Here is a 55,796-nt window from a genome sequence, read left to right as displayed (position 1 = left end):
GTTGGGCATGGCCAGTGCCGGCGTCGCCCCGCGCGTGATGGGGATCGGCCCGGTGCCGGCGGTGCGCAAGCTGGTGGAGCGCCTCGGTCTGGCGGTCACCGATTTTGACGTGATCGAACTCAACGAAGCCTTCGCCAGCCAAGGCTTGGCCGTGCTGCGCGAGTTGGGGATCGCCGACGACGCGCCGCAGGTCAACCCCAACGGCGGCGCCATCGCCCTGGGGCACCCCCTGGGCATGAGCGGTGCGCGGCTGGTACTGACAGCCCTGCACCAGCTGGAAAAAACCGGCGGGCGCAAAGGCCTGGCGACCATGTGCGTGGGCGTGGGCCAAGGCCTGGCCCTGGCGATTGAACGCGTCTGATAAGAGAGGATTGCTGCATGAATGACAAGCCCGGTTACCGGCGCCCGCACGCGGGCACCCAACCTGATTACCTGCACCCGGCCTACCAGTCGACGAACTTGCGTTCGCCCTCGCAGCCGTTGGTGTTCCTGCCCCATTCGTTGTCGGAAATCACCGGCCCGACCATCGGCGCCGAGCGCGTCAGCGAGACAGACAACGACCTGACCGCCCAGCATGAGGGCGAGCCTCAGGGCGAACGCATCATCATTCACGGGCGGGTGCTGGACGAGAACGGCCTGCCGGTGCCGGGCATCCTCGTGGAGATCTGGCAGGCCAACGCCGCCGGTCGCTACAACCACGAGCGCGACCTGCACGATGCGCCGCTGGACCCGAACTTCACCGGCACCGGGCGCACCGTCACCGACGCCGAGGGCTGGTACCAATTCCAGACCATCAAGCCCGGCGCCTACCCGTGGGGCAATCACCACAACGCCTGGCGCCCGGCGCATATCCACTTTTCGCTGTTCGGCCCCAGCGTGCTGACGCGGCTGGTCACGCAAATGTATTTCCCCGGCGACCCGCTGCTCGAATACGACCCGATCTACAACTGCGTGCCGGACACCAGTGCCAAGCAACGCCTGATCGCAAGCTTCGATCTGGAAAAAACCATTCCTTCCTATGCCCTCGGCTACCGCTGGGACATCGTCCTGCGCGGCCGCGACGCCACGCCGATGGAGAAATGAGATGAGCCTTTACGCAACCACGTCCCACACCGTCGGGCCGTATTACCACATCGGCCTGACCTGGCTGAACCGCGAAGACCTGACGGTCGCCGCCACCCTGGGCGAACGCGTGGCGATCAGCGGGCAGGTGGTGGACGGCAACGGCGATGTGGTCAACGACGCCATGCTTGAGGTCTGGCAGGCCAACGCCGCCGGCAAGTACGACCACCCCGAAGACGAGCAGGACAAAGCGCTGGATCCCAACTTCGAAGGCTTTGGCCGCGTGCCGGTGGATGCCGAGGGGCGCTTCCGCTTTACTACGATCAAGCCGGGCAGTGTGCCGGGGCTTCAAGGCACGACCCAGGCGCCGCATCTGGTGGTGCTGGTGTTTGCGCGGGGGTTGGTGAAGCACTTGCTGACGCGGATTTATTTTGACGGTGAGGCGTTGAATGGGGATGACCCGTTGCTGGCGTGTGTGCCGGCGCAGCGTCGCGGTACGTTGATTGCCAGGCAGGATGCGGCGGGGGTTTATCAGTGGGATGTGGTTTTGCAGGGGACAGACAGGGAAACGGTGTTTTTCGATTATTGAGTTGGCTGTAGGGCCCTATCGGGGGCAAGCCCCCTCCCACATTTGAATGTATTCACAAGTCCAAGTGTGGGAGGGGGCTTGCCCCCGATGGGGCCCTTACAAGCACTCCGTAGCCAAAAGTCTGCTTGCATGACACGGTTGTTGCAAAGTATGTCTAGGCTATAACCGTTCCCACTGAGTAAAAACCATGACAACAAAAACCAGTCACTACACCGGAGAAGAACGCAGCAAAAGGATTTTTGCGATTGTCGGTGCTTCCTCCGGCAATCTGGTCGAATGGTTCGACTTCTACGTCTATGCCTTCTGCGCCATTTACTTTGCGCCGGCCTTTTTCCCCTCGGACGACCCCACCGTCCAACTGCTCAACACCGCCGGCGTATTTGCCGCCGGGTTCCTGATGCGGCCAATCGGCGGTTGGCTGTTTGGCCGGGTGGCCGACAAACATGGCCGCAAGAATTCCATGATGATCTCGGTGCTGATGATGTGCGCCGGTTCCCTGGTCATCGCTTTCCTGCCGACCTACAAGGATATCGGCGCCTGGGCCCCGGCGTTGCTGCTGGTGGCGCGGCTGTTCCAGGGGTTGTCGGTGGGGGGCGAATACGGCACCACCGCGACCTACATGAGCGAAGTAGCGCTCAAGGGCCAGCGCGGTTTCTTCGCCTCGTTCCAGTACGTGACCCTGATCGGCGGGCAACTGCTGGCGGTGCTGGTGGTGGTGATCCTGCAACAGATCCTCACCGAAGAAGAATTGCGTGCCTGGGGCTGGCGTATTCCGTTCGTGATCGGCGCCATCGCGGCGGTGATCTCCCTGTTGCTGCGCCGCACCCTCAAGGAAACCACCAGCAAGGAAATGCGCGAGGACAAGGACGCCGGCAGTATCGTCGCGCTGTTCCGTGACCACGGCAAAGCCTTCATCACCGTGCTGGGCTACACCGCCGGCGGCTCGCTGATTTTCTATACGTTCACCACCTACATGCAGAAGTACCTGGTGAACACCGTCGGCATGCATGCCAAGACCGCCAGCTACATCATGACCGGCGCGCTGTTTCTGTACATGTGCATGCAGCCGCTGTTCGGCATGCTCGCCGACAAGATCGGCCGACGCAATTCCATGCTCTGGTTCGCCGGCCTGGGCACGCTGTTCACGGTGCCGATCCTGCTTACCCTGAAAACCGTCACCAGTCCGTTCCTGGCTTTTGTGCTGATCACGCTGGCACTGGCGATCGTCAGCTTCTATACCTCCATCAGTGGCCTGGTCAAAGCCGAGATGTTCCCACCCCAGGTGCGTGCATTGGGCGTGGGCCTGGCGTATGCCGTGGCCAACGCGGTGTTCGGCGGTTCGGCGGAAGTGGTTGCGTTGAGCCTGAAGTCCATCGGTATGGAAAACACCTTCTACTGGTACGTCACCGCGATGATGGCCGTGGCGTTCCTGTTCAGCTTGCGCCTGCCGAAACAGGCGGCGTACCTGCATCACGATTTGTAAGGGATGAGTTATGACACTGCGCACGAGCAACCAACTGTTCGACGCCTACTTCACCGCTGACAGCATGGCCGAGGTGTTCTGTGACCAGGGCCGCTTGCAGGGCATGCTGGATTTCGAGGCCGCGCTGGCCCGGGCCGAGGCTCAGGTCGGGTTGATCCCGCAGGCCGCCGTGGCGCCGATTGCCCAGGCCTGCCTGGCATCGCTGTATGACGTGGATGCGCTCAGTGTGGCGATTGCCACGGCGGGCAACTCGGCGATTCCAGTGGTCAAGGCGCTGGGCAAGTTGATTGCCGCTGAAGACGCCGGGGCCGAGCGCTATGTGCACCTGGGGGCAACCAGTCAGGATGTGATGGACACCGGCCTGGTGGTGCAATTGCGCCGCGCGCTGGAGCTGATCGAAGCGGACCTGGCGCGCCTGGGCGATGTATTGGCGGCCCAGGCGCAGCGGCATGCATCGACCCCCCTGGTCGGGCGCACCTGGCTGCAACACGCTACGCCCGTCACCCTGGGCATGAAGATCGCCGGCTGGCTGGGCGCGGTGACGCGCAGTCGCCAGCGCCTGGTGGAATTGAAACCGCGTTTGCTGGTGCTGCAGTTTGGCGGTGCGTCGGGCACCCTGGCGGCGCTGGGCGAGCAGGCCATGCCGGTGGCGCAGGCCTTGGCCGCCGAGCTGCAACTGAGCCTGCCCGAGCAGCCGTGGCACACCCAACGTGATCGTCTGGTGGAGTTTGCCAGCGTGCTTGGCCTGATCGCCGGCAGCCTTGGCAAGCTCGGCCGCGACATCAGCCTGTTGATGCAAACCGAAGCGGCGGAAGTGTTCGAGCCCTCGGCGCCGGGCAAGGGCGGCTCTTCGACCATGCCGCACAAGCGCAACCCGGTCGGCGCCGCCGTGCTGATCAGCGCCGCGACCCGAGTGCCCGGCCTGGTGGCGACGATGTTCAGTGCCATGCCCCAGGAGCACGAGCGTAGCCTGGGACTGTGGCACGCCGAATGGGAAACCTTGCCGCAGATCTGTCGATTGGTCTCGGGGGCACTGGAACAGGCGCTGCTGGTCAGCGAAGGGTTGGAGGTGGATGCCGAGCGCATGGCCCGCAATCTCGAGCTGACCCGGGGCCTGGTGCTGGCCGAAGCCGTCAGCAGCGTGCTGGCCCAGCGCCTGGGCCGTGAAACCGCGCATCACTTGCTGGAGCAGTGCTGCAAACGCGCGGTCGCCGAGCAGCGGCATTTGCGTGCCGTGCTGGCGGACCAGCCGCAGGTCACCGCCCAGTTGTCGTCGGCCGAACTGGACCGTCTGCTCGACCCGGCCAACTACCTCGGCCAGGCCTCTACCTGGGTCAGCCGCGCCGTGACCGAACACTTTGCATTGACTGCGTAAGGAGAACGCTGTGGCTTTCGTACAACTCGCCGAGGGCGACCTGCATTACCAACTCGATGGGCCCGCCGATGCACCGGTCCTGGTGCTGTCCAACTCCCTGGGTACTGACCTGCATATGTGGGACATCCAGGTGCCGGCGTTCACCCGGCATTTTCGCCTGCTGCGTTTCGATACCCGCGGCCATGGCAAATCCCTGGTCACCGAGGGTCCCTACAGCATCGAACAGTTGGGCCAGGATGTGCTGGCGCTGTTGGATACGCTGGGCATCCAGCGTGCCCATTTCTGTGGGTTGTCCATGGGCGGGTTGATCGGCCAATGGTTGGGCATCAATGCCGGCACGCGGCTCGATCGCCTGGTGGTCTGCAACACCGCTGCCAGGATCGGCACGCCTGAGGTGTGGAACCCGCGTATCGAAACGGTGTTGCGCGATGGCGCGGCGGCGATGGTTGCACTGCGTGATGCCTCGATTGCACGCTGGTTCACCGCCGATTTTGCCGCCGCCAACCCCCACCAGGCCGAGCAGATCACCGACATGCTCGCGGCCACCTCGCCCCAAGGCTATGCCGCCAACTGCGCGGCGGTGCGCGATGCGGATTTCCGTCATCAGTTGGCGTCGATCAAAGTGCCCACCCTGGTGATTGCCGGCACGGAAGACGCGGTGACACCCCCGGCCGGCGGTCACTTTATCCAGAACCATGTGAAGGGCGCCGAATACGCCGAGTTCTATGCGGCGCATCTGTCCAATGTACAAGCCGGCGCTGCGTTCAGCGACCGCGTGATTGAATTTCTGCTGGGTCGCTGAGGAGCTTTTCGTGGACGAGAAACAACGTTATGCCGAGGGGCTGCAAGTGCGCCGCGAAGTGCTGGGCGACGCCCATGTGGAGCGCAGCCTCAATGCCCTGACCGAGTTCAACAGCGAGTTTCAGGAGATGATCACTCGCCATGCCTGGGGTGATATCTGGACCCGCCCGGGTTTGCCACGGCACACCCGCAGCCTGATCACCATCGCGATGCTGATCGGCATGAACCGCACCGAAGAGTTGAAGCTGCATTTACGTGCCGCCGCCAGCAACGGCGTGACCCGCGCCGAGATCAAGGAAGTGCTGATGCAAAGCGCGATTTATTGCGGGATACCGGCGGCGAATGCGACGTTTCATCTGGCCGAGTCGGTGTGGGATGAGTTGGGTGTGGAGTCGCGCCAACCCTGAGTTGAAATACGCTCAAATGTGGGAGGGGGCTTGCCCTGATGCCGTCTGTAGGAGCGAGCTTGCTCGCGAAAAACTCACAGGCACCGCGTTCATTCAGAAAGTACGCGTTATCGTTGACGTTTTTCGCGAGCAAGCTCGCTCCTACAGGGGGTCTTCATTGACTGTAGAAGTCAGTTGGTATCTGCATCCCACAGCCAATTCCACACCCCCGGCAGATGCACCGGCTCGTTCACCTCCTTGACCGTGCGGGCCAGCGCCGCGCGTTGCAGGGTGGCAGTGTCGGTGTAGAAGGGCTCGGCGGCGGTCTTCAGGCCGTTGATGCGGGCGCTGTCCATCAGGATCTGCAGGTACTCCTGCAGATGCCGTGCGGTGTAGCGGTTGATGTCATGGAAGGTCACCACCACCGGTATCACGCCGTCCACCGTCGGCAACTCACCCAATGCGATGCGCTCACGCACCACTGACAGCTGCCGGTACAGGTTGGCGCGACGGCGTGGGCTGCCGTTGAAGCCCCAGATCTTGCCGTCGTTGGCACTCAGGTCGGTCAACAGCACCTGCATGCCGTGGCGTCGGTAGGCGGCGAACGTGCGGTGGTCGTAGTTCCAGAACGGTGGCCGCACCAGCAGGGGCGGCGTGCCGGTAATGGCGGCGATGTCCGCCGCGCCCTGGGTCAGGGTGCGTTCCAGCTCGGCGTCACTGAGCCAGCGATGATTGGTATGAAACGCCGTCGCCGTGTGGAAGGCCAGCACATGGCCCGCGGCGGACTCACGCACCATGGTCTTGCGGCCCCGCGCGCTGCCGCCTGAACGGGCGGCTTGGGTCTGTAGAAAGAACACCGCCTTGATCCCTGGCGATACCGGGTTATCGGCCAGATCGGCCACCACCGAACGGCTCGGGTTGTTGTAGCCCGAGGCGCTGGGGCCGTCATCGAAGGTCAGCAGGAAACGGATTGGCGCCCGGGCCTGCAGGCGTTGCTCGGTCTGCGGCGTCAGGGCGATGGGCGAGCCGATACAGCCGCCCAGGCTCAGGGCCAGGGCGAACAGTGCGATAGCGGAGGCGAAGGTTTTCATGCTGTGCGCGGGCTCGAATGAGAGGCCGCTGCTGGGGCGATCAGCAGCGGCAGGCGCGCACCATACAGTAACTGCGGCGCCGGTTTACAGCAGACTTATCGGGTAGCTGACGATCAACCGGTTTTCATCGAACTCATTGTTGCTGTAGTCACGCCGCATGCTGGAGTTGCGCCAGCGCAGGGTCAGGTTTTTCAGGCTGCCGCTTTGTACGGTGTAGCCCAATTCGCTTTCGCGCCCCCATTCCTTGCCGTCGGTCACCGTGCCGGTGTGCACGTTGCTGCCGCTGATATAGCGGTTCATCAGGGTAAGGCCCGGTACGCCAAGGGCGGCAAAGTTGTAGTCGTGGCGAACCTGCCAGGATTTTTCCTCGGCGTTGTCGTAGCTCGAGTTATAGCTGTCGTTGGCCAGGGTGCCGCCGCTGGTGCCGTTGACACGCATCCAGGCACTGTTGCCGGTGAGTTTTTGCAGGCCGACATAGAAGGTGTTGCCGCCGTAACGGGCGGAGAACAGGCCTGACCAGGTCTTGTTGTCCAGCTCACCTGCCCGGGCGCTGCCGTCGTCCTTGCCGTAGAAGAACCCGAGGTTGGCGCCCAGGGTCCAGTCGCCCACGGGCTGGCTGTGGATCAGATTGACGAACTGCTGGCGGTAGATGTCCTTGAGCTGGGCATTCCACACTCCGACTTGCGTGCGTTTGTCGTTGAAGGCGTATTCGGCGCCCTGGAAGTTGAAGCGATCGGACGTGAACGCGGTTTTGCCGGTCATCGACATGTCGCGCATGCTGCTGTCGTCCCGCGGGCTGTTGGCACGGAACTGGCCCCCGTAGAGGGTCAGTCCGTCGATTTCCCTGGAAGTGATCTGCCCGCCACGCAGGGTTTGCGGCAGGGAGCGGCCGTCGTCCGAGCGCAAAATCGGCAGCACCGGCATCCATTCGCCGACCTTGACTTCGGTCTTGGAGATCCGCGCCTTGAACGCGACCCCAAGCCGCCCGAAGTTGTCCGCCGGGCGACCGTCGCGGTCCAGCGGCAGCAGCTGGGTGCCACCGGTGCCGCGCCCGCCATCAAGCTTGAGCGAGTACAAACCCAGCACGTCGACACCAAAACCGACCGTGCCTTGAGTGAACCCGGACTTGGCGTCGAGAATGAAACTTTGCGTCCACTCCTGCGCGCCGCCCTGGGTTTTAGTCGGGTTGGTGTAATTGCGGTTGAAGAAGAAATTGCGCAGGTTGAGGTTGGCGCTGGCGTCTTCGAGAAAACCGTGTTCTTCGGCGACGACGGGCAGGGCAAGGCTGGCGACAGCGGTTGCCAGCAATAGCTGGCGCGGGTGGAACGTGCTCATGGTGTTGGACCTGTTGTTATTGGGGTTATGCAGGTGCGGGCCATGGTGCGGGGCGGTACGGGGGCGATGAAAGTGGGGGAGAGCGGGTTGTGTGCGATGATCGAACGCAAGTTGCGGGCCTGCGCAATACGCTCAGGCCCGAGCGTCTCGTTACCGTTTGGGCAGGTCGATATGGGACCATGGCACCGCTGGCAGGTAATGCTGCGCGGCGATGATCACCGCCACCATCACCACCAGGAATACCACTTGCAGCGGGCTCCAGAAGACCCAATGCAGGCCATTGAGCCACGGAAATTTCTGGCTTTTCTCACCCATGTGGCCGATGCGTTTGCTGTGCAGCAGGTTGATCAGCAGCATCCCGGCATACGTAATCGCTCCCAGAATGCCCAGTGCCAGCCCGCACACCGCGAGCATGGCCAATTGCGGGATGCCGTGGCGTAACACCAGCCAATACTGGTTGGGGTTGACGCGTTTAGGGATCAAATACTGGCTCAGCCACACGTCCGCAACTACAAAGGACGCACTCATCCCGGCCCACATCTGCGTGATCCGAAAGAAGACCGCAGCCGGCAAGATCGCCAATACCACTAAGATGAGTACGACCCCGAAGTCCAGCTTTTCGGTTTCAACGTGAACGAGGTTCAGGACAGCGGCCAAGGCAAAGATCGCCCAGAGCCGGATAAGCACATGGACGTAAATCGGTCGTGGGACGAATTTGCGCCAGAAGAACAGGTCGCTTTGGGGCAGGCGTTCGATCAACTGCGGATAACGCCAGGTCAGGGTTTCGCCCAGATGTTGGCAAGCGTTCCATTCGTTTTGGCCAAACCTGCCGATGATGCGCATCTGTTGGGTTGCGGTCATGGGCGTGAGCAACAAGCGCGCGGCCAGGGCGTCGGCGGAGGTGCGCCGGGTGTCCTGCGCTTTGTCTTGGAGGCTGATATAAAAGCTTTCCTGCTCGCAACGCGACACCAGGCTGCGCCACATCCACGCGGGTTCCGCAAACACGCCTTTCTGGTCGTCCCAGCCAAAGGCCTGGCATACGCGTTCAAACAGCGGCACGCTCCATTGGGTGTCGTGCAGCAGTTGCAGAATAATGTGTTGCCACTGTTGCTGCTGATCGAACACCCGCAGCCAGGCTTGCTCGTTGTAGTGCGTCAGTTGGGTGATGAACTCGCGCTCGGCCTTTTGCTCCAGCAGTTCCTGCAAGTTGAGGCGATAGTCCTGCAACAGCTCACTGGTCAGTGCATCGTGCTGCCATGGCGTCATGGCCACCCGTTGCCAGGGTGTCAGCCATTCCAGATGTTGCATCGCCCAACGGGTAATTGCACTGCGCTCGCCGGGGGCTTCAAAGCAGTGGCGCAGCAGGCCCGCCTGGAAGGCGTCGCTGCAGTCCTGTTGCCGGGCCTGGGCCCAGCGTTCATCGAGGTTGTTGGCGTTGAGGCCGGTGAGCAACCCGTGGACCGGGTCAGGTTTTGGCGCTTCAAAGGGCGCGGGGCTCAAGGGACGGACATCCATCAGCTCGGCCAAATCCTTGAGGTGGCTGTCGGTCTGTTCGACAACGGCAGTTGCGCGCTCTTGCTCTTCGTTGTCTGCACGCCAGCGTGCGTACCCCAATGCAGCCTCATAGGCTTCGCGCAGACGCTGGAACCCTTCGGGATCATCGTCCGGGCGGCAGCTTTTCAGCAGTCGCGCGTAGGTTCGCTTGATGGTCCGTTCGTCGGCATCGTCCGCCAATTGCAACACTGTCCAACAGTCCATGTGGATTTCCTTCAGCGCCAGAACCCGTTATCGAGTTGCTCAAGTTGTCGGGTCAGTTCGCTGCGGGCCTCACGTATGCGGCGCTCGTCCTGGGTGTCGAGCACTTGCTGAAACTGCGCGGCCCAGTGTCCGAGTTGCTCGCGCAGCTCGCCCAGGCTTTCCTGGTAGAGCCGTTCGAGGCGGGCGGTCAGCACGGTGTTGACCTGCTGGTCGCGCGGGTGAATTTTCAACAATGCCAACGCTTGCAGGCGTTGCTGGATTTCTTGCGGGCTGAGCACGCCAGGATTGTTTTCGATCACCAGCGAGTGCTGCTCGCCGGTCAGCGGAATGTTCACCTGGGCTTCGAGCAAACCGTTGTTGTCGTAGGTGAAGCGCACGTCCAGTGAAACTTCGCCAGCCTTGCGCTTGGGCACGGGGATTTCCAACTGGCCCAGTTCGATGTTGTCTTTCACCAGACGGCTTTCGCCTTGGTAGATTTTCAGCAGCACCCGGGGCTGGTCGTCGTAGAGCGTGACCACGCTTTTGACCCGGCTCACCGGCACGCTGCTGTTGCGTTCGATCAGCGGCAGGTAATGCCCGCTTTCGATATGGCCGCCGTACTGGTTCGAGGTTTCGATACCCAGGGTGTAGGGGCAGACGTCGGTCAGCACGATTTCTTCCAGTGCCGCCGAGCGGGCCTTGAGTGCGGCCTGGATCGCCGCGCCGTGGGCGACCACCTGGTCCGGGTCGAGGCTGATGGACGGGAAACGCCCGAACAAACCAGCGGCCAGTTTGCGCACCAGCGGCATGCGCGTGGTGCCGCCGACCAGCAGGATTTCATCCAGGTCACCGACCCGAATGCGTGCGTCCCGCAGGGCGCGTTCAATCGGTGCGCGCAGGCGTTCCAACAAGGGCGTGTAGAGCTTGGCGAGTTCGGCCTGGGTGATGGTTGTGACCCACTGTTGGCCATCGATACGCAGGGCGAACTCGGCGCTGTCGTCCTGGCCCAAGGCTTTGCGCACGCGCTCGGCTTCGCGACGCAGGGCTTGCAACACACTGCGGGTGGGCGGGAAACCCTGGGCATTGCGCTGGCTGTCGACGAAGTGTTCCAGCAACAACGTGTCGAAGTCTTCGCCGCCCAGGAAGTTGTCGCCGGCGCTGGCGCGTACTTCCATTACACCGTCGAACAGCTCGATGATCGACACGTCAAAGGTGCCGCCGCCGAGATCGAAAACCAGGAACGAGGTTTCCTTGTCACGCTGGTGCAAGCCATAAGCCAAGGCGGCGGCGGTGGGTTCGTTGATCAGTTTTTCAACATTGAGCCCCGCCAGTTCACCGGCAATGCGCGTGGCTTTGCGCTGGCCGTCGCTAAAGTAGGCGGGCACGCTGATCACCGCTTCGGTGACGGTTTGGCCATAGGTGCGCTCGATGTCTTCCTTGAGGCTTTTGAGGACCAGCGCCGACAGCTCTTCGGGGCGGAACGAGCGGTCGCCCAGGCGCACTTCGGTGGCACTGCCCATGTAGCGCTTGAACAGCGACGTGGTCAGGTGCGGGTGAGTATGCAGGCGTTCCTTGGCGGCTTGGCCCACCAGGATACGGCCTTGATCATCCAGGCCTACCACGCTTGGGGTCAGCAACCGGCCAAGGGCATTGGGCACCATTTCGGCGGCATCGCCGCGCCACACGGCGGCCAGGCTATTGGTCGTGCCCAGGTCAATGCCTACGATCATTACGACAAGCTCCCTCTGTGGTCTGTAAGAATCTGTTACCAATCTTACCCTGAAAGGTTGAAGGGAAGGCAAGCCAGCGCCCACCTTTGATTCGCAGGGGTTAGTGACATGGCAAAAAAAAACCGCTTCCGGTCAGGGAAGCGGTTTCATCTGCATCAGCGCGATCAGAACAACTTCAGCGCCGGTGCTTCTTCTTTCACCGGCTCGTTCCTGGCCGTCTGCTCGTTCCAGCCACCGCCGAGGGCCTTGTACAGGTTGACCTCGCTGGTCAGCTGCGCCAGGCGGTCGGTGATCAGCAATTGCTGGGCACTGAACAGTTGGCGCTGGGCGTCGAGGAAGGTCAGGTTGCTGTCGACACCAATGCGGTAGCGACGCTCGGCCAGGCGGTAGTAATCCTGGTTGGCGGCGACGAAGCCACGTTGGGCGTCCAGTTGCTGCTTGTAGGTCTCACGCGCGGCGAGGCCGTTGGAGACTTCCTGGAAGCCGGTCTGGATCGCCTTCTCGTAGTTGGCCACGTTGATCTCTTTCTGGATCTTCGAGTAGTCCAGGCTTGCGCGCAGGCTACCGGCATTGAAGATCGGGATGTTGATCTGCGGTGCGAACGACCAGGTGCCCGAGCCGCCCTTGAACAGGCCGCCCAGGTTCGGGCTGGCGGTACCGGCGCTGGCGGTCAGGCTGATGCTCGGGAAGAACGCCGCGCGGGCCGCACCGATATTGGCGTTGGCGGCCTTGAGGTTGTACTCGGCCTGAACGATGTCGGGACGCCGTTGCAGCAGGTCCGACGGCAGGCCGGCGGGGACTTCGCTGAGCAGGTCATCGGACAGTGGCTTGCTGGCGATATTCGCCGGCAGGCCGGTGCCCAGCAGCAGGGTCAGGCTGTTTTCATCCTGGGCCACCTGGCGCGTATAGCGGGCAAGCTGCACCCGGGCGTTCTCCACCGAAGTGCGCGCCTGGCTGAGGTCGAGGGCCGAAGCCACGCCGACTTCGTTGCTGCGCGAGGTCAGCTTGAAGCTCTGCTCGAACGCGCCGAGAGTGTCCTGGGTCAGCTTGAGCAGTTCCTTGTCGGCCTGCCAGGTCAGGTAGGCATTGGCCACACTGGCCACCAGGCTGATCTGGGTGCTGCGCCGCGCTTCTTCGGTGGCGAAGTACTTCTGCAATGCTTCTTCGCTCAGGCTGCGCACGCGACCAAACAGGTCCAGCTCATAAGCGCTGATCCCCAGGCCCGCCGAATACTGGCTGGAGATGCTCGATTCGCCGGTCTGCGACAGCCGCGCCGGAGTACGCGAGCGGGTGCCGCTGCCGGTGGCCGAGACGGCCGGGAACAGGTCGGCACGCTGGATCTGGTACTGCGCCGCATAAGCGTCGATGTTCAGGGCCGCGACGCGCAGGTCACGGTTGTTCACCAGCGCGGTCTGGATCAGTTGCTGCAGGGCAGGGTCATGGAAAAACTGCTTCCAGCCCTGCTCGGCGGCAGCCTGGCCCGGCGCCTGGGCCGACGAGTACGCCGGCCCCTGCGGGAACTGTGCCGCTACCGGCGCTTCGGGGCGCTGGTAGTCAGGGATAAGCGAGCAGCCACTGAGCACGAAGGCGGTGACGGCTAGGGAAAGTAGCGACTTGCTCATTGGCCAGCCTCTTTAGGAGTTTCAGTGGTGTGTTTCTTTTTGCGTTCGCCGGCCGAAGACACGGTTGCGTAGAACAGCGGCACCCAGAAGATCGCCAGAACCGTTGCGGTGATCATACCGCCGATCACACCGGTACCGATTGCATGCTGGCTGCCCGAGCCTGCACCGCTGGAAATCGCCAGCGGCAGTACGCCGAGCACGAACGCCATGGACGTCATGATGATCGGGCGCAGACGCATGCGGGACGCCTCGATGGCCGCCTCGACAATGCCCTTGCCTTGCTCGTGCAACTCCTTGGCGAACTCCACGATCAGGATCGCGTTTTTCGCCGCCAGGCCCACCGTGACCAGCAAGCCCACCTGGAAGAACACGTCGTTGGACAAGCCGCGCATGCTGGTGGCGATCAGTGCACCGATCACACCCAGCGGTACCACCAGGATCACCGCAATCGGGATCGACCAGCTTTCATACAGTGCCGCGAGACACAGGAACACCACCAGCAGCGACAAGGCATACAACGCAGGCGCCTGGGAGCCGGACAGACGTTCTTCGTACGACAGGCCCGTCCAGGCATAGCCGACGCCGGCCGGCAGTTCCTTGGCAATGCGCTCAACTTCCGCCATCGCGTCACCGGTACTGTAGCCAGGCGCCGGGGTGCCGAGGATTTCCATGGCCGCTACACCGTTATAACGCGAGAGCTTGGGCGAGCCGTAGATCCACTTGCCCGACGAGATGGCCGACAGCGGCACCATCTTCCCGGAGTCGGCGCGCACGAACCATTTGTCCAGGTCTTCCGGCGACATACGGCTGGCCGCATCACCCTGCACATACACCTTCTTCACCCGACCACGGTCGATGAAGTCGTTGATGTAGCTGCCGCCCAGCGCGATGGCCAGGGTCTGCTGGATGTCCGACAGGCTGATGCCCTGGGCGCTGGCTTTCTCGTCATCGACGGTCAGTTCATACTGCGGCTCATCGTTCACGCCGTTGGGGCGCACGCCTGCCAGTATCTTGCTTTGGGCCGCCGCACCGAGGAACTGGTTACGCGCTGCCATCAGCTTGTCGTGGCCGACGCCACCCTGGTCTTGCAGGAACACGTCGAAGCCGGTGGCGTTACCCAGTTCCAGAACCGAAGGCGGCACGATGGCAAATACCATGGCGTCCTTGAAGGCCCCGAAGAAGTAACCCTGGGCCCGCTTGGCCACTTCGAATACCGACTGCGACGAATCACGCTCGTCCCACGGCTTGAGCATCACGAATGCAAGGCCCGAGCTCTGGCCGCGACCGGCGAAGTTGAAACCGTTCACGGTAAATACCGACTTCACGGCCTTGCCTTCGCCTGGCTCGCCTTCCTTGTCATGCAGCAGGAAGGCGCGCATGTCGTCGATGACTTTTTGCGTACGCTCGGCCGAGGCGCCCACGGGGGTCTGTACCTGGGCAAAGATCACGCCCTGGTCTTCTTCAGGCAGGAACGCGCTCGGAATACGGGTGAACATCCAGATCATGCCGGCCAGGATCAGCGCATACACGATGAAAGCCGGGATCTTGTGCTTGATCATCCCGCCCACGCCGCGCTCGTACTTGAGTACGCCGCTGTCGAAGGTGCGGTTGAACCAGCCGAAGAAGCCGCGCTTGGGTTGGCCGTGCTTTTCCGGATCGATCGCCTTGAGCATGGTGGCGCACAGGGCCGGGGTGAAGATCAGGGCAACCAGTACCGACAACGCCATCGCCGACACAATGGTGATGGAGAACTGACGGTAGATCACGCCGGTGGAGCCGCCGAAGAAGGCCATCGGCAGCAATACCGCCGAGAGTACCAGGGCAATACCCACCAGGGCGCCCTGGATCTGGCCCATGGACTTGATGGTCGCTTCCTTGGGCGACAGGTGCTCCTCGGCCATGACCCGTTCGACGTTTTCCACCACGACGATGGCATCGTCCACCAGCAGGCCGATGGCCAGGATCATGCCGAACATGGTCAGGGTGTTGATGGTGAAACCGAACGCCGCCAGGATTCCGAACGTACCCAGCAATACCACCGGTACGGTCATGGTGGTGATGATGGTGGCGCGGAAGTTCTGCAGGAACAGGAACATCACCAGGAACACCAGCACGATCGCTTCGACCAGGGTGTGAACCACACCGGAGATCGACTCGGTCACTACCGGGGTCGTGTCGTACGGCACCACGGCTTTCATGCCGGGCGGGAAGAACGGTTCCAGGGACGCCACGGTGGCGCGGATCGCTTTACCGGTGTCCAGGGCGTTCGCCCCGGCGGCCAGCTTGATCGCCATACCGGACGCCGGCTTGCCGTTGAATTGCGCGCTGATGCTGTAGTTCTGGCCGCCCAGTTCAATACGCGAAACGTCGCCCAGGCGCACCTGCGAGCCGTCGGGATTCACTTTCATCAGGATCTTGGCGAATTCTTCGGCGCTTTGCAGACGCGTCTTGCCGATGATGGTGGCGTTCAATTGAGTGCCGGGCAGGGCAGGCAGACCGCCCAGTTGGCCGGTGGCCACCTGCACGTTCTGGGCCTTGATGGCGTTGCTGACATCCACCGGGGTGAGCTGGAAGTTGTTCAGCTTGGCCGGGTCGAGCCAGATACGCATGGCGTACTGCGAACCGAAGACCTGGAAGTCACCCACACCCGAGGTACGGGAAATCGGGTCCTGGATGTTGGACACGATGTAGTTGGAGAGGTCGTCCTTGGTCATGCTGCCGTCTTCCGACACCAGACCGATCACCATCAGGAAGTTCTTCACCGACTTGGTCACGCGGATACCCTGCTGCTGCACTTCCTGCGGCAGCAGTGGGGTCGCCAGGTTCAGCTTGTTCTGCACTTGAACCTGGGCGATGTCCGGGTTGGTACCCTGGTTGAACGTCGCGGTGATGGTCATGCTGCCGTCGGAGTTACTGTCCGAGGCCACATAGCGCAGGTTGTCGATACCATTGAGTTGTTGCTCGATCACCTGCACCACGGTGTCCTGCACGGTTTGTGCGGACGCGCCTGGGTAGGTCACCTGGATATCAATGGCGGTTGGCGCAATGGCCGGGTATTGGTTGATGGGCAGCTTCAGGATCGACAGTGCCCCGACCAGCATGATCACCAGGGCAATTACCCAGGCGAAAATGGGACGGTCGATAAAAAATTTCGACATGGATTACTCCCCTTTGCCGGCAGCGGCAGCAGGAGCGGCAGAACCGGCGGGCTTGGCGTTGCCGGCTTCGGTGACTTTCACCTCGGCGCCCGGCTTGACGTACTGCAAGCCTTCGGTGATGACGCGATCGCCCGCGTTGAGGCCTTTCTCCACCAGCCAATAGGCGCCGGCGGTGCGGTTGGCCACCAGTTCACGCTGCTCGACCTTGTTGTCGGCATTGACGATCAGGGCCGTCGGAGTGCCCTTGAGGTCACGGGTCACGCCCTGTTGCGGCGCGAGAATGGCCTTGCTGTTCACACCAGCTTGCAGTTGGGCGTGCACGAACATACCCGGCAGCAGCACATGGTTGGGGTTGGGGAACACGGCGCGCAGGGTCACGGAACCGGTGGTCTGGTCGACCGACACTTCAGAGAACTCCAGTTTGCCTTGCTGGCCGTAGTCGCTGCCGTCTTCCAGGGTCAGCTTGACCATGGCGGCGTTGTCGCCGGATTTTTGCAGTTGGCCGCTTTCCAGGTCACGACGCAGTTTCAGCATTTCGGCCGAGGACTGGGTGACGTCAACGTAGATCGGGTCCAACTGCTGGATCACCGCCATGGCATCGGCCTGGCCGTTGCTGACCAATGCGCCTTCGGTCACTGCAGAACGGCCGATACGCCCGGAAATCGGCGCGAACACTTTGGTGTAGCGCACATTGATCTGCGCACTCTGCAGGTCGGCCTCGGCGGTCATGCGGTCGGCGACGGCGGTGTCGTACTCCTGACGGCTGACGGCTTGCTCATCGACCAGTTGCTTGTAGCGATCGGTGATCGATTTGGTCTGCGTCAGCTTGGCCTGGGCGCTCTTGAGCGTGGCTTCATACACCGATGGATCGATCTGGTAGAGCTGCTGCCCTTCCTTCACGTCGGCGCCTTCCTTGAACAGGCGCTTGAGAATGATGCCGTTCACCTGCGGGCGCACTTCGGCAATGCGGAAGGCCGTGGTGCGGCCCGGCAGCTCGGTGGTCAGGGTAAAGGCTTGCGGTTGAATGGTGACCACGCCGACCTGAGGGGTTTGAGCGGGCGGAGCCGCTTCTTCCTTTTTACATCCGCTGAGCAGCGATGCCAGGGCGACGGCAGTGACCAGAGCGGTAACAGCTGGCTTAAGTTGCATGAAGATCCTCGGGTCAGGCGCGCAGAGTGCGCACAAGAAGTGTGGAAGGGTAAAAAACAAGCCGTGAGTAGATAAGTAGCTTGCTACGCAATATACTTACGTTCATGGTTGTTTGTAAACTCTTGACAGGCAGGGCGGAATGTTGACAAAGCAGCGCCCAAAGCCTCGATTTTAGTACGTTCGGCGCCCATGACGGTGTCGTCCCACAATTATTCAGATGATCGTTCACGTCTATTAACGTTGCGTTAACGATAGTCCCCAGTGTTCTGATTGAGGTTTTACTGCCATGGTTCGTCGCACCAAAGAGGAAGCTCAGGAAACGCGCAGCCAGATCCTCCAAGCCGCCGAGCAAGCCTTCTATGAACGTGGCGTTGCACGGACCACGCTGGCGGACATCGCCGCCCTGGCCGGCGTGACGCGCGGTGCCATCTACTGGCATTTCAGTAACAAGTCCGATTTGCTGCAGGCCCTGCTCGACACGCTGCACGAACCCCTGGACGAATTGGCCCGGGCGAGTGAAAGCGAGGATGAAGTCGATCCATTGGGGTGCATGCGCAAACTGCTGATTCATCTCTATCATCAAGTGGCCCTGGACCCGAAAACCCGGCGCATCAACGAGATCCTGTTTCATAAGTGCGAGTTCACCGATGAAATGTGTGACATGCGCCGCCAGCGCCAGGCCCATAGCCTGGAGTGCAACCTGCGTATCGGCCTGACGTTGCGTAACGCGGTGCATCGCGGGCAATTACCGGAAAGTCTCGATACCAACCGTGCTGCGGTGTGCATTCATGCCTACATCCACGGCCTTATCGGCCAGTGGCTGCTGGTGCCTGAAAGCTTTCAACTGCATCAGGACGCCGAGCGCTGGGTGGACGCGGGGCTGGACATGCTGCGCCTGAGTCCGAGCCTGCGCAATTGAGACAAAATGCGTAATTGCGACCAGTTGTGTCAACAGTAAAGCCCAAGGACGGTCAATCGTCCTTTTGCCTGAATTGTGGGGTGACTTTATATACGGGCTGGCGGGCGGTTGATAGGTAGCCGCCTAAGTATTTTGTAGCGATATTGTTGCGGTTCTGTGAAGTGATGTTTCCAAGACGAAACATGCGGTTAAAAATGTGGGAGGGGGCTTGCTCCCGATGGCGGTGTGTCAGTCACTGATGGGTTGACTGAACCACTGCTATCGGGGGCAAGCCCCCTCCCACATTGGTTTGTGTTTCAGTTAATTAGATCGGCAGGGTTGGGTAGTCGATATAGCCGACCGGGCCTTTGCCGTAGAAGGTTTCCGGGTGCGGCTCGTTCAGCGGCGCATCGGCCTTCAGGCGTGCCGGCAGGTCCGGGTTGGCAATGAACGGTATGCCGAAGGCCACCGCATCGGCCTTGCCGGCGGCCAGCCAGGCGTTGGCACTGTCTTTGGTGAAGCGTTCGTTGGCGATGTACATGCCGCCGAAGGCTTTTTTCAGTTGCGGGCCGAGGCTGTCGGCGCCTTCTTTTTCACGGGAACAGATGAAGGCGATGCCACGTTTGCCCAGTTCGCTGGCGACATAGGTGAAGGTTTCCGCCAGGTTGTCATCGCCCATGTCGTGGGCGTCGGCACGCGGTGCCAGGTGCACGCCCACGCGGCCGGCGCCCCAGACTTCGATGGCAGCGTCGGTCACTTCCAGCAACAGGCGCGCACGGTTTTCCAGAGAGCCGCCGTACTGGTCGGTGCGCTGGTTGGTGCTGCTTTGCAGGAACTGGTCGAGCAGGTAGCCATTGGCACCGTGGATTTCCACGCCGTCAAAGCCTGCGGCCTTGGCGTTTTCGGCGCCGGTGCGGTAAGCGTCGACGATGTCGGCGATTTCAGCGGTTTCCAGGGCGCGCGGGGTGGGGTAGTCGGCCAGCGGGCGCACCAGGCTGACGTGGCCTTTGGCCTGGACCGCACTCGGTGCCACCGGGGCCTCGCCATTGAGGTACGACTCATGGGAAATGCGGCCGACGTGCCACAGTTGCAGGAAGATCTTGCCGCCAGCGCCGTGCACGGCCTTGGTGATGTTGGCCCAGCCACGCACCTGGTCGTTGGACCAGATGCCCGGCGTGTCCGGGTAACCCACGCCCATTGGCGTCACGGAGGTGGCTTCGCTGAGAATCAGCCCGGCGGATGCGCGTTGCACGTAATACTCGGCCATCAGCGCATTGGGCACGCGGCCGGCGTCGGCACGGCAGCGGGTCAGCGGCGCCATGATGATGCGGTTCGACAGTTCCAGGTCGCCCAGTTTTATCGGATCAAAAATAGTCGTCATGGGAAAGTACCTTCTCTTCAAGTTGATCAGTTGGTCGCGGGGGCCAGGTCGGCATTGCCGGTCTGGCGGAAAGTAGTCAGGGTCACCAGCAGCGCGAGAATCATCAGCAATGAGAGCGGCATTTTCGGCTCCTTATTGCGGCGCAGGGGCGCTGAGTTCGCTGATGAGCGCTGCGAGGAAGGCTTGGATCGTTTCTTCGTTGCGTCTGAAAAAGTGCCACTGTCCGGCTTTCTGGCTGGTGATCAGGCCCGCCCGTTGCAAGGTCGCCAGGTGGGCCGACACGGTCGACTGGGACAAGCCGCAGCGCTGGTCGATCTGCCCGGCGCAGATGCCGTATTCGTGGTTGTGCAGTTGTTCGGGAAACTGCACTTTCGGGTCTTTCAGCCAGGTAAGGATGTCTCGTCGTACTGGGTGGGCCAGGGCTTTTATTATTTCGTCGAGGTCGATGGACATGGCAGGGGCTCGGTGTCGTAAAACGTTATATCGCGATGAGGCGAACTTTAAATCGTCATATCCCGATATACAAATATGATTTTGGTCTGATATCTGCACGAATCGGTATATCGGGTTATAACGATATGTCGGTCGCAGTGGTAGACTGCGCGCCATGAATTATCTCGCACATCTGCACCTGGGCGGCCAACTGCCTGCGCAATTGCTGGGCAGCCTGTATGGCGATTTCGTCAAGGGCCGCCTGCAGGGCCAGTTCAACCCGCAAATCGAAGCGGCGATCCAGTTGCATCGCTCCATTGACCGTTTCACCGACAGCCACCCGTTGGTAGGGGCGGCGTTGTCGCGCTTCAGCCTGACCCGCAGGCGCTATGCCGGGATCGTGCTCGACGTGTTTTTCGACCATTGCCTGGCGCGGGATTGGGCGCTGTATGCCGACCAGCCCCTGGAGCGCTTCACTGCGCAGGTGTACCGCGTGCTCGCCGCAGAACCTGCGTTGCCGGGGCGGCTGGCGCAGATTGCGCCGTATATGGCGGCGGATGACTGGTTGGGGTCTTATCGTGAGTTTGCGGTGATGGAGCCGGTGTTGCGCGGGATTTCGCGGCGGCTGACGGATCCAGAGGCGCTGGGATTTGCGATGCAGGAGTTGCGCGAACTCTATGAGCCTTTGAGTGAAGATTTCCGGGTTTTCTACCCCGAATTACAGAGCTTTGCACGTATCCAGCTGACCACTGAGGTCTAAATGTGGGAGGGGGCTTGCCCCCGATGGCGGTGTGCCAGTCACTGTATGTAGTGACTGAATCACTGCTATCGGGGGCAAGCCCCCTGCCACATTTGGAGTGTGTTCACAGCATTCAGGCAGCGAACGCTGGTCGCACATGCGCCTGCTCACTCTCCGGCAATGGCCCGAACAACGCCTTCTGCACCGCCTGCTGCGCCTGATACGCCAGTGCCGCGCGCTCCTGCCCGGCGCAGGCAATCGGCTTGAGCAGATGAATCTCCACATCGCCCTGGTCATTGGCGAACAGCCGCATCAGGTGCGACAGCAAGTCATCATCGCCGATGAACGGCGCCAGTGAGTCCACCTGACCGTCGCGCAGATACCGTATCGCCACCGGTTGCAGTGACACATCCGCATCGATCGCACTGGCCAGCAAGCGCCCGTGAAACGTGCGCAGGCTGCGTCCGTCGGTGGTGGTGCCTTCCGGAAACATCAGCAGCGGGTGACGTTGTTCCAGATGACGGGTCATCTGCTTGCGGATCAACTGGCTGTCACCTGAACCGCGACGAATGAACAGGCTGCCGGCCTTGGCCGCTAACCAGCCGGCCACCGGCCAGGTGCGCACTTCGGCTTTGGACAGAAACGACAGTGGGGTGACCATGCCCAGCAGCGGAATATCCGTCCAGGACACATGATTACTCACCCACAGCATCGGCGTTTGCGGCAGCTCGCCGTGCACCGTCACGCGAAAGGGCAGGGCATTGGTCAGCCGGGCCATGAAGAACCGCGACCACCGCTGGCGCCGCACCATTGAGTTGGCCACCCCCAGGCGCTCGAACAGGCCAAACACACTGGCCATGCTCAGGCCCAGCGCCACCACCAGCAGGACGCGGGCGATGCGCCCGTACACGCGCAGGCGATCCATCACATCGCCGCCTTGAAGTGGCGCGCGTAGCGCGGGCACAACTGATCGCGCTTGAGCAGGATGAACACATCGGCCACCTGGAAATCTTCGTCCCAGCACGGTTCGCCGCAGATCTTCGCGCCCAGTCGCATATAGGCCTTGAGCAGCGGCGGCATTTCGGCGATGACGTTGGAGGGCAGGTCCAGGGCCGGCAGGGGTTTCTTCGGTTCGGCGCGCAGGTGCTCGTTGCACAGGTAGCGCTCGCGCAGACGCTGCATGATTGCGTGGGCCTGGATGCCGCCATCGTGCATGGGGATACTCGCGCAGCCCATCAGGTAGCTGTAGCCACCCTGGTTGAGCACCTCGGCCAACTCCCCCCACAACACCGCGATGGTGCCGCCGTTGCGGTAGGCCGGGTCGACGCAGGTGCGGCCGATTTCCAGGATCGGGCCCTGCAAGTGCAGCAAGCCATGCAGGCTGAACTCTTCCTCGCTGTAGAACCGGCCCAGGGTGCTGGCGGCCTGGTGGTCGAGCAAACGCGTGGTAGCGACGAGTCGACCGCTGTTCAAATCCCGCACGCCGATGTGGCTGCAGTGAACATCATAGTCATCCATGTCCAGACCCAGTTCCGCGCCTTTCAGCTTGGCGTTGAACTCGCCGCTGAACACGTTGAACCGCAGGGCCTGGGCTTCCTGCAAGGCCTGTGCGCCTACCAGGCGTTCGGCTTGCAGGCGGCGTTCATTGCCTTTGTCGCTGATGCGGGCGATCTGAGTCATAGCGAGTCTCCGAGTGCCGGCCAGGTTGCGGCCAGTCGACTTTGTTGTCCAAAGTCAGGCTATGTAGCCTCGGTGTCATCTCCATGAAGTTACGGTGACGGTTGGGTGACAAGCCTCATGTCGCAAATCTGTCATGGGCCTGCGCTAGGCTCGCGGGCTTGAATGCCCCCCTTGAGTTTGTGCCCATGGTCCGAGGCCTGTTGTGCGTTGTTGTGCTGTTCGTCACCGTTACTGCCCGCGCCGAAGTCTGGCCCGAAAAGGAGTGGGCCCTGGGCACACCCCTGGCAGGTCCCGCCTTCGATGCGCTGAACGCCTACGCTTTCCCGCCCCGTGACGACACCACCCGCCAAGGCATTCGCACCGACGCGCTGCTGGTTATTCGTGATGGCGTGATCATCTATGAACGCTACGCCGCACCCACCACCGTCAGCACCCCGCACCTGACCTGGTCGGTGAGCAAAAGCCTGATGGCCACGGTGCTCGGTGTGGCCTACGGTGAAGGGCGCTTCAAGCTCACCGACCCCGTTGCGCGCTTCTATTCGCCGATGAAACAGCACCCCAAGGTCAGCATGGCCGACTTGCTGCATTGGGCTTCGGGGTTGGATTGGCAGGAGGACTATGAATACGCCCCGTTGAAGTCTTCTGTGGTGGCGATGCTTTACACCCGCGGGCATGGCGATATGGCGCAATTTGCCGCCGATACCGAGGCCGCCGCCGAACCCGGCCAGGCGTTTCACTATTCCAGCGGCGACAGCAACATTCTATCCGCTGCGCTTAAAGGGATGCTCGGCCACAAGGCGTACATGAGCTATCCGTGGGATGCGCTGTTCAAGCCATTGGGCATTCGCAACGCGACGTGGGAAACCGATGCCGACGAAACCTTCGTCGCCTCGTCCTACGCCTACCTCACCGCTCGCGACCTGGCGCGGGTCGGCTTGCTGATGGCCCGGGACGGACGCTGGGGCGAGCAACAGTTGCTGCCCAAAGCGTGGGTGGCCTTCAATCGGCAGCCATTCGACAAATACAAAGCGGGCCAGGATGACGCTGTGCCCGGCGGCCAATGGTGGCTCAACAAGGGCGCGCCCCAGCCCTGGCCCGACGCGCCGGCCGACACCTTCGCTGCACTGGGGCATTGGGGCCAGGCACTGTTTGTACTGCCCGACGAACACCTGGTGATCGTGCGCTACGGCGATGACCGCGACGGCAGCTACCGGCATAACGAACTGCTCAAGCGCGTGCTGGCGGCGGTGCGGTCATGATTGGCCGTCGCCCGTTTACCAGCCTGTTTGTGCTGCTGTTGCTCGCCCTGCTGGGCTGGATCTGGCACGAGCGCGTCAACCTGCAAGCCTTCCCCGACATCATCGCGGCGTACACGGCCAAGGAGTATTGCTCGTGCCGGTATGTGCAGAACAACCCGGCGCAGTATTGCCTGGGGTATGTGAAGCAGTACGTGCCGACCAGTGCGTTTGTCGACACGCCGGAGCGTAGTGAAGTGACGGCGAGTGGGTTGGGGCGTACGCATACGGCGCGGTGGTTAGGTGATCGCCAAGGCTGCCGCCTCAACCCCTGACACACCAAAAATTCTCTGTGGGAGGGGGGCTTGCCCCCGATGGCAGAGTGTCAGTCACTGGATGTGTTGCTGATCCACCGTCATCGGGGGCAAGCCCCCTCCCACATTGGATTTGCGCCGCTTGGGAGATTGCGCTTAAGGTTCGCTCAGGTTTTTCCCCGCGAGTCTTCAATGTCAATCAAACCCTTGGCCTTCGCCCTCTTGGCCGCCGTAGCCGTGCCTGCCCACGCCGACTGGTACCTGGATAACGAATCCTCACGCCTGTCCTTTGTCACCACCAAAAATACCGAGATTGCCGAAGTGCACCGCTTCCTGGTGCTGCACGGCAAGGTCGACGGCCAGGGCGCGGCCCAGGTGCAGGTGGAGCTGGAGTCGATCAACAGTGGTATCCCGCTGCGTGACGAGCGCATGCGTAAGGAGCTGTTTCAGATCAAGCAGTTTCCCGAAGCGTTGATCAGCACGCAGATCAACCTGCAACCGATCAATGACTTGGCGTCCGGCGCGCAATTGGAATTGCGCCTGCCGCTGAGCATTACCTTGCATGGCAAGACCCATACCTACAACGCCGAGCTGTTGGCCACGCGTCTGGATGACCGGCGCTTTCAGGTCGTGACCCTGGAGCCGGTGGTGGTGCGCGCCGAAGATTTCGAGCTGCAACCCGGTGTGGCCGCGTTGCGCAAGGCGGCGGGGTTGAAGTCGATCAGTTTGTCGGTGCCGGTGGGTGCGGTACTGATCTTCACGGCGCGCTGACATGGGCGGCGCGGTGTTCCCGTGGCGCAGCGCCAACCGTTTCGAGCTGTTGATCGACGGACCGAATTTTTTCCCGCAGATGCTGGTGGGCATCGCCCGCGCCGAGCGGCAGGTGGATCTGGAACTGTACCTTGTAGAAGCCGGGGCCTGTGCCGAAGCGATGGTGCAGGCCCTGGTGCTCGCGGCCGAGCGCGGGGTGCAGGTGCGCTGCCTGTTCGATGATTACGGCAGCCTGGCGTTTACCCTCGGGCTGCGCAAGCGCTTGACCGACGCGGGGGTGCAGCTGCGTTTCTACAATCGCCTGAGCTGGCGACGCTGGATGCGCAACCTGTACCGCGACCACCGCAAGCTGTTGCTGATCGACCAGGACGTCGCGGTGATCGGCGGGACCGGCGTTACCGATGAGTTCTGGACGCCGGGGCAAGATACGGCCGACTGGCATGAAGTGATGGTGCAGATCAGTGGCCCGCTGGTGCTGGACTGGCAGGCCCTGTTCGACCGCCAATGGCACGCCAACGCGGCACGTCGGGAATGGAAACCGGCGACCCATTTCGGTTTGCCGCGCTTGCCCAAGGTGCCTGCCACCGGGCCGGGGCTTGGCCGCGTGGCGTATGCCGACGCCCGTCAGCACCGCGATATCCTGCAATCGCTGATCCGCGCCCTGAACAGCAGCAAGACCCGTATCTGGCTGGCCACGCCGTATTTCCTGCCCACCTGGAGCGTGCGCCGCGCCTTGCGCCGGGCGGCCGGGCGCGGTGTGGATGTGCGTTTGCTGCTCACCGGCCCGCGCACCGATCACCCGTCGGTGCGCTACGCCGGCCATCGTTATTACCCGCGTCTGCTGCGTTCAGGCGTGCAGATATTTGAATACCAGCCGTGCTTTTTGCACCTGAAGATGGTGCTGGTGGATGACTGGGTCAGTATTGGCTCGTGCAATTTCGACCACTGGAATCTGCGCTTCAATCTGGAAGCCAACCTGGAAGCGCTGGACCCTGAATTGACGCAGGCGGTGGCGGGCAGTTTCGAGCGTGATTTTGCGCAAAGCCAGGCGGTGAGCCTGGAGGCGTGGAAGGCGCGGCCATTGTGGCGGCGGGTGAAGCAGCGGGTGTGGGGCTGGATTGATCGGTTGGTGGTGAACCTTCTCGACCGGCGCGGCTAGTCGAATCACCTCAAATCAAATGTAGGAGCGAGCTTGCTCGCGAAAAACGTCAACGATAACGCGGGCTTTCTGAATGAACGCGGCGTTTGTGAGTTTTTCGCGAGCAAGCTCGCTCCTACATACAGCTTTAGATCAAAGTAGCTCGAAGCTCTGCTGCTGCACATCCTGGGAATCCAGCCCGATCTGTACATTGAACTCTCCCGGCTCTGCGGCGAATTTGAGCTGGGCGTTGTAGAACTTCAAGTCTTCCTCGGTAATGGTGAAGTGCAAGGTACGTTCTTCACCGGCCTTGAGCATGACCTTCTGGAAATTCTTCAGCTCTTTCACCGGGCGGATCATCGAGCCGGCCACGTCCTGGATATACAGCTGCACCACGGTTTCGCCATCGACCTTGCCGGTATTCTTCACCGTGACGCTGGCGTCGAGCTTGCCGGTCTTGTTCAGGGTAGTGGACGACAGCGCCATGTCCGACAGGCCGAATGTGCTGTAGCTCAGGCCATAGCCAAACGGAAACAGGGGACCTGTGGTGTCATCGAAGTACTGCGAGGTGTAGTTGCCCGGCTTGCCCGGCGTGAACGGCCGGCCGATGCTCAGGTGGTTGTAGTAGGTGGGAATCTGCCCCACGGAGCGTGGGAAGGTGATCGGCAGCTTGCCCGACGGGTTGTAGTCACCGAACAGCACGTCGGCGATGGCGTTGCCGCCTTCGGTCCCGGAGAACCAGGTTTCCAGGATCGCATCAGCCTGTTGGTTCTCTTCGAGAATCGACAGCGGCCGGCCGTTCATCAGCACCAGCACCAACGGCTTGCCGGTGGCCTTGAGGGCCTTGATCAGGTCGCGCTGGCTTTGCGGGATGTTCAGGTCGGTGCGGCTCGACGACTCGTGGGACATGCCACGGGACTCGCCCACGGCCGCGACGATCACGTCAGCATTCTGCGCAGCCTTCACCGCCTCATCGATCAGCACCTGGGCCGGGCGCGGGTCATCCACCACTTCCGGGGCATCGAAGTTGAGGAAGTTGAGGTAGTCGAGCACCGCCTTGTCGCCGGTGATGTTGGCGCCGCGGGCATAGATGACCTTGCCCTTTTCGCCGATCACGGCGTTCATGCCGTCAAGCAGGGTCACCGACTGTTCCGGCTTGCCGGCTGCCGCCCAGCTGCCCATCATGTCGATCGGGGCCTTGGCCAGCGGGCCCACCAGGGCGATGGTCGCGGATTTTTTCAGGGGCAGGGTCTGGTTGTGGTTCTTCAGCAACACCAGGCTGCGGCGCGCGATGTCGCGGGCATCGGCACGGTGCAGGCGGCTGTCGGCATAGGTGTCGGCCGGGTCGTCCTCAGCCTTGCCGATGCGCAGGTACGGGTCCTTGAACAGGCCCATGTCGTACTTGGCGCCGAGCACTTCGCGTACGGCGTTGTCGATGTCGCTCTGTTCGATCTCGCCGGACTTGAGCAGCCCCGGCAGTTCCTTGCCGTACAACGTGTCGTTCATGCTCATGTCGATGCCGGCCTTGATCGCCAGCCTGGCGGCTTCACGCCCGTCCCTGGCCACGCCGTGCTTGATCAGTTCGAAGATCGCGCCGTGGTCGCTCACGGCCAGGCCCTTGAAGCCCCAGTCCTTGCGCAACAGGTCGTTCATCAGCCAAGTGTTGGCGGTGGCGGGTACGCCGTTGATCGAGTTGAGCGCCACCATCACGCCGCCTGAGCCGGCCTTGATCGCCGCGTGGTAGGGCGGCAGGTAGTCCTGGTACATCTTGACCGGGCTCATGTCGACCACATTGTAGTCGCGGCCGCCTTCCACCGCGCCGTACAGGGCGAAGTGCTTGACGCTGGCCATGATGCTGTCGGCATTCGCGGCGCTGGCGCCCTGGAACGCCTTGACCATCACTTCGGCAATGCGCGACACCAGGTAGGTGTCTTCGCCGAAGCCTTCGGAGGTGCGGCCCCAGCGCGGGTCACGGGAGATGTCGACCATCGGCGCAAAGGTGATGTCGAGGCTGTCGGCGGCGGCTTCCTGGGCGGCGATGCGCCCGGAGCGGCCGATGGCGTCCATGTCCCAGCTGGAGGCCAGGGCCAGGCTGATCGGGAAAATCGTGCGATGGCCGTGGATCACGTCGTAGGCGAAGAACATCGGGATCTTCAAGCGGCTGCGCATGGCCGCGTCCTGCATCGGACGGTTTTCCGGGCGGGTGATGGAGTTGAAGGTGCCGCCGATGCGGCCGGCGGCGATTTCCTTGCGGATCAGCTCGCGGGGCATTTCCGGGCCGATGCTGATCAGGCGCAGCTGGCCGATCTTTTCATCGAGGGTCATCTGCCTGAGCAGGTCGCTGACGAAGGCGTCCTTGTCTTTAAGCGCAGCAGGCTTTGTTTCTGCCCATACGGGGTGGCTGGCCAGAGTGGCGACAAGGCCGAGCAAACACAGCTTCTTCATGAATATCCTTTTTCGGCTCACTGCACAGCGGTCAGGCTGATCGGCCAAAATGACGGGAGCGTCTATTGTTGTTCGGGTGTTGTTCAGATAAATGCAGCACACTCTGAACTCTTTTTCGCGCTGGGCATCTTTGTAGCTGATTGGCTCGAAGCATTCCAGTGGTGGCGGATTATGCCCCAAGCGTGTGGTTTATAGGGTTAGTCATCACATTCCATCCAGATTGGGCAGGAGAAACACCATGCAAGCAGCACAAGGTTACCGCTGGGGCTTGAAAGCCGCGGCGCTGTTATTGATCAGCAGCGTGCTGAGCGGTTGCGGCATCAACAACATCCCGACCCTGGACGAACAGGCCAAGGCTGCCTGGGGCCAGGTGCAGAACCAGTACCAACGCCGTGCCGACCTGATTCCCAACCTGGTGGAAGTGGTCAAGGGCTACGCCGCCCACGAGCAGGACACCCTCACCGCCGTGATTGAAGCGCGGGCCAAGGCCACCTCGATCCAGGTGGATGCGAGCACACTCGACAACCCGGAAAAACTCAAGCAGTTCCAGCAAGCCCAGGACGGCCTGAGCGGCGCACTCAGCCGTTTGATGGTGGTGTCCGAGCGCTATCCGGACCTGAAGGCCAACCAGAACTTCCTGGCCCTGCAATCGCAACTCGAGGGCACGGAAAACCGTATCGCCGTGGCCCGTCGCGACTTTATCCAGGCCGTGCAGACCTACAACACCGAGATCCGCACGTTCCCGGGTCGCCTGTGGCACAGCGTGATGTACAGCGACTTGCCGATCCGCGCCACGTTTGAAGCCACCAGTGCCGATGCCGATAAGGCGCCGCAGGTGAAGTTCAAATAACGCTGCCTTGAGGTGTCGATGCGTTTATTACGGATAGGCCTGGCGCTGTGGCTGCTGGGCTGCGTGGGCCTGGCCCAGGCGGCCCTGACCTTCCCGGCATTGACCGGGCGGGTGGTGGACAACGCCCAGATGATCGACCCGGCGGTGCGCGAGCAACTGACCCAGCAATTGCAGGCGCTGGAGCAGACCTCCGGTGACCAGATCGTGGTGGTCACCGTGCCCGACCTGCAGGGCGTGCCGATTGAAGACTACGGTTATCAATTGGGCCGCGCGTGGGGCATCGGCCAGAAGGGCAAGGACAACGGCGCGCTGTTGCTCGTGGCCCGCGACGAGCGAAAGTTGCGCATCGAAGTCGGCTACGGCCTGGAAGGTGTGCTGACGGATGCGCAGTCCTGGGTGATCATCAATCAGGTGATCGCGCCCAAGTTCAAGGCCGGCAATTTCAGCCAGGGCATCAGCGACGGTGTCGCGGCGATGATCCAGGTGGTGGGCGGTGAACCGCTGGCTGTGCCGGCCCACGTGGCGGATACGAATTTCGCCAAGGACAATCCCGGCTTTTCCATCGGTTTGTTCGTCCTGCTGATCGGCGTGTTGTGGCTGTGCAATCGCATGGGCCTGCCGGTGGGCGCGATCCTGCTGGCGATCCTCAGCAGCAGCGGACGCGGCGGCGGTGGGGGCAGCGGCGGTGGCGGTGGTTTTCGCGGCGGCGGTGGTGGTTTCGGCGGTGGCGGGGCGTCGGGCGGCTGGTAATGACAATAACGAAAATAGAGCATCTACAACCATGGCATTACTGACTGAACACGAGCAGCGCCAAGTGGCCGAGGCGATCGCCCGGGTCGAGCAACAGACCGACGCCGAACTGGTCACGGTGCTGGCGGCGCGTGCCGATGACTACGCCTACATCCCGTTGCTGTGGGCCAGCCTGATCGCGCTGGTGGTGCCCGGTGTGGTGCATTACTTGTCGGGCTACCTGACCATGTACACCTTGTTGCTGGCGCAGTGGGCGACCTTCATTGCGCTGTGCCTGGTGTTTCGCTTGCCCAAGGTCACCACCCGTTTGATCCCCCGCTCGGTACGCCATTGGCGCGCCTCGAACCTGGCGCGCCGTCAGTTCCTTGAGCAGAACCTGCATCACACGCTGGGCAGCACCGGGGTGCTGATTTTTGTCAGTGAGGCGGAGCGCTATGTGGAAATCCTGGTGGATGACGGCATCTCCAAGCGGTTGGACGACAGCAACTGGGATGGCATCGTCAAGGCGTTTACCCAGCAGGTGAAGCAGGGGCAAACGCTGGCCGGGTTCATTGCGTGCATCGAGGCGTGTGGTGAATTGCTCAAGGTGCATGTGCCGGTGACGCACACGCGCAATGAGCTGCCCAATCGCCTGGTCGTACTCGAATAACCAGGGCAACGCCGTTCTAAATGTGGGAGGGGGCTTGCCCCCGATTGCAGTCTGTCAGTTACAAATATACTGACTGATCCACTGCTATCGGGGGCAAGCCCCCTCCCACATTTGGATCTACCTAGGCTGCTGGAACTGACCATTGGTCAAATAACTCCGTGCCCTGGCCGGGTATCCCCCCTAAAATGCCCGGCATTCTTTGCCCGAGGCGTTTTTGTTCATGTCCGTCACCGCTCAACCCGCCAGCCCTGCGCCGGATCATCATGCCCAGTTCATCGACCTGTTGAACGCAAGCCTGGCGCATAACGCCTTTATCAAGCTGGTGCTGGCCAAGTACGTCGGTGATGAAGGCGAACTGCAGCGGCTGATCATCAAGCCTGTGACGGTCAAGGAGCAGCCCTGCCTGTCCTTCGTCTACCGCTACAAGACCCGCGACATCACCAAGAACCTGGCGCTGGCCGACGGTGTGGCGGCGATTGCCGAGCTGCTGCCGACCTCGTTCAAGAACGCGCACCTGCTGTCGCTGACTGACGAAGCCCAGCTGGAATACAGCAAGAAGAACAAAAGCTCGCTGTTCAAAAGCAAGCCGCAGCAATTGCGTGAGGCGCCATCGGCGGAGCATAACCGCGAGAAAAATCGCTTCCTCGACCTGAGCCGGCCGTTCCTCGCCGACCTGGGCGTGACCGACGCCAGGCAGGCGCTGATCCCGTCGATGTCGCGCAAGTGGAAGCAGATCAACAAGTTCATCGAAGTGTTCAGTCATGCGCTGACGTCGTCGCCGTTGCAGCTCGACCAACCCGTACGCGTTGCCGATTTTGGCTCGGGCAAGGGCTACCTCACGTTTGCGATCCACGACTACCTGCGCAACACGCTCAAGGCCGAAGGCGAAGTGACCGGTGTCGAGTTGCGCCAGGACATGGTCACCCTGTGCAACGAAGCGGCCGCGCGCCTGGAGCACCCGGGGCTGGTGTTCAAGTGCGGCGATGTGCGCAGCGTCGCGCCGAGCCGGCTGGACGTGATGATCGCCCTGCATGCCTGCGATATCGCCACCGATTATGCGATTCACACCGGCATCCGTTCTGGCGCGTCGATCATCATGTGTTCGCCGTGCTGCCACAAACAGATTCGCCTGCAGATCCAGAGCCCGGCGCTGCTCAAGCCGATGCTGCAATACGGCCTGCACCTGGGCCAGCAGGCGGAAATGGTCACCGACAGCCTGCGTGCGTTGTTTCTCGAAGCCTGCGGGTATGAGACCAAAGTGTTCGAGTTCATCTCGTTGGAGCACACCAACAAGAACAAGATGATCCTGGCGATCAAGCGTGCCGAGCCTTTGGACAACGCGCATCTGTTGGTGAAAATCCAGGAACTCAAGGCGTTCTACCACATCACCGAACACTGCCTGGAAACCCTGCTGCGCGCCGATGGTCTCTTGGCCTGAACACAGGCCCCATGTGGGAGGGGGCTTGCCCTAATGCCGGTCTGTAGGAGCGAGCTTGCTCGCGAAAAACGTCAACGATAACGCGTGCTTCCTGAATGAGCGCGGCGCCTGTGAGTTTTTCGCGAGCAAGCTCGCTCCTACCGGTGTAGCAATCAGAAGAACCGCGTCACGCTGATCTTCGCGTCGCGCCCTTTGGAATAGGCGCGGTCGCCGCTCAACGCCGGGCGGAAGTTTTCATTGAACAGGTTGTCCACGGTGAAGTTCACCTCGGTGCCTTTCAGATACGCCTGCTGCGGTGCCCATTTGGCGAACAGGCCCTGAGTGTTGTAGCGCTTGTTGCCATACTGGTCGTAGAACAGATCGCCGACCGCGGAGCCCGGGCCGCCGGAATAGTTGTCGCTGGGCAGGCGGTCAGTGGCACCGATGAACTGGCCCATCCAGCCTACCTGGGCATCCCAGGCCGGAATGTGGGTACCCAGCACCAGCACCCATTTGGTCGGTGGGATATCCCGCGCTGCCACGTCCGGGCCCCAGGGGTTGGTATAGGCGCCTTCGTGCTGGCCTTTGGCATAGGCGAATGACACCGAGCCGAACACGTAGGTGGAGTTATAGATCGACTCCACTTCAATGCCCTTGATCGTCAGGCCGCCGATATTGCGGTAGTTGGACATCGCCCCCGCTGGGCAGGCGGAGCCAATCGTGCCGCCGTTGATGGCCTGGTTCCGGCACCCCACGCCAGTGGCCTTGAAGATTTCGTCTTCAACCTTGTTGTGGAACAAGGTGGTGCGCAATTGCAGGTTGTCATCCTGGGCGACGAGATTGTCGAAGTGGGTGATGTTGCCCAGGGTAATCGAGGTGATGCGCTCCGGGTCCAGGTCCACGCTGGTGGCGGTGCGGCTGCCCAGGCCCTGCACTTCGTATTGTTCGTCGATCACCGGCGCACGCCAGGTCTGGCTCCAGTTGGCAAACAGGCCGACGTTGGGCGTGACGGTCCAGAACAGCGCCAGGCGCGGCGACCAGCCGGTGTAGGTGCGGTCGCTGTAGTCGTGGCCGATCGCAGGGTCAGGGTTGTTGTAGTACGGCGCATCATTGCCTTCGCCCCGGTTGCGCACATGGTCGTAGCGCAGCGACGGGGTGATGGTCAGGTCGCCCAGGGTCACTGCGTCCTGGATGAAGAAGCTGTTGGTGTCGACCTTGCCGTGGGGCATGAAGCCCGGCTGGAAATGGCCGTAGTTATAGCGCGGCGTATTGTAGGTGCTGCCGGGCATCCACATTTCGGTGTCGCGCACGTGCTTGCGCACCTGCCCGCCGACTGTCAGCGCATGCTGCAGGGGGCCGGTGTCGAACAGGCTGACGTTGCGGATATCCAGATGCTTGTCGGTGTAGGCGGTGTCCATCTTGCGCCCGCCGGTGGCCAACTGAAAAAACGCGGTGGCGTCACGCTCGTCGCTCTGTTCGGTGTTGGACTGGGAGTACTTGACGGTCATGTCCACCAGCGGGTTGTCCAGCGGCTGGTAGTGGTACTTGCCCGACCAGGTGGTGTCGACGGTATCGCGGTGCGCCAGAAAGCGCTTGAGTGCACCTTCGTAACCGTAGCGGTCGATGTTGAGCTGGGTCGGCGGTGTCGGGTAGCTGGCGGCGGAGAAGGGCGTCCAGCGGTTGCTGTGGGAGCGCGAGTAGGACAGGCCGACACTGTGCTCCTCGGTGAAGTACGCGTTGACCTTGAACAGCTTGCCGTCCACATCCTGGGCGCTGTTGGGCAAGCGCTGAGGATTGATCGGGTACTGGTTGTTCTCGTTGGGCAACTTGGCGGCAACCTTCATGTCGCCGCCGTCGCGTTGGGTCAGATAGGCCAGCGCATCGAAACGGCCGTCGTCGGTGCGGCCGTACACGGCACTGCTGTAGACCTGTTCATGGTCGTTGCTCGAGTAGCCGTATTTGAGCATTGCGCCGCTGTTGCGACCGTCCTTGAGCAGGTCCGGGGCATCCTTGGTGGTCATGTTGACCGTGCCGCCAAAGCCGCCGTTGCCGGTGAACGGTGAGTTCGGGCCTTTCTCTACCTCAATGCTCTTGATCAGCTCGGGCTCGATAAAGACAGTGCCCTGCTGGTAGCGCTCGAAACCACTCTTGGTCGCGCCATCCACGGTCATCGGCACGTCTTCGGCATCGCCGAAGCCCCGGATGTTGATGGTTTGGCCGCCGGGCTTGAGCGAGCCGCCCTGGCTCACGCCGGGCAGGGTCTGCAACAGGCTGGGGATGTTATTGGACTGGTAGCGGTCGATGTCTGCCTGGGTCAGGGTGGAGCGGTTGACGGTACTGGAGTCCACTTCGTTGCCGGTGCCGATCACGCTCGAGGTATCGAGCTGGATTGCGCGGCCTTGCGTGGTCCTGGCCGCATCGGCGCGCACCACATAGGTCGTGCCAACCTTGATCAGGGTGAAGTCGGCGCCTTTGAGCAGGATACGAATCGCCTCTTCTGCGCTGTACTCTCCCTTGAGGGCTGGCGCCTGCATGTGCTTGAGCAACGCCTCGTCGAACAGCAGCTGGATCTTCGCCTGCCGGGCCACTTGGCTCAGGGAGGTCGCCAACGGCTGGGCCGGCAGTTGCAGCGTGAATGACTCGGCCTGGGCGCTGACGCTGAACGCCAGGCAGGTGGCAAGCAGGGTCGGCCGTAGAAACAGGTGCGAAGCAGGGCAAGGCGCGCGAAACATGAGATCCCCCGGTGCGGCTAAATAGCCAAAAAGGTGTGCGTATCAAACGCAGACGGGAGGAAGACGGGGCATGCAAAAAAATCCACACATGCGAATGCAAAATATTCTCATGTGTGGCTTATTTGCTTGATTCGATTCGCACAATGCCGTCGGCGGACGTCACGGTTTTCACCGGTAACAGGGCGGGCAGGGCGTTGAGCAGTGCGTCCGGGTCATTCACATCCAGGTTGCCCGACACCTTGAGTTGCGCCACGGCCTTGCTGATCTGTAGAGGCGCCTGGGGACGGTACAGGCTCAATTCGTCGATCAGGCTGGCCAGCTCGCGATTACGAAACGCCAAGTGCCCGCTGCGCCAATCGGCGACGTCTTCGGCGTTGAGGGTTTGCTGCAGCAGCGTGCCATTGGCGTACTGGTAACTGGCGCGTTGCCTGGCCTGGAGCAACGCGGCGGGGTGTTTTCGATCCGGCTCGAAGGCCACTTGGCCATGGGCCACGCTGACCACCAGTTGCTGTTCGCTGCGGCGCACATCGAAACCGGTGCCCACCACCCGCACATTCGCCTCGCCGGCTTGTACGTACAGCGGGCGTTCCTGATCGGCGGCCACTTCGAGGTACAACTGGCCTTTGTCCAGGTGAAGGATGCGCTGGTGTGCGGTGAAATCCATGCGAATGCGGGTGTTGGCGTTCACATACAAGGTGCTGCCATCGGGCAGGTGCAGGGTGCGCATGCCCTTGGCATGACCGGCAACCTGGGCGTGATACAGCTCGCGTGGCGCACCGAGATGAGGGGCAAGAACGGCGCAGAGCAAGGCGGCCGCGATTGCCAGCGCGGGGCGCCATACCGGTTTGCGCCGGCGCAGCGCCAAGGGTTTGTTCAATGGCTGCAACTGGGCGAGGTCGGTCCACAATTGCTCGAATTCGGCATAGGCGCGCGCATGGGCCGGGTTGGCCCGCCAGGCGGCGAAGGCCTTGCGGTCGACACGGTCCGCGTGGTTGCGGTTGCGTGCAAACCAGCTGGCGGCTTGGGCATCAATGGCATCGCTCGCGTCGATGTCCAGTGCGTCGAGGTCGCTCAGGCGGCTCATTGGGGCTGCTCCGTGCCGGGGTCAGGTTGAAGACGTCGCTTGCAATGCAGCAGGGCAAAAGCAATGTGCTTTTCCACCATGCTCGTCGAAATGCCCATGCGCGCGGCGATCTGTGCCTGGCTCAAGCCTTCGAAGCGATGCAGCATAAGGGCTTCGCGCCGACGCGGCGAGAGTTCGGCGAGGACTTCTTTCAAGTGTTCCAGGCGCTGGATGCGCAGCGCGGCGGCCATGGGCTCGTTTTGCTCGTCGGTGACGGCTTCGGTGGGGGCGTCGGCTGAATCGGCGTGGACACTGCGGCGTACCTGCTGTTTACGCCAGTGATCGCGCAGCAGGTTGCGCGCCATCTGAAACAGAAACGCCCGTGGCTGCTCGACCTTGGCCCGGTCGCGGTAGTCCAGCCATTGGGTAAACACATCCTGGGTCATATCCGCCGCGTCACTGGCGTTGTCCGTGCGTTTGCGCAGGAAATGCAGGATATCTGCATAGAACCCGCGACAGGCATCGGCCGACAATGGGTCGGGCTTGGGACGAGACATGGATATCCTTCTTGACGCAGCACGGCTTGGAAAGGTCGCGAATGATATCGAGAATTATTGTCATTTGTCTCTTTTTAAAATCTGTACTCCATTCAAAATGTGGGAGGGGGCTTGCCCCCGATGACGGTGTGTCAGGCACCGAATGTGTTGACTGATGCGCCGCCATCGGGGCATAGGCATCTACACAACTCTGTAGCGCCCAAACCGTAACCACGATGCGAAGCGAGTCGCTCTTGATCTTGATCTGCTTGATCTTGATCTCAGGCGCCCCGTTAAACCACGCTGGCCGAACGCAGGCTTGAATCCGTGGGTAACCCGGCAGGACGCCGGGTTAGCCGCACTGGGCCATGGATGGCCCATTGCGGCGGCCCACGGATTCAAGCCTGCGTTCGGGCACACCGAGCCCAAGCGAGGTGCCGAGTGGTGGGGCAAGAGCGTTTTGCTTACTTTTGCGCTTTTCAAAAGTGAGCCGCCGTCAGGGCGGAACCCTAAGTGGCCGTTACCGCAGAAACGGATATGTACTCAACCCAGCATCCTGGTCGGCCCAGAGGCCACCATCGGGGGCAAGCCCCCTCCCACAGTTGGTCTTCTTCGTTCACTGGATCAGTGTTCGACAGGCACTGACAGCGTTGGATTACCCAGTGGATGGGTACGCGCGGCAAAGAATTTCAGTTCCATGCCGGTACCTTCGAACAACTGCGAATACCGCTGCTTCTGCTGGCGAATAAACCCATCGCTGCGCCCCGACACCGAAATGGCCAGGGTGGTGATGTTGGCCTGGCGGATCGCATCCACCAGGTGTTTATCCTGCGGCCCCAGGTCATGGCCGAAGATGCACAGCGTGCCCTGGTGAGTGAGCAACTGTTCATAGCAGAACGACAGATAATCCGAACTGCGAATGGTCTTGAGCTTTTCCTCCACCTTGCCCTCACTGACGAACAGCGGCACATCGTCCAGCGTCTTGATTGTGTTGTTGATCGCGAAACTGCTGAGCAATGTGCTGTCGGTGGACGGCAGTTTGCGCGCGGTACCGTCGAGGTTGCGCACCAGGTGCAGGCCGCCGTGCAGGTACAGAATGCGCGTGGCGTCAGTGCGGGTGTCGCGCAGGTCGAAGCTTGAATCGGCGCTGCGAAACAGGTCGTCGATACCCGGCGTGTGCAGGATTGCCCAGTAGTTGAGCAGGTCGTAATTGCTGGTAAACACCGTGGTGTAGCGGGCCAGTTCCGCGTTGATGGTCGCCAGGGTCGAAGGCTGCACCAGGCGCCAGGGAATATGCACGGTGTGGATCGTATTGATCAGTGCTTCCTTGATCGCGTAGTAGCGATTACGTGGCGCCGCCGAACTGACCGCCAGGGCCTTGTTGACGCGGCTGGTGGTTTTCAGCGCGCCCAGGGCCTGCTCGAAACTGCGGGTTTGCAGCGCATCGAATACGCTGAGTTCGGATTGGCTCAGGGGCTTTTCTTCCACTGTGCGAGCGTTTTCAAACAGCGAGTCGTAGGCAAAGTCTTCCCAAATCGTGCGGCTTGCGCCGTTGCCGATCAGAATCCCATTGAAGTCGATGGCGTCGCGCAGTGCGCTCCAGTCGTCAAGGTGGGCGTCAATATCCTGGAAATCCTTCATTGCGGCGGGTCTACTCGAAATCGGCTGGACGGTGACTTTATCACGAGCCGGCATTGATCCTGGTCAAGATACGGCAAGCGGTAGCGGTGGATTCTGTGGGTATAAAGCCCCTGAGGATCGACCATGAGCAGCACGTTTTTTATCCCCGCCGTCAATATCATGGGCATCGACTGCCTCGACGAAGCCATGATCGCCATCCGCAATTACGGTTTTCGCAAGGCGTTGATCGTCACGGACCAGGGCCTGTGCAAAGCCGGCGTGGCCAGCATGATCGCCGAGAAACTGGCGTTGCAGGACATCGACTCGGTGGTCTACGACGGCGCCAAGCCCAACCCCAATGTGGAAAACGTCGAGAAGGGCCTGGCGTTGCTGCAACAGAGCGCCTGCGATTTTGTCGTGTCCCTGGGCGGCGGCTCGCCCCACGACTGCGCCAAGGGCATCGCCCTGTGCGCCACCAATGGCGGGCGTATCGGCGACTATGAGGGCGTCGACCAATCGAGCCGGCCGCAACTGCCGCTGGTGGCGATCAACACCACCGCCGGCACGGCCAGTGAGATGACCCGTTTCTGCATCATCACCGACGAAACCCGCCACGTGAAAATGGCCATCGTCGACCGCAATGTCACGCCGTTGCTGTCGGTCAACGACCCGGCCTTGATGGTCGCCATGCCCAAGGGCCTCACCGCCGCCACCGGCATGGATGCCTTGACGCACGCCATTGAAGCCTACGTATCCACCGCCGCCACGCCGATCACCGACGCGTGCGCAATCAAGGCCATCGAATTGATCAGTGCCAACCTGCGCCTGGCGGTACGTGACGGCAGCGACTTGGCCGCGCGGGAGAACATGGCGTATGCGCAGTTCCTCGCGGGCATGGCGTTCAACAATGCATCGCTGGGGTTCGTGCATGCCATGGCACACCAGCTCGGTGGTCTGTACGACCTCCCTCACGGCGTGTGCAATGCGGTGCTGCTGCCCCATGTGCAGAGTTTCAATGCCAGTGTCAGTGCCAAGCGCTTGAGTGACGTGGCTCGCGCGTTGGGTGCCGATATCAAGGGGATTACCCCGGAAGAGGGCGCGCAGGCTGCTATCGTCGCGATTCGCGCCTTGTCCCAGGATGTGGAAATTCCCGCCGGCCTGCGTGAGCTCGGCGCCAGGTTGCAGGATATTCCGCTGCTGGCGAGCAATGCGCTCAAGGATGCGTGTGGCCTGACCAACCCACGGCGCGCGGATCAGCGCCAGATCGAGGAGATCTTTCGCAGCGCGTTTTGATAGGGGCGGCTTCGAGCTGCAAGCGGTAAGCTACGGGTTGAACACGTTCAACATAAGCATGAAGCTTGCGGCTTGCCGCTGAGGTCCCCCATGAGAGTTCTGTTATTCGGCGCCACCGGCATGGTCGGCCAGGGCGTGCTGCGCGAGTGCCTGCTGGCGCCCGACGTGCAGGAAGTGGTCGCGGTCGGCCGCACGCCATTGACCCAGGAGCACGGCAAACTGCATCAGGTGTTGCACGGCGACATGCTGGATTTCCAACCCCTGGAAAACCTGCTGCAAGGCTTTGATGCGTGCTTCTTTTGCCTGGGCGTCTCCTCGGCGGGCATGAATGAAGTCAAGTACACCCACCTCACTTACGACCTGACGTTGGTCGCCGCCAGCACCCTGGCGCGGCTCAATCCGCAGATGACGTTTATCTACGTGTCTGGTGCCGGCACCGACAGCTCCGAGCGGGGCAAGTCAATGTGGGCACGGGTCAAGGGCAAGACCGAGAACGCCTTGCTGCGCTTGCCGTTCAAGGCGGTCTATCTGTTCCGGCCGGGGATCATCCAACCGTTGCACGGCGTGCGTTCCAAGACGCCGTTGTACCAGGCGTTCTACAGCGTGCTCGGGCCGTTGCTCTCGTTTTTGCGTCGGATAAAACCGAGCTGGGTTGTCAGCACCGAGACCGTCGGCCGTGCGATGCTGCAGGCGGTGAGCCATGGCGCGCCGCAACCGGTGGTGGAGCAGCGCGACATCAATCATCTGGCCGCCGAGCGCGGCTGATCAACTCGCCGTCGCCGCTGCCCGCACCGGCGTGGCGCTGAACTGGATCAACACCACCGCGGCCACCAACAACAACGCTCCGAGCGCCCGCGGCGTTGTCATTGGACGCTGCGCCAGGCCGAACAGCCCGAAATGGTCGAGCAGCAACGACGCCAGAATCTGCCCGGCCATGGCCAGGGCGATAAACCCTGATGCGCCCAGCCTGGGCAGCAGCATCAATGCCAGCGAAATGAAGCACACCCCAAATGCGCCACCGGCCCACATCCACAGCGGCGCCCGGGTGATAAAGGCCAGGCTCGGCAAGGGCAGCCGGAGTGCGATGATCACCGGCAGCAACACAATAATGCTTACCAGCAGGGATGCCAGCGTCGCCCACAACGGGTGGCCGAGCCCGCGCCCCAGGTTGGCGTTGATTGCACTCTGAAACGGCACCACGGCGCCGGCGATTACCGCCAGCAGCAACAGACCCAGCCAATGCAACGTTGTCATTTCCAATCTCCCAGAGGTTTTGCTGGACTCTAGGTTATTCGTCGCGCAAATTTAAATTCCAAATTCTTATGCCGAGCATGCAGCTGATGAATGATCTGCGACGCGTCGATCTCAACCTGTTGGTGATCCTCGACGCTCTGCTCAGCGAGCAACACGTCACCCGCGCCGCCGAACGCCTGCACCTGAGCCAACCGGCGGTCAGCCATGCGCTGGCGCGCCTGCGTGACCTGTTGGGCGACCCGTTGCTGGTGCGTCAGGGTGGCGCATTGATAGCGACCGCCCGTGCGCTGGAGCTGGCCACGCCGTTGGCAGAGGCCCTGGCCCAGGTGCAGGCGCTGCTGGCGCCGAACCGTTTTGACCCGGCGTCGGCCAAGCGCCGGTTTCGCGTGGCGATGTCGGACTACAGCGCGGCGATTTTCCTGCCCGGCTTGGTGCGTCTGCTACGCCATGAAGCGCCGGGTATCGACTTGCAAATCATCCAGGCCAGCCGCGAAGGCATGGTCGACGGCGTACTCAATGGCGATCTGGATCTCGCCGCCGGGGTCTTCCCTGACGTGCCGGCCGAGCTGCGCACGACGCCCTTGTTCGAGGAGCATTACACCTGCCTGGTCGACCGCGACAGCCTGCCGCAAGGCGGTGTGCTGGACCTGCCTGCCTACTTGTCACGCCCCCATGTCCTGCTGGAAATGCGCGGCAGCGGCACGCCGGAAATCGAGCGTGCGTTGAGCGCGATTCGTGAGCGGCGTCATGTGGCAATCAGCCTGCCGCACTGGGGCGTGGCACCGCAGTTGATTCAGGGCACGGACCTGATCCTGACCGTCTCATCCCGGGGCCTGCTCGATATCGATCACACGCACCTGATAAGCGTACCGCCGCCGTTTCATATTCCATCGTTTGCGTTCGAGCTGGCCTGGCACGCACGACGAGGCGGGGATGCCGGGTTGCAGTGGCTGAGGGGGCGGGTGCAAGGTGTGCTGGAGGGCTGAGCGGTCGCTACCACGAGGTGGGTGGCTGACGGCGGGTATAAAAAATTCGCATGACCTGTAGTCGCCCGTCACGAATACGGTAAGGAACGATATAGGGCCATCGCGGCACCACCCATTCACGCGTCCCCGGGACCCGGCCCTTTTTTCCCAGCGCGGGAAATTGCGCAATGTGTTCGAGCCCGGTCAACATCGCCTGGACGAACTCGGAGGCGGCTTTGGGGTTTTCTTCAGCGATAAAGGCCGCTTCGTCATCAAGGTTTCTGAGGGCTGCCCTCAGCCACTCAACCTGCATTGTTGCGCCATTTATCAGCGACGGCCTTTACCTCGGCAGGCGTCGCGAAATCTCCTGCATCGGCTTCTTCCAGGGCTTTTTGTATCTCTTCGATTTGCCATGCTTCACGTGCCAGGTATTCGCGCAACGCATCAACAGCAAGGAACGATTTGCTGCGACCGGTCGCTTTGGCGAGACTGGCAAGCGTATCGGCGACGTCTTCCGGTATCCGCAGAGACATGACAGACATACAAACCTCGATGTAGTGATGTGTAGTGCGCCATACTACAGCGTCATCCGACGGAGCGTTTGTCCCGTTCGTCAGGGCATTGCGGACGATTGCCGGCGTAGGGAATGGCGCAACAAATGAAGTTTTACCCGTAGCCCCTGAACCTGCACAATCGCTGTCTATTTCAACAATTTGCCAGAATTTGCCAGAGCCCCGCCCATGACCCCATCCCTGCTGTTAGCGGTCCTTGCTTCCGGGTTTATCTACGGTATTACGCCCGGCCCTGGCGTGTTGGCCGTGTTCGGCATCGGCGCCGCCCGTGGCCGTCGCGCCGGTGCCGGTTTCCTGGGTGGGCATTTGCTCGGCGACGTGGTGTGGTGCAGCACCGCCCTGGTGGCGATTGTGGGGGCGCGGGAAGTCGGCAGCAGTGCGTTTGATGTACTCGGCGTGCTCAGCGGGCTTTATCTGTTCTGGCTCGGCTGGCGCGCCATCCGCACCCAGCGCCGTAGCGGCGACGCCCCTCAGGGCGCGGCGCGGCATCCGTTCTGGCACGGCATTCTGTTCGGCCTGACCAACCCCAAGGCGTACCCGGTGGCGGTGGCGACCTTCACGGCACTGCTCTCCAGTCGTGCCGAGTTGCTGACGTGGTCGATGCTGCCGTCGCTGATATTTCTGAGTTTTATCGGCGGCCTGCTGGCCTACGCGATCCTGATCGGTGTGGTCGGTGCCCAACGTGTGCGTACGGTGTATCAACGTCACGAAATCCTCATTACGAGGCTGTGCGGCGTGATGTTTATCGGGTTCGCCATCAACGCTCTGGCGCACGCATTGCCAGGCCTGTTTGCAAGCAAACCCGCCTGAATCAGCAACGACCGTTCGTCGCACTGCAAAGTTTTTTCTAAACCTTTGCCGCATGCAAAATTCGAATCCAGGGCAAGGAGCCGTTCCCTTGCCCCTATTTTTGCCCTGGAGGAACCCATCATGAGCCGCATGGCTATCCGGTTACGCACCGCCAGTTTCGCGATGCTGCTGGGCCTCGGCGCCAGCAATGCTTTCGCCCAGTCGCCTGCCCAATTCATCGAGCAGGCGTCAGCCAAAGGCATGGCCGATATCGAAACCAGTCGTATGGCGCACGCCAAGACCTCGTCCCAGGAAATCAAGGATTACACCATTGAGGTGATCAACGAGCGCACCCTGGCCAACCAGCATCTGGCGGCGATCGCCAAAAAGCTCGACCTGCCGGTGGCCCCGCGGGAGAAGATCGTCGACAAGGCCGAAACCCTGATGCCCGAACTCAAGGACGGCGACTCCTTCGACGCCGCCTATATCGCGCAGCAGGTCAAGGAAAACGAAGACGCCATCGCCCTGTTCAAGCAGGAAGGTGCGGCGTCGGATGTGCCTGAGATAAAAGCGTTGGTGGACGAGACGCTGCCCAAGTTGCAGGAGCGCCTGGAAAAAGCCCGGGCCCTGGCATCGACCTACGGCAAAGACCACCAGGGCGACGGTTGAAGTGGCCCCTTGAAATGAAAACGGCGGTTGGATCATCTCCAACCGNCCGCCGTTTTTTTATGCCTGGTTCAAATCGGTTTTCGGCGGCGCCGCGTCGTCGGCGGCGGGGCCACAACTGCTGTTGAGGCTCAAGCTGCCGGCTTTGCCGATATCGCGATATTCCTGGCGCAGCTTTTCAAGCTCTTTACGGTCCAGGCCGTCCAGGCTCAACACGGCGTTCTGGGCATCCTTGGACACACGCAACAGCTCGTCGATCTTGATATGCAGAATGTCGTTGTCGCGGTTCTGTGTGTTCTGGATCAGGAACACCATCAGGAACGTGATGATGGTGGTTGAGGTGTTGATGATCAATTGCCAGGTGTCGTTGTAATGAAAGTACGGCCCGCTCAGGCTCCACGCCAGAATCAACGCCACCGCCGCGTAGAACGTACGGGGGCTGCCGGCCCAGCGCGATAGAGTTTGGGAGACAGCGGAGAATTTCATGACTGTTTTTCCTCAAAAGGGGGGTGATGAAAATACTGACCGCAACGGGTCGCTGAAATTTCTTTTTACAACTTGGCCTTCGGACCAAAGCAGGCATTTTTCTGCCCGGGTTTTAGGAGCGCGCCTACGGCGCTGCGAAGCCATGGGCGCAAGACTGGGTTTTTGACCTGGACAGTCCTTATGTACGCAAAGGCCGCTTGTGACATACCCGCGCTTTATTACTTGACCGAAGATCATTTTTTCGCGGCGACCTGCGCGGTGTACCGTCGACATGCCGCCGGTATCAATACCTATCTTGCCGAGGAAAATTCCATGCCGTGGAATACGTTGTTCATCCGCGTGGGCTGCGCGCCCCTGCGCGAAACGACGCCGGTGATTCTGCAGCTGATCCGCCGTACCGCATTGCCTATACGCATCGTGACGCCTGAGGTACAGGTCGACGGGTTACGCGACGCGCTCACCGGGCTTGGCTTTGAGCCTGCCGAAAAGAGCACCACGATGGTTCACCCCTTGGCACGCTGTGCGCCATCGATTAGCGAGGAGGCCGTGCAGATCAGCCTGACGCGTGACTTGAACAAGTGGGCGAGCCCGCTTGGCAGTGCGTTTTCGATATCGCCCGAGACGGTCGCCCATTATCAGGCCCGGCATCAGCGGGCGCTGGACGCCGATGAAGCCCTTTATCACTTCATCCTGTCCGTCGAGGGGCAGGTGGGCTGTGCGTTGACCTTGTCAGTGTGTGAGGGCCAGGCAAGGCTCAGTGACGTCGGCACGCTGCCCGGCTTTCGTGCCAGAGGCTATGCCACGCGATTGATCCAGTCGGCCCTGCTTCACGCCTCGGGGCTTGGGGCACGCAGGTGTTTTCTCGAGGGGTCGATGATGGCTGTCCCGCTGTATCAAAAATTGGGTTTCCAACGATTATTCGACTGCGTGGCTTTTGTTCGCGGGCCTGTGCCAGGCCCGTGATCAGAACGCCAGTGTTGCCTGGCCGCGATCCTCCAGTGTCAACAGATACTGCTTGGCTTCAAGCCCGCCGGCAAACCCTGTCAGTGCCCCCGAAGCCCCCACGACACGGTGACAGGGCGCAATGATCGAGATGGGGTTACGCCCGTTCGCCGCGCCTACGGCGCGCACGGCGTTCGGGTTGCCGATCTGCCGGGCTATCTGGCTGTAGCTGCGGGTTTCGCCGAAGGGGATGGTCAGCAAAGCCTGCCAGACTTGCCGCTGAAAATCAGTGCCGCAGAAATCCAGTTCCAACTCGAAACGATTGCGCGTACCCGCGAAATACTCCGCCAGCTGGCGCTCTGTTTCCAGGAGTACCGGGCTGTCGTTGGCTTCGTGCAACTCACCCAGGCGCACCCGATTTTCCCGTTCCGTTTCCCAGAGCACGGCACCGAGCTTGCCATTGCGGGCTACCAGGGTGAGTTGGCCGACGGGGGAGGGTATGAATTTGCAGGCGTATGACATGGGCTTGATCCTTGAGGCTGTGCGGTGCAACTATCCGCGCAGTGAACCCTGGGAGAAACCGGTTTCTTGCGGTCGGCAGGACGCTGCTTAAATCAATGTCGCTGATACTCGGAAAACGGGTCCGACAATAAATGTAGCTTAGAGCGTCGCGTTCAGCGAAAACGGAATGCGCAATCCACCAATCGGCCCTTCGCGTACCCCGCACATCTCGTCATGCACGCTGTGTTGCACCAGCACGCAGGGAAACGCGGGCACCCCTTGCAGCAGGTCGCGCAAATGGGTGGTGGAGCGGATGCGCAGTGGCTGCCCGTCATCGCCCTGCAGCGTTTTTTCATCGCGATCCAGCCGGACCCGTGCCAGATACAAGCCACCTTCCAGCGACAGCAATTGCAGCTCGCGGATCTCGCCGTTCGCGGCCAGCTCGGTCAGCATGTGCACATTCATGAATTGCACCTCATTGGACGCCGACCTGGGCGTGATCGACCGGTTGATCAATGTGTTTTGCTACCCAGTGCACAATACTTGTACAGAATTTTATATTTGTACAGTTTTCTGGGGCGGCGCGAACACAGCCGTTATCGGCCCTTGAACGCCAGGCATAAAAAAACCGGTCACAGGGACCGGTTTTTATGCTTCCCGTGTCATCCGTGGCATGACAGGAGAACCTATTTGAGTGGAGCGGGTAGAGGGAATCGAACCCTCAACTAAAGCTTGGGAAGCTTTCGTTTTGCCACTAAACTATACCCGCTCAAAGCGGCTGACTTTGTACCAGATGTTCACCCGGATTTGAAGTTTTTCTTCGAAAAAATCGCACGTTGCGCTCGCGCCGCCTGCCGAATAGGTGGCGCCACTGCAGGAGCCCGCTCCTGCAGTGGGTCTGATGTCAGACCGCAAAGGCGTGTTGCGTCTGACCTGGCTGGTAACGTAAGCGACTCACCGGCCGCTGCCCTTTCAAAAAGCCCACCACCGCGTCCCGGCTGTCCCGGCACGCCGCTTTATGCTCCATATCGAGGAAATGCCCCGTCGCCTGAACCGTGCTGAAGCTGCTGTTTTTAACATGCTGGCCGAACAGCCTGGCATCGCCTGCGCTGGTGTACTCGTCCCACTCGCCGTTAACGAACAGCACGGGAATGTCGATCTGCCTGGCTGCCTTGAGGTAGCACGACCGGTCGCTGTTGAGCACCTGGCTGATGTGGAAGTGCATCTGTCCGTATTCATGCTCGGCCAGGCCGCTCACGTGCTTGTGGTTGAAGCGCTTGAACAGCGACGGCAAGTGCTTGCCCAGGGTGCTGTTGACCAGGTGGCCGACGCGGTCGCGGTCCAGGTTGCCGAGGTAGTCGACGCCGCGCTCCAGATAATCACGCATCGGTGCGTTGATCACCGGGGAGAACGAGCTGATCACGGCCTTTTCGACGCATTGCGGGCGTTGAGCGAGGGCGAACAGCGTGGCGGCGCCGCCCCAGGAGAACGAGAGCACGTGTTCGGCGGCAAAGCGGTCGATGAGCTCCAGGAGGATCTGGCCTTCGACTTCCTTGGTCAGCATCCGCTCGTGGCGGTTGTGTAGTTTGGAACGGCCGGCATAGGGCTGGTCGTACAACACCACATTGAATTGCGGGTACAGGCTTTTCACGGTCTGGGCGAAAGAGGCCGTGGTGGCCATCGAGCCGTTGACCAGGACGATGGTTTTTTCAGCGGAATCGGCGCGATAGAACTCCGTGTAAACCCGGTATTGACCCTGTATATCCAACACAGCGATTTCTGGCCTCATGTCGTAAGACTCCTGGCAAGCGGGTAGGGCGCGCAAATGACTGTGCACGAGCTTTATGACAGGTAGGCATACGCCTGGAAGCCGAGCGCCCATGTCGGTCCGATTGCGGCTGGCCGACAGCGGTCGTCAGACGAGACGGATTTCCTCGTCAGTCAGCGCCCGATACTCGCCCGGCGCAAGCGCTGCATCCAGGTGCAGCGGCCCCATGCGCTCGCGATGCAGGGCAGTCACTTTGTTATCAAAATGCCCGAACATGCGTTTGACCTGGTGATAGCGGCCTTCGATGATGCTCAAGCGCGCCGTCCTGGGGCCCAGTAACTCCAGTTCGGCGGGTTGAGTGATGAGGTTTTCGAAGGCGAAGTACAGGCCCGCCCTGAAGACTGCCGCATAGTTCGGGCCGATGTCCTGCTCGGTTTCCACCCGATACACCTTGGGTAACTTGGTCGCCGGTTGCGTCAGGCGCCGCGACCACTGGCCGTCATTGGTCAGTACCATCAGCCCGGTGGTGTTGTAGTCCAGACGCCCGGCGATATGCAGTGCGTCCTTGTGCGGTTCATCCAGCAGATCGAGTACCGTGCGGTGTTGCGCATCGCAGGTAGCGCTGACGCACCCCTGCGGCTTGTGCAGCATGAAATAACGCGCAGGTTTGCCCGGCTGCAGCACCTCACCGTCCACGCGCACGCTGCTGAACGTGCGCACCTCATGAAGCGGGTCGCTTACCGTGGCACCATCCACCGTTACCCGGCGTTCGGCCAACAGCAGCCGCACTTGCTTGCGATTAAACCGTGGCAGGTTACTGAGGAAGCGATCAAGGCGCATCGTGGCGGCGCAGCTGTTGGTCCACTTGGGCGCAACGCGGGCACAGGCAGGCCTGGTTGCGCAGTTCGTCGGGCAGCGCCTGGAGCACCGCCGGGTCGATGGTGACGCTGTAGCACCAGCAGGCCTGGCCGGCCGTGCGCGGGTCGGCCAGGCTGCAGTCGTTACGGGCACCGCAGGCGGGGCAAAGGGTCGGGGTGGTCATGGGCAGGTCGGGCTGTATCGGGCAAGGTGTGCGTGGCCTTGCACGATACAGCGCCGATGTGCGCCAAGCTACTTACAGCTTGAATTTGCCGACCAGCACACTGAACGAGGTGGCCAGGCGCGACAGGTCCTGGCTGGAAGCGTTGGTCTGATGTGCGCCGGCGGCGGTCTGGGTCGACAGGTCCTGGATGTTGAGCAGGTTGCGATCGACTTCACGCGCCACTTGGGCCTGTTCCTCCGAGGCGGACGCGATGACCAGGTTGCGTTCGTTGATCTTCGCCACACTGGCGGTGATACGTTGCAACGCTTCGCCGGCATTCTGCGCCAGCACCTGCGTGTTGTTGGCCCAGCTCAGGCTCTTGTTCATCGCGGCTACCGCGCCGTCGGCGCCGACTTGCACTTCGCCGATCATTTTTTCGATGTCCACCGTGGACACTTGGGTGCGATGGGCCAGCGCGCGCACTTCATCAGCTACCACCGCAAAGCCACGGCCTTGCTCACCCGCACGGGCCGCCTCGATTGCTGCGTTGAGGGCGAGCAGGTTGGTCTGGTCGGCAATCCCACGAATCACATCGATCACCTTGCCGATTTCGCGGACCTGACTGGCGAGGCCTTCCACCGACTTCGTCGAATCGTTGATCTCTACCACCATCGAATTCATGCCGGAAACGGCCTGTGCCACTTGCTCACGGCCTTCCTCGGCTTCGGTGGTCGCCTGGCTCGAGGCCTGCGAAGTCGATACGGCGTTGCCGGCCACCTCATCAACGGCTGCAGTCATCTGGTTGACGGCGGTGGCCGCTTGTTGAATTTCATCATTCTGGCGGGTCAGGCCCCGGGTGCTTTCTTCGGTGACCGCACTCAGTTCTTCAGCGGCCGAGGCCAGTTGGTCGGATGCGTTGGCGATTTCCAGCAGGGTGTGTTTCAAGCCGCCCTGCATGTTCGACAGCGCCACCAGCAACTGCCCGGCTTCGTCGGTGCGCTCGGTGCTGATGGTCTGGGTCAGGTCACCGTCGGCAATGCGTTGCGCGCTCGCCACCGCTTGAGCGATGGGGCGGGTGATCAGGCGCGTGATCAGCACGCCGACGATAATGGCGATGATGAAGGCCAGGACGATGCCGCTGATCATCCAGGTGAGCGCACTGTCACGCAGGGCGTCGGCGGCGACTGCGCCTTCCTTGATCTGGCGGTTGTTGGATTCGACCATCACGCGGATCAGCTCGCGGGCCTGGCGGAACAGTTCATTGTTGGTGGTATTGAGCTCGGTGCGTGCCTGCTCGACCTGGCCCTTGTCGAGCAGGCTCAGGATGCGTTCCGAGCTACTGAGGTACGTTGGCCAGATCTGGTCGAAGGTGTCACCCGCCGCCCGCTCGTCATCTTCCAACGGCGTGGCGCGGTAGGTGGTGTACGCCGCCTGGCTGCGTTTGACTTCGTTGGCGATATCCTGGCGCACGCGGTCGCGGTCCTGCTGGGCGACGTCACCGTTACCGGCATCGAGCAAGCGGTACAAACCACGGTTGTGTGCCACCAGCCCATTCAGGGTGGCAGCTGTGTTGCTGACCGACACCAGGTTGTTGGAGAACGTTAATTCCAGCGCTGCGGCGAGCCGCACGACCCCTTTGATACCCAGCAGGCCGACACCGAGGGTAATCACGGAGCAGAGTAAAAATGAGAGCAGCAGCTTGGTAGCAATTTTCATGGCTTGAATCCGGCGGTAAGTAACGGGAGGGCGCACACCAAGGCCTCCGTGGCGCTGTGCAGTATCACAATGACATCATTGTAAGCGACAAAGTTTCGCCTCTGAATAAAATACTGAATCGATACAGCTAACGTATGCCGGCGTACCGCTGGTGATGTATCAAGTTGTTACTGAAACGCACCAGATTCTGCTTTTGATGTCATACGTTCTGTCATTCAAGTAAATTCTGAATGACGCCCTCCAGCGTCGCTGGAGGTGCTCTTCCGCGGTCCGGGAGGCCGCCATGTATCGACGACTGCTGCTCACTGCATTACTCGGCCTGACCCTGTCAGCTTGCGTGCCCTATTACGATGGAGGTACCACTTACTACCGCTCCGAGGTCTACACCGCACCGGCACCCGCCTATTATTACGGCGGTCCTCGTTACTACGGGCGCAGCTACTACACACCCGCGCCACGCTACTATCCGGCTCCCCGTTATTATTCGGCGCCGCGTTATTACCAACCTGCGCCACGTTACTACCCAAGGTCTGCCTATCGGCCGTATCCAAACCAGGGATGGGGAGACAATCGGTGGGGCAACGGCGGGCACGGGCGTGGTGGCGATCACGGCGGTGGGCGCGGAGGTCACCGCTGAAAAAGAGGTTTTGAATAAAGCGGCGCATGATGCGCCGCTTTTTTTTGCCCGCCGTTTGTCGGTACTGTCAGAAATAACAGCTGGCGTTGAGGCCAAAGATATATTTCACTGCGGGAAAAGCAGTGTGGTTATCGAAGGGGGCTCTATGCTCAAACACGTGATGTGCATGCTTTTACTGGTCGTCTGTATGGCTGGCCAGGCGCAGGGCAACCAGTTCTGTCCAGACAAGTCGAAGATCCAGACGGGCACGGGTTATTTCCAGTACCAGGCCAGCGGCGTGCTGTGGCAAGGTCCCAAGGTTGAGCCCGGCGAGTTCATACATGCCTTCTCGGGCGCGGTGTTTGCGCCGCAGAAGGGTGATGATCGGCGCAGCGGGCTGGTGGAAAAATGTGTGTACACCAATCAGCGCGACGAGCTCGTGGTATTGCGCCCGTGCCTGTCAGACGTAGCCAGCAGCATGTCGTTGGCGGACAGCCTGCATTGGGAGCGCGATAACACTTCGTTCGACCAGCTGGTTTATCTGTGCAAGGAAAATCAACCGGGTAACTGTGCCTTTAACATCAAGGATAACCGGCGATAAGCTGTCAGTAATCGGAAAGATCTGCCAGAGGATTCCTACCTTCCCATGCCTTGTTGAAGTGCGCCTGCACCACCGCCTCGGGAATTGTATTGATATCCGGCCAATGCCAGCGAGGCGCCTGATCCTTATCGATCAGCCTTGCCCGTACGCCTTCGGCAAATTCCGGATGGCGGCAACAATTGAGGCTCAGCGTGTATTCCATCTGGAACACTTGCGCCAGGGACAAATGACGGGCGCGGCGGATCTGCTCCCACACCAGGTGCGCCGTCAACGGGCAGCCTTCACTGAGAGTCTTGCCGGCGCGGGCCAGGAGTGGGTCAGCGTGATCCTTGAGCAGGCTCAACGCGCGCCACGCACTGGCCACGTCACCCACATCCAGCCATTCGTCGATCTGCCCCCGGCGTGGCATCCATTGTGCTTCGGGTAGCTGGTCGACGGCGTCCTGGGCCAGGGCCTTGAGCAAGCTGTTGAGCTGCATCGCGGTCTGTTCCTGCCAGTTCAGTTGCAGCAGGCCATCGAGCAATTCGTCTTGCTGGTCATCGCGCAGGAAACGGTCGGCCAGGCCCAGGTCCAGGGCATCACGGCCGTTGATATGGGCACCGGTAAGGCCCAGGAACAAACCCAGCTTGCCGGGCAGGCGCGAGAGAAACCAGCTGGCGCCCACGTCCGGGTACAAGCCGATGCTGATTTCCGGCATGGCCAAACGGCTGCTGGGGGTCACAATGCGTACGGACGCACTCTGCAACAGGCCCATCCCGCCGCCCAGCACATAACCGTGACCCCAGCAGATCAACGGTTTTGGGTAGGCATGCAGGCGATAATCCAGGCGATATTCAGCGGCAAAAAATTGCGCGGCCAGGGTAGGCACGACGCCAGGTTGTTCCCGGCAGGCCATTGCCAGGCTGCGCACTTCGCCACCTGCGCAGAAGGCCTTGGGGCCGTTGCCGCGCAGCAATACGCAGACGATCGTCGGGTCCTTGGCCCAGGCGTCCAGGCGTTCGTCCAGGGCCAGGATCATCGGCAGGGAGAGGGCGTTGAGCGACTGTTGCGCATCCAGGCTGGCGATGCCGATGCGGGCGCCGTGGTTGCCGGTGAGTTCTTCGAAGTGCAGATTCATCGTGACCTCAATCCAGAAGGTGAAGGGTCAGTATGATCGCTCCGTGGGAAAGTGCCGGGGGTGTGTCAGATCAATTGACAAGCGGGGTCGGCTTTCCTAGGGTTCGCCCATTGTTTTTCACTCGATGACCTCATCATGACCGACGGCGACCGCATCAAACTCGAACCCAGTTGGAAACACGCTCTGCGCGAGGAGTTCGACAAGCCCTACATGGGCGCACTGCGCGAGTTTCTGTGCCAGGAACACGCCGCAGGCAAGGAGATCTATCCGCCGGGCCCGCTGATCTTCAATGCGCTCAATTCCACGCCGCTGGACAAGGTCAAAGTGGTGATCCTCGGGCAGGACCCGTATCACGGCCCCGGCCAGGCCCATGGTTTGTGCTTCTCGGTGCAACCGGGCGTGCCGGCGCCACCCTCACTGGTCAATATCTATAAAGAGCTCAAGCGTGACCTGAATATCGACATCCCCAACCACGGCTACCTGCAAAGCTGGGCCGACCAGGGCGTGCTGATGCTCAACACCACCCTGACCGTGGAGCGCGCCAATGCCAACGCCCATGCCGGCAAGGGCTGGCAGTTTTTTACCGATCGGGTGATCGAGGTGGTCAGCGAGCACCAGCCGCATTTGGTGTTCCTGTTGTGGGGCGCCCATGCCCAGAGCAAGCAGAAGCTGATCGATGCCACCAAGCACCTGGTGCTGACCTCGGTGCATCCGTCGCCGTTGTCGGCGTATCGCGGGTTCCTCGGGTGCGGGCATTTCAGTCGCACCAACAAATTCCTTGAGCAGAACGGCGAGACGCCGATCAACTGGATGTTGCCGCCCGTTTGATACGATCGCGCGGTGGCGCATCGTTCTTTGCTTGGCCCTCTCCCTGGCGTGTAAGTCCATCGGTCACGCCGGGTACCTGTTATATCTGACAGTATCCGCCGCACTTTTTTGCGCATTCAATAAGTAGCCAGACCTGAGCGTGCCGACCGCCTCGGTCGATTACCGATTGATTGTTCAAGGAGGCGTGGATATGTCTGATTCGAACTCACCCACACGACACCAGCACGCTCTGCGGCCGCGAACTCGAGGCGCAGATGACCCGACAATACTGGAACTGGACGCTCCCAATCCTTCCCAGGCATTGCCCCTGGAATGGGACGAAGCGGCCAGGACCTTACCGCTCAAGCTCCATGATCAGAAGCTGGAGGTCACGATTGCGAAGGTCTGGCCATTCAATCTCCATGAGAAGGACATGGAGACGACGGTGGAATATCGTTGGGACGATGATCCGGTGCACACCTTTTATATTCACGGCCCATACGACCCTGACACGGTATTTCCGTTGGTGCAGTGTCTACCCAAGTCGATTCTGTCGAGCGGCGGTATCAGCCGTCTGACAGTCAGGGTCAGCGCGCCTTTGATCGGCGAAGCCGACTCATTTCCTACCTTGGTCAATGTCGATAAAACGCCGCCCAACGGTGGCAACCCTGGCCCGCAGTTGCAGATTGATGACGAGGCTCGTGATGAGCTTACCGATGACTATCTGGTCGGGCATGGAGGCTTGCCTGTCGAGCTGGCGCGTTGGTTCGATATGCGCATTGGGGATATGTGCCACTTCTTCTACGCAGATCTGCCAAATTTGGGCTTTGCAGGCACGCTGTTCATCACCAGAGCACACGTCCTCGGCGCGCCCATCCGGTACGTCATTCCCGAAGCGCATGTGCGTGCCAGTGGCCGGGGTGAAAGGTTCGCTTCCTGCCGGCTTGAAGACCGAGCTGGGAACGTCGGGCAGTTTTCCGACGAGATCACGCTCAAAGCCTCCCCGGTTGTTTTGCCGGATCTGCCACGCCCCTTTATTGAGTCGGCAGAACTGGACGGGTTAGTCACTCTGGAAGATGTCAGGCAGGGGTTGGCGGTCACCCTCGCGCGCATAGGTGAGGCAGAGGCGGGGGACGAGATTCATCCCTTCTGGAATACGCATGCCCTTGAAATCAAGCCGATTGGAGAAGTGCAGACGTGGCCGATTCCCGTGAGCGTGCCGTGGTCTATTGTTGCGGTGGGCGGTTTCTCGACGCGCTACCCATTGCGTGTGCGCTACGTTTATCAGCGAGGCACTGCCTCCAAGGATTCGCCGGACAGCTTCTATGAAGTCGATTTGAGGGTAGCCGGCCCTGACCCAAGCGGGCCTGAACCGATCAATCGCAAGTTGGCCCTTCCGATTGTGAAAGGCGTGACGGGCGACAATATACTGACCTCCGCTGACAGCCCGGGGCCCGTGCCTGTTGAAGTGCTCTTATTTGTAAACCCCACAGTGGGCGAACACCTGGAACTGTGCTGGAACAGCGATGACCGTATCGTTGCGAGCTATGACGTGCAGCCGGGCGATAGTGCCGGGAAATTGATCACCTTATGGGTTTCGTGGGCAGTGGCATCTTCCATTGCCTTGGCCGAGGTCTATTACTGGACAGACAACGGAATAAACCGACAGCGCAGTCCTTCCGCTTCGGTACGGGTGCGTCTTGATACGCTGACAGGGTTAAAAACTCCGCTACTACTCAATGACAACGAATTGGGCTTTATCGCATGCGGTACCAAGCCGGCACCTTATGAGGGCGTATATATCGGCATCCCCTGGCATGCGGTGCATTTCGAGCCTGGCGACTCCGTGCATTTATATTGGGCAAGTTACCCGACGACTAACGGTAGTGGTAAGCCGTTCCCAGGCAGTGACGTATCTTTTGAGCATGAACTGACCAGTGATGATCGCGACAGGGGCTATGCGCACATTCGCATTTTGCCCTTCGACTTGATCACCGCGCCGGGATTGGTGCCGGGATTTGGCTCGGCGGTCGTGCAGTACCGATTGTTCAAGAGAACGGGGGACACTGGCCTGTCTCCCAGAAAACTTATCTATATTGACTTGAAAATAAGTGGCGGCGGAACTTGCCTGGGGCCGCATGACGGCAGCGTATGAATGATGGTGTTTATTAAAGGGGCGAAAGCCCCTTTTTTTATGCGGATGAAAGAGTCCTTTACAGGATGAAGGGTGAGTCGGGGTCCAGAGGTTTAGATTGAATGGAAGTAATAGTGTGGTTTTTTTTATGGGATGGCTATTAAAACACTGCCCAATTTATGCGTTCTAATTGGAAGCATATTTTGTATGAGTACGCAGCTGTCAAGTTTGACAGGCTGTGCCGTGTGGGAGAAGGGGGTTTAATTAACCGGTCAATCGTCTCGTGCGGCTGGCGATCAATGTGCACCGTCTCTTACTCAAAGGAGTTTGTAGCAATGGCTAAGTTGAACCCAAGCATCAGTCCATTAACGGAGCCTGTA

General features: G+C 61.2%; 55 protein-coding genes, 1 tRNA gene and 1 pseudogene (2 of these 57 cut by a window edge). 28 read left to right on the top strand and 29 right to left on the bottom strand.

Annotation, left to right across the window (positions count from 1 at the left end; translation table 11 throughout):
- The 7 genes from pcaF to pcaC form a co-directional block, all read left to right on the top strand.
- A protein-coding gene (gene pcaF, locus BFQ00_RS05210) for a 3-oxoadipyl-CoA thiolase (RefSeq protein ID WP_170827532.1) crosses the window boundary here: on the top strand, positions 1-361 show its end. 842 nt of this gene lie to the left of the window's left edge; the window shows 361 of its 1,203 coding nt (coding positions 843-1,203); its start codon lies beyond the left edge, outside the window; its stop codon occupies positions 359-361.
- A 17-nt stretch (positions 362-378) separates the two neighbouring features.
- Positions 379-1,083, top strand: a complete 705-nt coding sequence (gene pcaH, locus BFQ00_RS05205) for a protocatechuate 3,4-dioxygenase subunit beta (RefSeq protein ID WP_065897021.1) — start codon at positions 379-381, stop codon at positions 1,081-1,083.
- A 1-nt stretch (position 1,084) separates the two neighbouring features.
- A complete protein-coding gene (pcaG, locus tag BFQ00_RS05200; protein WP_065886163.1) occupies positions 1,085-1,651 on the top strand; it encodes a protocatechuate 3,4-dioxygenase subunit alpha in 567 nt (188 codons plus the stop codon).
- A 187-nt stretch (positions 1,652-1,838) separates the two neighbouring features.
- The gene (locus BFQ00_RS05195) at positions 1,839-3,134 is read left to right on the top strand and encodes an MFS family transporter (protein WP_065932817.1); all 1,296 of its coding nucleotides are present in this window, start codon (positions 1,839-1,841) and stop codon (positions 3,132-3,134) included.
- Positions 3,135-3,144: 10 nt separating this feature from the next.
- The gene (locus BFQ00_RS05190; RefSeq protein ID WP_065932816.1) at positions 3,145-4,509 is read left to right on the top strand and encodes a 3-carboxy-cis,cis-muconate cycloisomerase; all 1,365 of its coding nucleotides are present in this window, start codon (positions 3,145-3,147) and stop codon (positions 4,507-4,509) included.
- Between the two features lie 10 nt (positions 4,510-4,519).
- Positions 4,520-5,311 (top strand): 3-oxoadipate enol-lactonase, encoded by a 792-nt coding sequence (gene pcaD, locus BFQ00_RS05185; protein WP_065932815.1) that lies wholly within the window; start codon positions 4,520-4,522, stop codon positions 5,309-5,311.
- A gap of 10 nt (positions 5,312-5,321) precedes the next feature.
- On the top strand, positions 5,322-5,717 hold the full coding sequence (pcaC, locus tag BFQ00_RS05180; RefSeq protein ID WP_065932814.1) for a 4-carboxymuconolactone decarboxylase: 396 nt from the start codon (positions 5,322-5,324) through the stop codon (positions 5,715-5,717).
- Positions 5,718-5,887: 170 nt separating this feature from the next.
- Here the strand turns inward: pcaC and BFQ00_RS05175 are convergent, their stop codons facing one another.
- From BFQ00_RS05175 to BFQ00_RS05145, 7 genes are all read right to left on the bottom strand, one after another.
- Complete coding sequence (locus BFQ00_RS05175) at positions 5,888-6,787, bottom strand: polysaccharide deacetylase family protein (protein ID WP_065932813.1); 900 nt, start codon at positions 6,785-6,787, stop codon at positions 5,888-5,890.
- A gap of 84 nt (positions 6,788-6,871) precedes the next feature.
- On the bottom strand, positions 6,872-8,122 hold the full coding sequence (locus BFQ00_RS05170) for an OprD family porin (protein ID WP_065932812.1): 1,251 nt from the start codon (positions 8,120-8,122) through the stop codon (positions 6,872-6,874).
- 150 nt (positions 8,123-8,272) lie between these two features.
- Positions 8,273-9,880, bottom strand: a complete 1,608-nt coding sequence (locus BFQ00_RS05165; protein ID WP_065932811.1) for a J domain-containing protein — start codon at positions 9,878-9,880, stop codon at positions 8,273-8,275.
- 11 nt (positions 9,881-9,891) lie between these two features.
- The gene (locus tag BFQ00_RS05160) at positions 9,892-11,589 is read right to left on the bottom strand and encodes a molecular chaperone HscC (RefSeq protein WP_065932810.1); all 1,698 of its coding nucleotides are present in this window, start codon (positions 11,587-11,589) and stop codon (positions 9,892-9,894) included.
- 164 nt (positions 11,590-11,753) lie between these two features.
- Positions 11,754-13,211, bottom strand: coding sequence for an AdeC/AdeK/OprM family multidrug efflux complex outer membrane factor (adeC, locus tag BFQ00_RS05155; protein WP_065932809.1), 1,458 nt, complete (start codon positions 13,209-13,211; stop codon positions 11,754-11,756).
- Positions 13,208-16,369 (bottom strand): efflux RND transporter permease subunit, encoded by a 3,162-nt coding sequence (locus BFQ00_RS05150; protein ID WP_065886173.1) that lies wholly within the window; start codon positions 16,367-16,369, stop codon positions 13,208-13,210. Before BFQ00_RS05150 ends, adeC begins: the two co-directional genes overlap by 4 nt.
- A gap of 3 nt (positions 16,370-16,372) precedes the next feature.
- Complete coding sequence (locus BFQ00_RS05145; RefSeq protein ID WP_065886174.1) at positions 16,373-17,518, bottom strand: efflux RND transporter periplasmic adaptor subunit; 1,146 nt, start codon at positions 17,516-17,518, stop codon at positions 16,373-16,375.
- Between the two features lie 286 nt (positions 17,519-17,804).
- On the opposite strand from BFQ00_RS05145, the gene BFQ00_RS05140 reads away from it, so the two are divergent.
- Positions 17,805-18,437 (top strand): TetR family transcriptional regulator, encoded by a 633-nt coding sequence (locus tag BFQ00_RS05140; RefSeq protein WP_065886175.1) that lies wholly within the window; start codon positions 17,805-17,807, stop codon positions 18,435-18,437.
- A 304-nt stretch (positions 18,438-18,741) separates the two neighbouring features.
- Here BFQ00_RS05140 and BFQ00_RS05135 read toward each other — a convergent pair whose 3' ends face one another.
- Positions 18,742-19,797, bottom strand: a complete 1,056-nt coding sequence (locus BFQ00_RS05135; RefSeq protein WP_065893431.1) for an alkene reductase — start codon at positions 19,795-19,797, stop codon at positions 18,742-18,744.
- Positions 19,798-19,929: 132 nt separating this feature from the next.
- The gene (locus BFQ00_RS05130; RefSeq protein ID WP_065897035.1) at positions 19,930-20,250 is read right to left on the bottom strand and encodes an ArsR/SmtB family transcription factor; all 321 of its coding nucleotides are present in this window, start codon (positions 20,248-20,250) and stop codon (positions 19,930-19,932) included.
- 154 nt (positions 20,251-20,404) lie between these two features.
- On the opposite strand from BFQ00_RS05130, the gene BFQ00_RS05125 reads away from it, so the two are divergent.
- Positions 20,405-20,989, top strand: a complete 585-nt coding sequence (locus BFQ00_RS05125; protein ID WP_065932808.1) for an acyl carrier protein phosphodiesterase — start codon at positions 20,405-20,407, stop codon at positions 20,987-20,989.
- A 112-nt stretch (positions 20,990-21,101) separates the two neighbouring features.
- Here the strand turns inward: BFQ00_RS05125 and BFQ00_RS05120 are convergent, their stop codons facing one another.
- Together BFQ00_RS05120 and olsB are read right to left on the bottom strand one after the other, a co-directional pair.
- On the bottom strand, positions 21,102-21,893 hold the full coding sequence (locus BFQ00_RS05120; RefSeq protein WP_065886187.1) for a lysophospholipid acyltransferase family protein: 792 nt from the start codon (positions 21,891-21,893) through the stop codon (positions 21,102-21,104).
- Entirely contained in the window at positions 21,893-22,648 is a 756-nt protein-coding gene (olsB, locus tag BFQ00_RS05115) for an L-ornithine N(alpha)-acyltransferase (RefSeq protein WP_065886188.1), read from the bottom strand. Before olsB ends, BFQ00_RS05120 begins: the two co-directional genes overlap by 1 nt.
- A 185-nt stretch (positions 22,649-22,833) precedes the next feature.
- On the opposite strand from olsB, the gene BFQ00_RS05110 reads away from it, so the two are divergent.
- The 4 genes from BFQ00_RS05110 to BFQ00_RS05095 all read left to right on the top strand — a co-directional run bounded on the left by BFQ00_RS05110 (position 22,834) and on the right by BFQ00_RS05095 (position 26,127).
- Positions 22,834-23,907 (top strand): serine hydrolase domain-containing protein, encoded by a 1,074-nt coding sequence (locus BFQ00_RS05110; RefSeq protein WP_065932807.1) that lies wholly within the window; start codon positions 22,834-22,836, stop codon positions 23,905-23,907.
- Positions 23,904-24,218, top strand: coding sequence for an amidase (locus tag BFQ00_RS05105; protein ID WP_065932806.1), 315 nt, complete (start codon positions 23,904-23,906; stop codon positions 24,216-24,218). Before BFQ00_RS05110 ends, BFQ00_RS05105 begins: the two co-directional genes overlap by 4 nt.
- 171 nt (positions 24,219-24,389) lie before the next feature.
- On the top strand, positions 24,390-24,968 hold the full coding sequence (locus BFQ00_RS05100) for a YceI family protein (protein WP_065932805.1): 579 nt from the start codon (positions 24,390-24,392) through the stop codon (positions 24,966-24,968).
- Position 24,969: 1 nt separating this feature from the next.
- On the top strand, positions 24,970-26,127 hold the full coding sequence (locus BFQ00_RS05095; protein WP_065893438.1) for a phospholipase D-like domain-containing protein: 1,158 nt from the start codon (positions 24,970-24,972) through the stop codon (positions 26,125-26,127).
- A 132-nt stretch (positions 26,128-26,259) separates the two neighbouring features.
- Here BFQ00_RS05095 and bglX read toward each other — a convergent pair whose 3' ends face one another.
- Positions 26,260-28,551 (bottom strand): beta-glucosidase BglX, encoded by a 2,292-nt coding sequence (bglX, locus tag BFQ00_RS05090; protein ID WP_065932804.1) that lies wholly within the window; start codon positions 28,549-28,551, stop codon positions 26,260-26,262.
- A gap of 238 nt (positions 28,552-28,789) precedes the next feature.
- Between bglX and BFQ00_RS05085 the strand changes: the two genes are divergently transcribed.
- The 4 genes from BFQ00_RS05085 to BFQ00_RS05070 all read left to right on the top strand — a co-directional run bounded on the left by BFQ00_RS05085 (position 28,790) and on the right by BFQ00_RS05070 (position 32,238).
- Positions 28,790-29,401: a LemA family protein gene (locus BFQ00_RS05085; protein WP_065886194.1), complete on the top strand. Its 612-nt coding sequence runs from the start codon at positions 28,790-28,792 to the stop codon at positions 29,399-29,401.
- Positions 29,402-29,419: 18 nt separating this feature from the next.
- Positions 29,420-30,151: a TPM domain-containing protein gene (locus tag BFQ00_RS05080; RefSeq protein ID WP_065932803.1), complete on the top strand. Its 732-nt coding sequence runs from the start codon at positions 29,420-29,422 to the stop codon at positions 30,149-30,151.
- Between the two features lie 31 nt (positions 30,152-30,182).
- A complete protein-coding gene (locus tag BFQ00_RS05075; protein ID WP_065932802.1) occupies positions 30,183-30,800 on the top strand; it encodes a TPM domain-containing protein in 618 nt (205 codons plus the stop codon).
- A 220-nt stretch (positions 30,801-31,020) separates the two neighbouring features.
- Positions 31,021-32,238, top strand: coding sequence for a class I SAM-dependent methyltransferase (locus tag BFQ00_RS05070; RefSeq protein WP_065932801.1), 1,218 nt, complete (start codon positions 31,021-31,023; stop codon positions 32,236-32,238).
- A 152-nt stretch (positions 32,239-32,390) separates the two neighbouring features.
- On the opposite strand, the gene BFQ00_RS05065 is transcribed toward BFQ00_RS05070, so the two are convergent.
- The 4 genes from BFQ00_RS05065 to BFQ00_RS05050 all read right to left on the bottom strand — a co-directional run bounded on the left by BFQ00_RS05065 (position 32,391) and on the right by BFQ00_RS05050 (position 38,189).
- Complete coding sequence (locus BFQ00_RS05065; RefSeq protein ID WP_065932800.1) at positions 32,391-34,949, bottom strand: TonB-dependent receptor; 2,559 nt, start codon at positions 34,947-34,949, stop codon at positions 32,391-32,393.
- A gap of 118 nt (positions 34,950-35,067) precedes the next feature.
- On the bottom strand, positions 35,068-36,033 hold the full coding sequence (locus BFQ00_RS05060) for a FecR family protein (RefSeq protein WP_065932799.1): 966 nt from the start codon (positions 36,031-36,033) through the stop codon (positions 35,068-35,070).
- Positions 36,030-36,569 (bottom strand): RNA polymerase sigma factor, encoded by a 540-nt coding sequence (locus BFQ00_RS05055; protein ID WP_065893445.1) that lies wholly within the window; start codon positions 36,567-36,569, stop codon positions 36,030-36,032. The genes BFQ00_RS05060 and BFQ00_RS05055 overlap by 4 nt, the downstream gene beginning before the upstream one ends.
- Positions 36,570-37,172: 603 nt before the next feature.
- The gene (locus BFQ00_RS05050; protein WP_065932798.1) at positions 37,173-38,189 is read right to left on the bottom strand and encodes a DUF4917 family protein; all 1,017 of its coding nucleotides are present in this window, start codon (positions 38,187-38,189) and stop codon (positions 37,173-37,175) included.
- A 123-nt stretch (positions 38,190-38,312) separates the two neighbouring features.
- Between BFQ00_RS05050 and yiaY the strand changes: the two genes are divergently transcribed.
- Both yiaY and BFQ00_RS05040 read left to right on the top strand, forming a co-directional pair.
- Positions 38,313-39,461 (top strand): L-threonine dehydrogenase, encoded by a 1,149-nt coding sequence (yiaY, locus tag BFQ00_RS05045; protein ID WP_065886202.1) that lies wholly within the window; start codon positions 38,313-38,315, stop codon positions 39,459-39,461.
- A 90-nt stretch (positions 39,462-39,551) separates the two neighbouring features.
- Complete coding sequence (locus BFQ00_RS05040; protein WP_065893447.1) at positions 39,552-40,226, top strand: NAD(P)H-binding protein; 675 nt, start codon at positions 39,552-39,554, stop codon at positions 40,224-40,226.
- Here the strand turns inward: BFQ00_RS05040 and BFQ00_RS05035 are convergent, their stop codons facing one another.
- Positions 40,227-40,715, bottom strand: a complete 489-nt coding sequence (locus tag BFQ00_RS05035; RefSeq protein ID WP_065932797.1) for a DMT family transporter — start codon at positions 40,713-40,715, stop codon at positions 40,227-40,229. It lies immediately after the preceding gene.
- A gap of 68 nt (positions 40,716-40,783) precedes the next feature.
- On the opposite strand from BFQ00_RS05035, the gene BFQ00_RS05030 reads away from it, so the two are divergent.
- Positions 40,784-41,701 carry a LysR family transcriptional regulator gene (locus tag BFQ00_RS05030; protein ID WP_065932796.1) on the top strand — a complete coding sequence of 306 codons (918 nt, stop codon included), beginning with the start codon at positions 40,784-40,786 and terminating at the stop codon, positions 41,699-41,701.
- A 7-nt stretch (positions 41,702-41,708) separates the two neighbouring features.
- Here the strand turns inward: BFQ00_RS05030 and BFQ00_RS05025 are convergent, their stop codons facing one another.
- Both BFQ00_RS05025 and BFQ00_RS05020 read right to left on the bottom strand, forming a co-directional pair.
- A complete protein-coding gene (locus BFQ00_RS05025; RefSeq protein WP_065932795.1) occupies positions 41,709-41,993 on the bottom strand; it encodes a type II toxin-antitoxin system RelE/ParE family toxin in 285 nt (94 codons plus the stop codon).
- Positions 41,983-42,222, bottom strand: coding sequence for a CopG family ribbon-helix-helix protein (locus tag BFQ00_RS05020; protein WP_065893451.1), 240 nt, complete (start codon positions 42,220-42,222; stop codon positions 41,983-41,985). The genes BFQ00_RS05025 and BFQ00_RS05020 overlap by 11 nt, the downstream gene beginning before the upstream one ends.
- Positions 42,223-42,420: 198 nt before the next feature.
- Between BFQ00_RS05020 and BFQ00_RS05015 the strand changes: the two genes are divergently transcribed.
- Together BFQ00_RS05015 and BFQ00_RS05010 are read left to right on the top strand one after the other, a co-directional pair.
- Entirely contained in the window at positions 42,421-43,062 is a 642-nt protein-coding gene (locus BFQ00_RS05015) for a LysE family translocator (RefSeq protein WP_065932794.1), read from the top strand.
- Positions 43,063-43,182: 120 nt separating this feature from the next.
- A complete protein-coding gene (locus BFQ00_RS05010) occupies positions 43,183-43,710 on the top strand; it encodes a DUF4142 domain-containing protein (RefSeq protein WP_065886208.1) in 528 nt (175 codons plus the stop codon).
- 57 nt (positions 43,711-43,767) lie between these two features.
- Here the strand turns inward: BFQ00_RS05010 and BFQ00_RS05005 are convergent, their stop codons facing one another.
- Positions 43,768-44,193 (bottom strand): low affinity iron permease family protein, encoded by a 426-nt coding sequence (locus tag BFQ00_RS05005; RefSeq protein ID WP_065886209.1) that lies wholly within the window; start codon positions 44,191-44,193, stop codon positions 43,768-43,770.
- A gap of 180 nt (positions 44,194-44,373) precedes the next feature.
- Between BFQ00_RS05005 and BFQ00_RS05000 the strand changes: the two genes are divergently transcribed.
- Positions 44,374-45,156 carry a GNAT family N-acetyltransferase gene (locus BFQ00_RS05000; RefSeq protein ID WP_065932793.1) on the top strand — a complete coding sequence of 261 codons (783 nt, stop codon included), beginning with the start codon at positions 44,374-44,376 and terminating at the stop codon, positions 45,154-45,156.
- Here BFQ00_RS05000 and BFQ00_RS04995 read toward each other — a convergent pair whose 3' ends face one another.
- The 8 genes and pseudogenes from BFQ00_RS04995 to BFQ00_RS30315 all read right to left on the bottom strand — a co-directional run.
- Complete coding sequence (locus tag BFQ00_RS04995; protein ID WP_065932792.1) at positions 45,157-45,657, bottom strand: methylated-DNA--[protein]-cysteine S-methyltransferase; 501 nt, start codon at positions 45,655-45,657, stop codon at positions 45,157-45,159.
- Between the two features lie 138 nt (positions 45,658-45,795).
- Positions 45,796-46,101 carry a DUF6482 family protein gene (locus BFQ00_RS04990; protein WP_065886212.1) on the bottom strand — a complete coding sequence of 102 codons (306 nt, stop codon included), beginning with the start codon at positions 46,099-46,101 and terminating at the stop codon, positions 45,796-45,798.
- Positions 46,102-46,331: 230 nt separating this feature from the next.
- Positions 46,332-46,405, bottom strand: a tRNA-Gly gene (locus BFQ00_RS04985).
- Between the two features lie 135 nt (positions 46,406-46,540).
- Positions 46,541-47,425 (bottom strand): alpha/beta fold hydrolase, encoded by an 885-nt coding sequence (locus BFQ00_RS04980; protein ID WP_065932791.1) that lies wholly within the window; start codon positions 47,423-47,425, stop codon positions 46,541-46,543.
- A 126-nt stretch (positions 47,426-47,551) separates the two neighbouring features.
- Positions 47,552-48,244, bottom strand: a complete 693-nt coding sequence (locus BFQ00_RS04975; RefSeq protein WP_065932790.1) for a pseudouridine synthase — start codon at positions 48,242-48,244, stop codon at positions 47,552-47,554.
- Positions 48,234-48,446, bottom strand: a complete 213-nt coding sequence (locus BFQ00_RS04970; RefSeq protein WP_065932789.1) for a cysteine-rich CWC family protein — start codon at positions 48,444-48,446, stop codon at positions 48,234-48,236. The genes BFQ00_RS04975 and BFQ00_RS04970 overlap by 11 nt, the downstream gene beginning before the upstream one ends.
- 72 nt (positions 48,447-48,518) lie before the next feature.
- Positions 48,519-49,382 (bottom strand): methyl-accepting chemotaxis protein, encoded by an 864-nt coding sequence (locus BFQ00_RS30320; protein WP_370671218.1) that lies wholly within the window; start codon positions 49,380-49,382, stop codon positions 48,519-48,521.
- Positions 49,377-50,141, bottom strand: a pseudogene (locus BFQ00_RS30315) (MCP four helix bundle domain-containing protein); the annotation flags it as partial. The gene BFQ00_RS30320 and the pseudogene BFQ00_RS30315, both read right to left, overlap by 6 nt.
- Before the next feature lie 283 nt (positions 50,142-50,424).
- On the opposite strand from BFQ00_RS30315, the gene BFQ00_RS27685 reads away from it, so the two are divergent.
- A complete protein-coding gene (locus tag BFQ00_RS27685; protein WP_082632001.1) occupies positions 50,425-50,778 on the top strand; it encodes a hypothetical protein in 354 nt (117 codons plus the stop codon).
- A complete protein-coding gene (locus BFQ00_RS04960) occupies positions 50,738-51,358 on the top strand; it encodes a DUF3757 domain-containing protein (protein ID WP_130184176.1) in 621 nt (206 codons plus the stop codon). Before BFQ00_RS27685 ends, BFQ00_RS04960 begins: the two co-directional genes overlap by 41 nt.
- A 4-nt stretch (positions 51,359-51,362) precedes the next feature.
- On the opposite strand, the gene BFQ00_RS04955 is transcribed toward BFQ00_RS04960, so the two are convergent.
- Complete coding sequence (locus tag BFQ00_RS04955; RefSeq protein WP_065932787.1) at positions 51,363-52,475, bottom strand: enoyl-CoA hydratase/isomerase family protein; 1,113 nt, start codon at positions 52,473-52,475, stop codon at positions 51,363-51,365.
- 135 nt (positions 52,476-52,610) lie between these two features.
- Here BFQ00_RS04955 and ung point away from each other — a divergent pair, with 135 nt between their 5' ends.
- From ung to BFQ00_RS04940, 3 genes are all read left to right on the top strand, one after another.
- On the top strand, positions 52,611-53,303 hold the full coding sequence (gene ung, locus BFQ00_RS04950; protein ID WP_065932786.1) for a uracil-DNA glycosylase: 693 nt from the start codon (positions 52,611-52,613) through the stop codon (positions 53,301-53,303).
- 190 nt (positions 53,304-53,493) lie between these two features.
- Positions 53,494-55,437: a hypothetical protein gene (locus BFQ00_RS04945; protein ID WP_065932785.1), complete on the top strand. Its 1,944-nt coding sequence runs from the start codon at positions 53,494-53,496 to the stop codon at positions 55,435-55,437.
- A gap of 314 nt (positions 55,438-55,751) precedes the next feature.
- Positions 55,752-55,796 carry the 5' portion of a hypothetical protein gene (locus BFQ00_RS04940; RefSeq protein WP_065932784.1) on the top strand. It continues 1,920 nt past the right edge of the window, so only the first 45 of its 1,965 coding nucleotides appear in the window; its start codon is at positions 55,752-55,754; its stop codon lies off the right edge, out of view.

The organism is Pseudomonas sp. 28 E 9 (genome assembly GCF_900004785.1).
Taxonomy (GTDB): domain Bacteria; phylum Pseudomonadota; class Gammaproteobacteria; order Pseudomonadales; family Pseudomonadaceae; genus Aquipseudomonas; species Aquipseudomonas orientalis_A.
Note: the sequence above shows the minus strand (reverse complement) of the source record. Positions and strands in the feature narration are given on the sequence as shown.

Coding starts and splice junctions, on each gene's coding strand:
- pcaH (WP_065897021.1), top strand. CDS start 379: ATGAATGACAAGCCCGGTTACCGGCGCCCGCACGCGGGCACCCAACCT.
- pcaG (WP_065886163.1), top strand. CDS start 1,085: ATGAGCCTTTACGCAACCACGTCCCACACCGTCGGGCCGTATTACCAC.
- BFQ00_RS05195 (WP_065932817.1), top strand. CDS start 1,839: ATGACAACAAAAACCAGTCACTACACCGGAGAAGAACGCAGCAAAAGG.
- BFQ00_RS05190 (WP_065932816.1), top strand. CDS start 3,145: ATGACACTGCGCACGAGCAACCAACTGTTCGACGCCTACTTCACCGCT.
- BFQ00_RS05175 (WP_065932813.1), bottom strand. CDS start 6,787: ATGAAAACCTTCGCCTCCGCTATCGCACTGTTCGCCCTGGCCCTGAGC.
- BFQ00_RS05170 (WP_065932812.1), bottom strand. CDS start 8,122: ATGAGCACGTTCCACCCGCGCCAGCTATTGCTGGCAACCGCTGTCGCC.
- BFQ00_RS05165 (WP_065932811.1), bottom strand. CDS start 9,880: ATGGACTGTTGGACAGTGTTGCAATTGGCGGACGATGCCGACGAACGG.
- BFQ00_RS05160 (WP_065932810.1), bottom strand. CDS start 11,589: ATGATCGTAGGCATTGACCTGGGCACGACCAATAGCCTGGCCGCCGTG.
- adeC (WP_065932809.1), bottom strand. CDS start 13,211: ATGAGCAAGTCGCTACTTTCCCTAGCCGTCACCGCCTTCGTGCTCAGT.
- BFQ00_RS05150 (WP_065886173.1), bottom strand. CDS start 16,369: ATGTCGAAATTTTTTATCGACCGTCCCATTTTCGCCTGGGTAATTGCC.
- BFQ00_RS05145 (WP_065886174.1), bottom strand. CDS start 17,518: ATGCAACTTAAGCCAGCTGTTACCGCTCTGGTCACTGCCGTCGCCCTG.
- BFQ00_RS05140 (WP_065886175.1), top strand. CDS start 17,805: ATGGTTCGTCGCACCAAAGAGGAAGCTCAGGAAACGCGCAGCCAGATC.
- BFQ00_RS05135 (WP_065893431.1), bottom strand. CDS start 19,797: ATGACGACTATTTTTGATCCGATAAAACTGGGCGACCTGGAACTGTCG.
- BFQ00_RS05130 (WP_065897035.1), bottom strand. CDS start 20,250: ATGTCCATCGACCTCGACGAAATAATAAAAGCCCTGGCCCACCCAGTA.
- BFQ00_RS05125 (WP_065932808.1), top strand. CDS start 20,405: ATGAATTATCTCGCACATCTGCACCTGGGCGGCCAACTGCCTGCGCAA.
- BFQ00_RS05120 (WP_065886187.1), bottom strand. CDS start 21,893: ATGGATCGCCTGCGCGTGTACGGGCGCATCGCCCGCGTCCTGCTGGTG.
- olsB (WP_065886188.1), bottom strand. CDS start 22,648: ATGACTCAGATCGCCCGCATCAGCGACAAAGGCAATGAACGCCGCCTG.
- BFQ00_RS05110 (WP_065932807.1), top strand. CDS start 22,834: ATGGTCCGAGGCCTGTTGTGCGTTGTTGTGCTGTTCGTCACCGTTACT.
- BFQ00_RS05105 (WP_065932806.1), top strand. CDS start 23,904: ATGATTGGCCGTCGCCCGTTTACCAGCCTGTTTGTGCTGCTGTTGCTC.
- BFQ00_RS05100 (WP_065932805.1), top strand. CDS start 24,390: ATGTCAATCAAACCCTTGGCCTTCGCCCTCTTGGCCGCCGTAGCCGTG.
- BFQ00_RS05095 (WP_065893438.1), top strand. CDS start 24,970: ATGGGCGGCGCGGTGTTCCCGTGGCGCAGCGCCAACCGTTTCGAGCTG.
- bglX (WP_065932804.1), bottom strand. CDS start 28,551: ATGAAGAAGCTGTGTTTGCTCGGCCTTGTCGCCACTCTGGCCAGCCAC.
- BFQ00_RS05085 (WP_065886194.1), top strand. CDS start 28,790: ATGCAAGCAGCACAAGGTTACCGCTGGGGCTTGAAAGCCGCGGCGCTG.
- BFQ00_RS05080 (WP_065932803.1), top strand. CDS start 29,420: ATGCGTTTATTACGGATAGGCCTGGCGCTGTGGCTGCTGGGCTGCGTG.
- BFQ00_RS05075 (WP_065932802.1), top strand. CDS start 30,183: ATGGCATTACTGACTGAACACGAGCAGCGCCAAGTGGCCGAGGCGATC.
- BFQ00_RS05070 (WP_065932801.1), top strand. CDS start 31,021: ATGTCCGTCACCGCTCAACCCGCCAGCCCTGCGCCGGATCATCATGCC.
- BFQ00_RS05065 (WP_065932800.1), bottom strand. CDS start 34,949: ATGTTTCGCGCGCCTTGCCCTGCTTCGCACCTGTTTCTACGGCCGACC.
- BFQ00_RS05060 (WP_065932799.1), bottom strand. CDS start 36,033: ATGAGCCGCCTGAGCGACCTCGACGCACTGGACATCGACGCGAGCGAT.
- BFQ00_RS05055 (WP_065893445.1), bottom strand. CDS start 36,569: ATGTCTCGTCCCAAGCCCGACCCATTGTCGGCCGATGCCTGTCGCGGG.
- BFQ00_RS05050 (WP_065932798.1), bottom strand. CDS start 38,189: ATGAAGGATTTCCAGGATATTGACGCCCACCTTGACGACTGGAGCGCA.
- yiaY (WP_065886202.1), top strand. CDS start 38,313: ATGAGCAGCACGTTTTTTATCCCCGCCGTCAATATCATGGGCATCGAC.
- BFQ00_RS05040 (WP_065893447.1), top strand. CDS start 39,552: ATGAGAGTTCTGTTATTCGGCGCCACCGGCATGGTCGGCCAGGGCGTG.
- BFQ00_RS05035 (WP_065932797.1), bottom strand. CDS start 40,715: ATGACAACGTTGCATTGGCTGGGTCTGTTGCTGCTGGCGGTAATCGCC.
- BFQ00_RS05030 (WP_065932796.1), top strand. CDS start 40,784: ATGCCGAGCATGCAGCTGATGAATGATCTGCGACGCGTCGATCTCAAC.
- BFQ00_RS05025 (WP_065932795.1), bottom strand. CDS start 41,993: ATGCAGGTTGAGTGGCTGAGGGCAGCCCTCAGAAACCTTGATGACGAA.
- BFQ00_RS05020 (WP_065893451.1), bottom strand. CDS start 42,222: ATGTCTGTCATGTCTCTGCGGATACCGGAAGACGTCGCCGATACGCTT.
- BFQ00_RS05015 (WP_065932794.1), top strand. CDS start 42,421: ATGACCCCATCCCTGCTGTTAGCGGTCCTTGCTTCCGGGTTTATCTAC.
- BFQ00_RS05010 (WP_065886208.1), top strand. CDS start 43,183: ATGAGCCGCATGGCTATCCGGTTACGCACCGCCAGTTTCGCGATGCTG.
- BFQ00_RS05005 (WP_065886209.1), bottom strand. CDS start 44,193: ATGAAATTCTCCGCTGTCTCCCAAACTCTATCGCGCTGGGCCGGCAGC.
- BFQ00_RS05000 (WP_065932793.1), top strand. CDS start 44,374: ATGTACGCAAAGGCCGCTTGTGACATACCCGCGCTTTATTACTTGACC.
- BFQ00_RS04995 (WP_065932792.1), bottom strand. CDS start 45,657: ATGTCATACGCCTGCAAATTCATACCCTCCCCCGTCGGCCAACTCACC.
- BFQ00_RS04990 (WP_065886212.1), bottom strand. CDS start 46,101: ATGAATGTGCACATGCTGACCGAGCTGGCCGCGAACGGCGAGATCCGC.
- BFQ00_RS04980 (WP_065932791.1), bottom strand. CDS start 47,425: ATGAGGCCAGAAATCGCTGTGTTGGATATACAGGGTCAATACCGGGTT.
- BFQ00_RS04975 (WP_065932790.1), bottom strand. CDS start 48,244: ATGCGCCTTGATCGCTTCCTCAGTAACCTGCCACGGTTTAATCGCAAG.
- BFQ00_RS04970 (WP_065932789.1), bottom strand. CDS start 48,446: ATGACCACCCCGACCCTTTGCCCCGCCTGCGGTGCCCGTAACGACTGC.
- BFQ00_RS30320 (WP_370671218.1), bottom strand. CDS start 49,382: ATGCAGGGCGGCTTGAAACACACCCTGCTGGAAATCGCCAACGCATCC.
- BFQ00_RS27685 (WP_082632001.1), top strand. CDS start 50,425: ATGTATCGACGACTGCTGCTCACTGCATTACTCGGCCTGACCCTGTCA.
- BFQ00_RS04955 (WP_065932787.1), bottom strand. CDS start 52,475: ATGAATCTGCACTTCGAAGAACTCACCGGCAACCACGGCGCCCGCATC.
- ung (WP_065932786.1), top strand. CDS start 52,611: ATGACCGACGGCGACCGCATCAAACTCGAACCCAGTTGGAAACACGCT.
- BFQ00_RS04945 (WP_065932785.1), top strand. CDS start 53,494: ATGTCTGATTCGAACTCACCCACACGACACCAGCACGCTCTGCGGCCG.